Origin of the sequence: Enterococcus sp. 5B3_DIV0040, from assembly GCF_002140755.1 — a bacterium.
In the GTDB taxonomy this organism is placed as follows: domain Bacteria; phylum Bacillota; class Bacilli; order Lactobacillales; family Enterococcaceae; genus Enterococcus_D; species Enterococcus_D casseliflavus.
In genome coordinates this window covers 2,342,850-2,400,520 of sequence record NZ_NGLC01000001.1, presented here as the reverse complement: position 1 = coordinate 2,400,520, position 57,671 = coordinate 2,342,850, and the positions used below count along the sequence as shown (strand labels likewise).

The 57,671-nt window shown below is 44.6% G+C and carries 48 protein-coding genes, 1 tRNA gene, 1 pseudogene and 2 other annotated features (2 of these 52 cut by a window edge); of the genes and pseudogenes, 34 read left to right on the top strand and 16 right to left on the bottom strand.

Annotation, left to right across the window (positions count from 1 at the left end; all coding sequences use genetic code 11):
- From A5883_RS11315 to abc-f, 4 genes are all read left to right on the top strand, one after another.
- Nucleotides 1-245, top strand: partial view of a pyridoxal-phosphate-dependent aminotransferase family protein gene (locus A5883_RS11315; RefSeq protein WP_086338592.1) — the final stretch only. The gene continues 970 nt to the left of window position 1, outside the view; the window shows 245 of its 1,215 coding nt (coding positions 971-1,215); its start codon lies beyond the left edge, outside the window; it ends in the stop codon at nt 243-245.
- Nucleotides 246-396: 151 nt separating this feature from the next.
- Nucleotides 397-1,647, top strand: a complete 1,251-nt coding sequence (locus A5883_RS11310) for an MFS transporter (protein ID WP_005225368.1) — start codon at nt 397-399, stop codon at nt 1,645-1,647.
- An 18-nt stretch (nt 1,648-1,665) separates the two neighbouring features.
- Nucleotides 1,666-2,934, top strand: coding sequence for a dicarboxylate/amino acid:cation symporter (locus A5883_RS11305; RefSeq protein ID WP_016610612.1), 1,269 nt, complete (start codon nt 1,666-1,668; stop codon nt 2,932-2,934).
- 359 nt (nt 2,935-3,293) lie between these two features.
- Nucleotides 3,294-4,763 (top strand): ribosomal protection-like ABC-F family protein, encoded by a 1,470-nt coding sequence (gene abc-f / locus A5883_RS11300; protein WP_086338737.1) that lies wholly within the window; start codon nt 3,294-3,296, stop codon nt 4,761-4,763.
- 156 nt (nt 4,764-4,919) lie between these two features.
- On the opposite strand, the gene A5883_RS11295 is transcribed toward abc-f, so the two are convergent.
- The 3 genes from A5883_RS11295 to A5883_RS11285 all read right to left on the bottom strand — a co-directional run bounded on the left by A5883_RS11295 (nt 4,920) and on the right by A5883_RS11285 (nt 8,640).
- Nucleotides 4,920-6,065 carry a cation:proton antiporter gene (locus tag A5883_RS11295; RefSeq protein ID WP_060791741.1) on the bottom strand — a complete coding sequence of 382 codons (1,146 nt, stop codon included), beginning with the start codon at nt 6,063-6,065 and terminating at the stop codon, nt 4,920-4,922.
- A gap of 203 nt (nt 6,066-6,268) precedes the next feature.
- Entirely contained in the window at nt 6,269-7,066 is a 798-nt protein-coding gene (locus A5883_RS11290) for an alpha/beta hydrolase (RefSeq protein ID WP_016610618.1), read from the bottom strand.
- Nucleotides 7,063-8,640 carry a PucR family transcriptional regulator gene (locus A5883_RS11285; protein WP_086338591.1) on the bottom strand — a complete coding sequence of 526 codons (1,578 nt, stop codon included), beginning with the start codon at nt 8,638-8,640 and terminating at the stop codon, nt 7,063-7,065. Before A5883_RS11285 ends, A5883_RS11290 begins: the two co-directional genes overlap by 4 nt.
- 116 nt (nt 8,641-8,756) lie before the next feature.
- On the opposite strand from A5883_RS11285, the gene fdrA reads away from it, so the two are divergent.
- From fdrA to A5883_RS11225, 11 genes are all read left to right on the top strand, one after another.
- The gene (gene fdrA, locus A5883_RS11280) at nt 8,757-11,765 is read left to right on the top strand and encodes a DUF1116 domain-containing protein (RefSeq protein ID WP_015509195.1); all 3,009 of its coding nucleotides are present in this window, start codon (nt 8,757-8,759) and stop codon (nt 11,763-11,765) included.
- Nucleotides 11,755-12,576, top strand: coding sequence for a DUF2877 domain-containing protein (locus A5883_RS11275; protein WP_086338590.1), 822 nt, complete (start codon nt 11,755-11,757; stop codon nt 12,574-12,576). The genes fdrA and A5883_RS11275 overlap by 11 nt, the downstream gene beginning before the upstream one ends.
- Before the next feature lie 15 nt (nt 12,577-12,591).
- Nucleotides 12,592-13,842: an MFS transporter gene (locus A5883_RS11270; RefSeq protein ID WP_086338589.1), complete on the top strand. Its 1,251-nt coding sequence runs from the start codon at nt 12,592-12,594 to the stop codon at nt 13,840-13,842.
- Complete coding sequence (arcC, locus tag A5883_RS11265; RefSeq protein WP_008379201.1) at nt 13,839-14,771, top strand: carbamate kinase; 933 nt, start codon at nt 13,839-13,841, stop codon at nt 14,769-14,771. Before A5883_RS11270 ends, arcC begins: the two co-directional genes overlap by 4 nt.
- A gap of 13 nt (nt 14,772-14,784) precedes the next feature.
- The gene (locus A5883_RS11260) at nt 14,785-16,002 is read left to right on the top strand and encodes a dicarboxylate/amino acid:cation symporter (protein ID WP_086338588.1); all 1,218 of its coding nucleotides are present in this window, start codon (nt 14,785-14,787) and stop codon (nt 16,000-16,002) included.
- A gap of 48 nt (nt 16,003-16,050) precedes the next feature.
- Nucleotides 16,051-17,112, top strand: a complete 1,062-nt coding sequence (allD, locus tag A5883_RS11255) for an ureidoglycolate dehydrogenase (RefSeq protein ID WP_086338587.1) — start codon at nt 16,051-16,053, stop codon at nt 17,110-17,112.
- 228 nt (nt 17,113-17,340) lie between these two features.
- Nucleotides 17,341-17,823: a single-stranded DNA-binding protein gene (gene ssb, locus A5883_RS11250; RefSeq protein ID WP_016610622.1), complete on the top strand. Its 483-nt coding sequence runs from the start codon at nt 17,341-17,343 to the stop codon at nt 17,821-17,823.
- A 293-nt stretch (nt 17,824-18,116) separates the two neighbouring features.
- The gene (locus A5883_RS11240; protein WP_086338586.1) at nt 18,117-18,827 is read left to right on the top strand and encodes a gamma-glutamyl-gamma-aminobutyrate hydrolase family protein; all 711 of its coding nucleotides are present in this window, start codon (nt 18,117-18,119) and stop codon (nt 18,825-18,827) included.
- A gap of 28 nt (nt 18,828-18,855) precedes the next feature.
- Nucleotides 18,856-20,505 carry a peptide ABC transporter substrate-binding protein gene (locus tag A5883_RS11235; RefSeq protein WP_086338585.1) on the top strand — a complete coding sequence of 550 codons (1,650 nt, stop codon included), beginning with the start codon at nt 18,856-18,858 and terminating at the stop codon, nt 20,503-20,505.
- Between the two features lie 463 nt (nt 20,506-20,968).
- A complete protein-coding gene (locus tag A5883_RS11230) occupies nt 20,969-22,723 on the top strand; it encodes an ABC transporter ATP-binding protein (protein ID WP_086338584.1) in 1,755 nt (584 codons plus the stop codon).
- On the top strand, nt 22,707-24,455 hold the full coding sequence (locus A5883_RS11225; protein ID WP_086338583.1) for an ABC transporter ATP-binding protein: 1,749 nt from the start codon (nt 22,707-22,709) through the stop codon (nt 24,453-24,455). The genes A5883_RS11230 and A5883_RS11225 overlap by 17 nt, the downstream gene beginning before the upstream one ends.
- 137 nt (nt 24,456-24,592) lie before the next feature.
- On the opposite strand, the gene A5883_RS11220 is transcribed toward A5883_RS11225, so the two are convergent.
- Entirely contained in the window at nt 24,593-25,504 is a 912-nt protein-coding gene (locus A5883_RS11220) for a LysR family transcriptional regulator (protein ID WP_086338582.1), read from the bottom strand.
- A gap of 135 nt (nt 25,505-25,639) precedes the next feature.
- Entirely contained in the window at nt 25,640-26,479 is an 840-nt protein-coding gene (locus A5883_RS11215; RefSeq protein ID WP_086338581.1) for a MetQ/NlpA family ABC transporter substrate-binding protein, read from the bottom strand.
- Between the two features lie 49 nt (nt 26,480-26,528).
- Nucleotides 26,529-26,760: a binding site (T-box leader), on the bottom strand.
- Nucleotides 26,761-26,961: 201 nt separating this feature from the next.
- On the opposite strand from A5883_RS11215, the pseudogene A5883_RS19700 reads away from it, so the two are divergent.
- Nucleotides 26,962-27,567: pseudogene (locus A5883_RS19700) on the top strand (short chain dehydrogenase).
- Nucleotides 27,568-27,648: 81 nt separating this feature from the next.
- On the opposite strand, the gene A5883_RS11200 reads toward A5883_RS19700, so the two are convergent.
- The 4 genes from A5883_RS11200 to A5883_RS11180 all read right to left on the bottom strand — a co-directional run bounded on the left by A5883_RS11200 (nt 27,649) and on the right by A5883_RS11180 (nt 31,749).
- A complete protein-coding gene (locus A5883_RS11200) occupies nt 27,649-28,233 on the bottom strand; it encodes an SOS response-associated peptidase (protein ID WP_005225388.1) in 585 nt (194 codons plus the stop codon).
- 218 nt (nt 28,234-28,451) lie between these two features.
- Nucleotides 28,452-28,598: a hypothetical protein gene (locus A5883_RS19200; protein WP_005234527.1), complete on the bottom strand. Its 147-nt coding sequence runs from the start codon at nt 28,596-28,598 to the stop codon at nt 28,452-28,454.
- A 466-nt stretch (nt 28,599-29,064) separates the two neighbouring features.
- Nucleotides 29,065-30,669: an amidohydrolase gene (locus A5883_RS11185; RefSeq protein ID WP_086338578.1), complete on the bottom strand. Its 1,605-nt coding sequence runs from the start codon at nt 30,667-30,669 to the stop codon at nt 29,065-29,067.
- On the bottom strand, nt 30,670-31,749 hold the full coding sequence (locus A5883_RS11180; RefSeq protein WP_086338577.1) for an ABC transporter substrate-binding protein: 1,080 nt from the start codon (nt 31,747-31,749) through the stop codon (nt 30,670-30,672).
- A 267-nt stretch (nt 31,750-32,016) separates the two neighbouring features.
- On the opposite strand from A5883_RS11180, the gene A5883_RS11175 reads away from it, so the two are divergent.
- The 4 genes from A5883_RS11175 (at nt 32,017) to A5883_RS11160 (ending at nt 35,285) form a co-directional block, all read left to right on the top strand.
- Complete coding sequence (locus tag A5883_RS11175) at nt 32,017-32,985, top strand: NADP-dependent oxidoreductase (protein WP_086338576.1); 969 nt, start codon at nt 32,017-32,019, stop codon at nt 32,983-32,985.
- A 14-nt stretch (nt 32,986-32,999) separates the two neighbouring features.
- A complete protein-coding gene (locus tag A5883_RS11170; RefSeq protein ID WP_010747697.1) occupies nt 33,000-33,362 on the top strand; it encodes a TIGR02328 family protein in 363 nt (120 codons plus the stop codon).
- A gap of 152 nt (nt 33,363-33,514) precedes the next feature.
- On the top strand, nt 33,515-34,576 hold the full coding sequence (locus A5883_RS11165) for an LLM class flavin-dependent oxidoreductase (RefSeq protein WP_086338575.1): 1,062 nt from the start codon (nt 33,515-33,517) through the stop codon (nt 34,574-34,576).
- Nucleotides 34,569-35,285 (top strand): NADPH-dependent F420 reductase, encoded by a 717-nt coding sequence (locus tag A5883_RS11160; protein ID WP_086338574.1) that lies wholly within the window; start codon nt 34,569-34,571, stop codon nt 35,283-35,285. Before A5883_RS11165 ends, A5883_RS11160 begins: the two co-directional genes overlap by 8 nt.
- Before the next feature lie 236 nt (nt 35,286-35,521).
- Here the strand turns inward: A5883_RS11160 and A5883_RS11155 are convergent, their stop codons facing one another.
- Nucleotides 35,522-35,974, bottom strand: coding sequence for a DIP1984 family protein (locus A5883_RS11155; RefSeq protein ID WP_005225396.1), 453 nt, complete (start codon nt 35,972-35,974; stop codon nt 35,522-35,524).
- 561 nt (nt 35,975-36,535) lie between these two features.
- Between A5883_RS11155 and A5883_RS11150 the strand changes: the two genes are divergently transcribed.
- Nucleotides 36,536-38,188, top strand: coding sequence for a peptide ABC transporter substrate-binding protein (locus A5883_RS11150; RefSeq protein ID WP_086338573.1), 1,653 nt, complete (start codon nt 36,536-36,538; stop codon nt 38,186-38,188).
- A gap of 93 nt (nt 38,189-38,281) precedes the next feature.
- On the opposite strand, the gene A5883_RS11145 is transcribed toward A5883_RS11150, so the two are convergent.
- Nucleotides 38,282-38,363, bottom strand: a tRNA-Leu gene (locus A5883_RS11145).
- Nucleotides 38,364-38,993: 630 nt separating this feature from the next.
- Nucleotides 38,994-39,233: a binding site (T-box leader), on the top strand.
- Between the two features lie 91 nt (nt 39,234-39,324).
- Here A5883_RS11145 and A5883_RS11140 point away from each other — a divergent pair.
- The 6 genes from A5883_RS11140 (at nt 39,325) to A5883_RS11115 (ending at nt 45,421) form a co-directional block, all read left to right on the top strand.
- Nucleotides 39,325-40,173, top strand: a complete 849-nt coding sequence (locus A5883_RS11140) for an SAM hydrolase/SAM-dependent halogenase family protein (protein WP_086338572.1) — start codon at nt 39,325-39,327, stop codon at nt 40,171-40,173.
- Nucleotides 40,170-40,724, top strand: a complete 555-nt coding sequence (locus tag A5883_RS11135) for an ECF-type riboflavin transporter substrate-binding protein (protein ID WP_086338571.1) — start codon at nt 40,170-40,172, stop codon at nt 40,722-40,724. Before A5883_RS11140 ends, A5883_RS11135 begins: the two co-directional genes overlap by 4 nt.
- A 26-nt stretch (nt 40,725-40,750) precedes the next feature.
- The gene (locus tag A5883_RS11130) at nt 40,751-42,460 is read left to right on the top strand and encodes an ABC transporter ATP-binding protein (protein WP_086338570.1); all 1,710 of its coding nucleotides are present in this window, start codon (nt 40,751-40,753) and stop codon (nt 42,458-42,460) included.
- Nucleotides 42,450-43,280: an energy-coupling factor transporter transmembrane component T family protein gene (locus A5883_RS11125; protein ID WP_005225404.1), complete on the top strand. Its 831-nt coding sequence runs from the start codon at nt 42,450-42,452 to the stop codon at nt 43,278-43,280. The genes A5883_RS11130 and A5883_RS11125 overlap by 11 nt, the downstream gene beginning before the upstream one ends.
- A gap of 444 nt (nt 43,281-43,724) precedes the next feature.
- Nucleotides 43,725-44,609, top strand: a complete 885-nt coding sequence (locus A5883_RS11120) for an ABC transporter ATP-binding protein (protein WP_086338569.1) — start codon at nt 43,725-43,727, stop codon at nt 44,607-44,609.
- Nucleotides 44,606-45,421: an ABC transporter permease subunit gene (locus tag A5883_RS11115; protein ID WP_016610651.1), complete on the top strand. Its 816-nt coding sequence runs from the start codon at nt 44,606-44,608 to the stop codon at nt 45,419-45,421. The genes A5883_RS11120 and A5883_RS11115 overlap by 4 nt, the downstream gene beginning before the upstream one ends.
- Before the next feature lie 285 nt (nt 45,422-45,706).
- On the opposite strand, the gene ypfJ is transcribed toward A5883_RS11115, so the two are convergent.
- On the bottom strand, nt 45,707-46,597 hold the full coding sequence (gene ypfJ, locus A5883_RS11110) for a KPN_02809 family neutral zinc metallopeptidase (RefSeq protein WP_010747705.1): 891 nt from the start codon (nt 46,595-46,597) through the stop codon (nt 45,707-45,709).
- Nucleotides 46,598-46,798: 201 nt separating this feature from the next.
- On the opposite strand from ypfJ, the gene A5883_RS11105 reads away from it, so the two are divergent.
- From A5883_RS11105 to A5883_RS11080, 6 genes are all read left to right on the top strand, one after another.
- Nucleotides 46,799-48,439, top strand: a complete 1,641-nt coding sequence (locus tag A5883_RS11105; protein ID WP_086338568.1) for a BglG family transcription antiterminator — start codon at nt 46,799-46,801, stop codon at nt 48,437-48,439.
- Entirely contained in the window at nt 48,436-48,864 is a 429-nt protein-coding gene (locus A5883_RS11100; RefSeq protein WP_074534939.1) for a PTS sugar transporter subunit IIA, read from the top strand. The genes A5883_RS11105 and A5883_RS11100 overlap by 4 nt, the downstream gene beginning before the upstream one ends.
- Nucleotides 48,865-48,876: 12 nt before the next feature.
- Nucleotides 48,877-49,158, top strand: coding sequence for a PTS sugar transporter subunit IIB (locus A5883_RS11095; RefSeq protein WP_005225413.1), 282 nt, complete (start codon nt 48,877-48,879; stop codon nt 49,156-49,158).
- 2 nt (nt 49,159-49,160) lie between these two features.
- A complete protein-coding gene (locus A5883_RS11090) occupies nt 49,161-50,411 on the top strand; it encodes a PTS ascorbate transporter subunit IIC (RefSeq protein ID WP_016610654.1) in 1,251 nt (416 codons plus the stop codon).
- A complete protein-coding gene (locus A5883_RS11085) occupies nt 50,412-51,149 on the top strand; it encodes an SIS domain-containing protein (protein ID WP_086338567.1) in 738 nt (245 codons plus the stop codon).
- A 703-nt stretch (nt 51,150-51,852) separates the two neighbouring features.
- Complete coding sequence (locus A5883_RS11080; protein WP_086338566.1) at nt 51,853-53,391, top strand: hypothetical protein; 1,539 nt, start codon at nt 51,853-51,855, stop codon at nt 53,389-53,391.
- 349 nt (nt 53,392-53,740) lie between these two features.
- On the opposite strand, the gene A5883_RS11075 is transcribed toward A5883_RS11080, so the two are convergent.
- Nucleotides 53,741-54,580, bottom strand: coding sequence for an aldo/keto reductase (locus A5883_RS11075; RefSeq protein ID WP_016610001.1), 840 nt, complete (start codon nt 54,578-54,580; stop codon nt 53,741-53,743).
- 135 nt (nt 54,581-54,715) lie between these two features.
- A complete protein-coding gene (locus A5883_RS11070) occupies nt 54,716-55,543 on the bottom strand; it encodes a manganese catalase family protein (protein WP_005225417.1) in 828 nt (275 codons plus the stop codon).
- Nucleotides 55,544-55,727: 184 nt separating this feature from the next.
- On the opposite strand from A5883_RS11070, the gene A5883_RS11065 reads away from it, so the two are divergent.
- Nucleotides 55,728-56,669 carry a magnesium transporter CorA family protein gene (locus A5883_RS11065; RefSeq protein WP_086338565.1) on the top strand — a complete coding sequence of 314 codons (942 nt, stop codon included), beginning with the start codon at nt 55,728-55,730 and terminating at the stop codon, nt 56,667-56,669.
- A gap of 71 nt (nt 56,670-56,740) precedes the next feature.
- On the opposite strand, the gene A5883_RS11060 is transcribed toward A5883_RS11065, so the two are convergent.
- A complete protein-coding gene (locus A5883_RS11060; RefSeq protein ID WP_010747711.1) occupies nt 56,741-57,592 on the bottom strand; it encodes a carbohydrate ABC transporter permease in 852 nt (283 codons plus the stop codon).
- A protein-coding gene (locus tag A5883_RS11055; protein WP_016610005.1) for a carbohydrate ABC transporter permease crosses the window boundary here: on the bottom strand, nt 57,582-57,671 show its 3' portion. It continues 783 nt past the right edge of the window; the window shows 90 of its 873 coding nt (coding positions 784-873); its start codon lies off the right edge, out of view; it ends in the stop codon at nt 57,582-57,584. Before A5883_RS11055 ends, A5883_RS11060 begins: the two co-directional genes overlap by 11 nt.

Sequence of the window (57,671 nt, the reverse complement as noted above, 5' to 3'; positions counted from 1 at the left end):
AAGGGGTTGATGGCGAAGCTGTCCGAGAAGAGATGCTTCACTCCTTTGGTGTAGAGATTGCTAGTTCATTTGGTGATCTAAAAGGAAAAATCTGGCGGATTGGAAATATGGGCTACAGCAGCCGCAAAGAAAATATTTTACATGTCCTAGCCGCGTTAGAAGGGGCACTATTGTACCAGCAAGCACCAATTTCTGCTGGCAAAGCGCTCATCGCTGCGTTAAATTACTACCAAAAAACGACTTAAATTTTTAGCACAAATGCACAACGACTGAAAGCGCTTTGTGAAAAATGACAAATGCAATCGTCGGCAAAAAAACGTACACTAAGACTATCTTAAAGCGCTTTCGTTGGCGTGCTTCACAAACCTTACTTGTGTAACTGATGGAGGGAAAAAAATGGAAATCAATAAAGAACGTGGTGGGCTTGCCTACTGGAAACAAATTATTATCTTAATGTGTTCAGGCTGGGTCACTATCTGGATTTATCGCGCTGCGTTATCTCCAGTCTATCCGCAAATCAATGAGTCACTTGGCGGCAATATTTCTGATACAGCATTAGGATCGATTGCCAGCTTTTACTTTTTCGGCTATGTAATCATGCAGATCCCGGCCGGCTTTTTGGTGGATAAGATTGGGAAGAAAACAGTTCTGCTTCCAGGATTCGTGGTATTTGCACTGGCAGCTTTACTGATTTCACAAGCCTCTTCAATCTCCATGATCTATACCGGTAGCTTTTTAGCAGGGATCGGCTGTGGGTCATTTTACGGTTCAGCGTATTCTTTGACCTCACAGAACATTCCGAAAGAAAAGAAGAGCTTCTCAACAGCGATCGTCAATAGTGGTTCTGCCGTTGGTTCAGGGTTTGGGATGATCTTATCAAGCTTTATCGTTATTCAGATGAACATGCCTTGGCAAACAATGATGTATTTATCCGCTTTCTTGATCGTTTGTATGACGATCGCTTTTGCATTGGTGATCCGCAGCAACAAAGAAGACGTGGCTTTCTTGGAGAGCCAAGCAGCAGCTGAAGAAGAAACAACGGATCAGCCGAAAGAAAAAGTTTCCCTTTCGACCTTGTTCTCACTGCGGATGCTCTTTACTTATGTGTTATATTTTGCGACGTGTTATGCCTACTATATGACGGTTACTTGGCTACCAAACTTCTTAGGAACAGAGCGAGGCTTCCAAGGAGTCGCGATCGGCTTCTCTTCTTCATTGGTAGCATTTGCTTCCATTCCTGGGGCATTGTTCTTTAGCCGCTTGGCAGACAAATACATGCACAAAAAAGTAACTTTTATCGTTATTTTAGAAGTATTGGCGGCGTTGATGTTATTAGTAACGGTGCAAGCGACAAATTCGACCTTCTTAATGATCGCGTTGATCTTGTACGGGTTCCTTGGGAAATTAGCGGTTGAACCAATCATCATTTCTTGGCTAGGGGAAAATGCACCCAAAGTTGGGGTCGGTACGACATTAGGGGTCTTCAACTTTTTCGGCATGATGTCTTCCGTTATCGCACCAACATTGACCGGATCGATCTCGGATGCAACAGGTTCAAAAGTAATGGGCTTTTATATCGCAATTATTTTGTTGATCGGTGGTACATTCTTATTCTTGACTGTAAACTCTAAGAAAACAGCCAAGTAGAAAAGTGAGGCACAACAGATGAAAAAACGATCCTTAAAAATCAGTTTGACCAACCAAATCATGATTGCAACGGTATTGGGGATTTTTTGGGGCGTTTCCTTTCCCGGGTTAGGTGATCAAATGCAGCTAGTCGGGGACTTCTTCTTGCGACTGATTCAAATGTCTGTGGTCGTGCTGGTCATGGGCTCGGTGATTGAAGCGGTGGGGGGACTTGATCCAAAAGAATTAGGTGGGATCGGCGGGAAAGTCTTCCTCTGGTTTACTGGATCGACCCTCGTCGCCGCTATTTTCGGTCTCTTGTTCGCCTTGATCCTCAAGCCTGGCGCAGGCCTTGATCAGTCCCTGCTGCAAAGTACAGAAACCGCATTAAGTACCAGCAGCATGGAAGAAGTCATCTTAAACTTTGTTCCACTGAACATTATTCAAGCCATGGTGGAGCAGAATATGATCCAAGTGATTATTTTTTCGCTCTTCTTTGGCCTTGCCTTGAGCTTGATCAAGCATGAAAAAAAGAATCAGCTGTTTCTAGATATGATCAGCAGTTTTAATAATATTTTGATAAAAATGGTCAACATGATCATGAAGTTGGCGCCGATCGGGATTTTCGGCCTTGTTGCTTCCTTAGTAGAAGATACCGGTATTCGTGTGTTGGGAATGTTAGCCAGTTTTTTATTGACGTTAGCAGCAGCATCTTTGCTCTTTTTGTTTCTTTGGTTTCTCTTGACGTCGCTCTATTGCAAAGTTTCCTTGTTTCGTTTGATAAAGAACATGTGGCGCCTCTCGGTGGTTTCCTTTACGACCACCTCCTCTGCTGTTTCATTGCCGTTTCAAATCGAAGATGGCAAAGAGCGATTTGGGATCAGTGATCGAATCAATAAGCTCGTGATGCCTCTGGGCATGACCTTAAATAGCAATGGACTCTCCTTATTTTTAGCCCTGGCAATCGTAACCGTTGCTCAGGCGTACCAGATCCAATTGAGCTGGGGGGATCTTTTGCAAGTGGTCTTGTTGTCCTCGTTGGCATGCTTGGGAACGATCGTCGTTCCAGGCGGCGGATTAGTCACACTGGCTACGGTTTTACCTATGTTAGGACTGCCTAATGAAAGCATCGCCTTACTGGCTGGGATCGATTGGTTTTCTGGGATGTTTCGGACCCTCTTGAATGTTGACCCTGACGTCACAGTGGCGTTGATCGTTGCTCATGATGAAGGAGAACTGGATCATGCAGTCTTCAATGGTGAAAAAGCCTCGGTCAAATTAGCAGAAAAAATCACCGATGGCGTATAAGACCAATCATTCTTGTGATGAAACTTTACTCTTTTTTGAAAACGTGCTACGATTGATTCGTTGATAGACGAAAGAAGCTTCCTGAAATACCGTGAACGGTAACCAGTAGCGGCTGATTTTCCGCTGGTCATTCAACAGACAACTACGACAAAAAGAGGAGGAAAAAACATGACAGCATCGATGAAATTGTGGATTGACCTTTTGAATAGCTAATTTAAATCTATTTCAAAAGTCTAGGCAATCGTGATTTCAAGGGATGAGTGTCCTCTTTTTTCCAATTTCTTATTAAAATCAGGGTATAGCGGTAGGCTATGCCCTTTTTTTGTGCTTGCGTTTTCCTAGACGGGAAGGACAGACTGATTGAACAATTAAGTGTAAAAATAAACAATCTAATCAAAAATTATGGGTCCAAAGAAGTACTGAACATTGAAGAACTGAGCACCTATCAAACGGATCGTATCGGGATCGTGGGAGCAAACGGGCAAGGCAAGTCTACCTTGCTGAAATTGATTGCGGGAGTCGTCGATCCTGATTCAGGAACGATCCAAAAAGAAAATTCGTTTCACTATTTCCCGCAAATCGCTGAGGTGACTGAAAAGACGGATGCCCTTGACTGGGCGCTGTTCGGTCGTTTTTCGATCCCAACAAATGAATTGGCGACACTAAGCGGCGGGGAGGAGACCAAATACCGATTGGCACAAACGTTATCTTCCTATCAGTTAGGACTTTTGCTCGATGAGCCAACGACCCACTTGGACCAGCAAGGAATTCAAGTCTTGATTGAGGAATTGCAGTATTATTATGGCACCCTGATCGTGGTCAGTCATGATCGGTATCTATTGAATCAGCTGGCAACGAAAATCTGGGAAGTCGATCAAGGAAAAGTCACCGAGTATGCTGGCAATTATGACAGTTACCGACAGCAAAAAGAGCAAGCGGCACAGCGTATTGACTGGGAGGCTGCGCAGTATCAGCAACAAAAACAGCAGTTGACCCAAGCAATCCAAAAGAAAAAAGAACAAGCGATCAAGAGCAGTCGCATTTCTGAAAAAAAGCGACAGCAGAACATCCGACCAGACCGTTTGTCGTCATCAAAACAAAAAGACACGGTGCAAAAGTCATTGCAAAAAACAGTCAAAGCCATGGAAAGCCGCTTGGATCACTTGGAAGAAGTGAAGGGTGTCGCCCGGCAGCAGGTGATTCGTTTTCCAGTAGTCCCTGCAGTGGAGCTGCATAATAAACGACCGATTCGTGGGGAGCAAGTAACCATTCAAAGAGGGGCGAAACGTTTGCTAGACAGCAGCAGTTTCCAGTTTGCTGCCGGGAAGAAAATCGCTATCGTGGGTCCGAACGGTTCGGGAAAGTCGACTTTACTAAAAGAAATCATCGCAGGTGGAGAGGGAATCTATGTATCACCGAAAATCGTCTTTGCGGTCTACGAGCAAATGGGCTATCGAAAAAACAGCACCACACCGCTTTTGACGGAATTGATGGCTCAAACAGACTATCAGGAACCACTGGTCCGCAGTATTTTACACAATCTGGGATTTAGCCAGATTGACGTGATGAAGCCAGTCAATGTGCTAAGCGGCGGAGAAGCGACACGGGTCGAACTCGCACGCATCTTTACTCAACCTGCCAATGTTTTGATACTTGATGAACCGACGAACTTTATTGATCTGCCGACAATCACCGTCTTGGAACAATTGATTCGCAGCTATCGAGGCATGGTTTTGTTCACATCTCACGATCAAGCGTTTATCGATGCCGTCGCGGATGATGTGTATCAAATCGATCATGGAAAATTAACATTGGTTTCCAGTAACTAGCTGCATTGTCGCTTTTATAACTGTATAAAGAAAAACAGCGCGGAAAAGGAAGCGACCGCCCAACGTTCGATCAACAATCGGCCGTTGAGCGGTCACTACAAAACCCGTTCTGTTTTTTTCGCAATCATCGGTATCGCCTAGCTGTTGCTACATCGCTTAATAAATCTTTTTCGTAAAGTATTTTAAGATCAGGGGAGAGATCAAGGTACTCAACAAGACAACGATCACCAAAGGGGAATACAATGCGGACGAAATCAATTGGTTTTGTTGACCAATCTGCAAAATGATCAATGCCATTTCACCTCGGGAAATCATTCCAGCTCCCACCATCCAAGCACTGTTGTTCGAGAATTTCGCGATTTTCGCCCCGACATAGCCGCCGACCAGTTTGGTCAAGATCGCGACCACGGTAAAGGCAAGAATAAAGAATAATTGCTCATTTAAGCGGGAAAAATCAACTTCTAAGCCAACGCTGACAAAGAACACCGGAATGAAGACGGCGTAACCTAATGCTTCGACACTGTGTTCCACTTCCTCACGAACCTTCGTTTGACTGACAGCGATCCCTGCGAAGAAGGCACCAATGACAGAGCTTAACCCAACGAGGTCAGCAAGATACGCCATTCCTAAGCAGATGATCAGTGACATGATGATCACCGCGGAATTTGCAAATAGCTTTTCTGCAAGTGCCAATAAGAACGGAGCGATCCATTTCACTAATAGAAAAATCAACACAAAATAAATCAATTCTACCAATAAGGTGACCGGCAGTGGTGTTGCTTGGCTGCTTTCGCCGCCTAAAAAGGAAAGGCTAAGACTCAAAACCAACACGACCAAAATATCATCCACGACGGAAGCACCAAGAATCGTCGACCCTTCTTTCGTATTCACCACATTCAACTCTTTCAATACTTCGACAGAAATACTGACTGAGGTGGCAGCTAATACGATCCCGAAAAAGAACGCTTCTGTGGGACTGCTTTGAAAACCGACCCCCGTGGCATACCCGAAGAGCATTGGGAACACGATCCCCAAAAGGGCAACGAGCATCCCAGGACGAAAATAGCGTTTCAATAAAGAAATATCACTTTCCAGTCCCGCTAAAAACATCAGCAAAATAACACCAATCTCTGAAAAATCATGAACCAGAATATCTGGATGGACCCAATTGAGTCCTGCGCCTCCTAATAAAACCCCTGCTAACAACTGCCCGATAACAGCAGGAACGCCCATCCGTCTCGCCAGATGCGAGAAGAGGGTCGTCGTGATTAGGATCAAACACAAAATCCCGACAAAATGCATAAAACCTCATCCTTCTTTCCTATAACATACTCCCCTTTAGTATAGCATTCTCTCTTGAATTGAGCCTGTATCAAGCCTTTTTTATTAAAAGAGTTTCATTAAACCACACGTTTTTTGAGATAAGGAGGAAGCGAAGGCAATCAGAGTTTTTCTGTGCACTCGTCGAAATAAAAAAACATTATTTTCACTTTACTTGTATCAAATTATTGTTTGAGCCAACGGGCGAGCTGCTGAAACACCATTTGGACTTGCGGCTCCTCGACGTTTTTCAAAAAGTCGTGGGGCAAATCATAGACAGGGACAAATTTGCTTTTAGGCACTTTCTTCAAGCCTTTGCTGTAACGAAAAGGAACTTCCTCATCGGTACTGCTGGCACTGCTGAAAATTGGAGGAAATTGAGCAAGCAGCTCAGGATCAATGGCATAGTCAGAAAGAGCTTCAGCTGTTAGACCATAGATCGTGGTGAGTTCTTGCTGTTGAACCCAATAAACATAAGGCAAATAGCGCTGAAACTGCGGATCATCCCAAACGATCTCGGTTTGATCCAAAGAAGGGACTTGCTCTTTGCTTAAGAGCGGCTGCTGCAAGACTCGTTTGTTTTCAATAAAAGAAAGATCGGTATACCCATAAAAATTGACCAGTTTTTCAGGCAATCTCTGTTGTTCCTTCAGTAATTGCTGGGTCAGCGCCAGCATCAAATAACCGCCAGCTGAGCGTCCGCAGAAACAAAACGGGTTATCTTTAAGCACAGTTGCTTGCAATTCTTGAAAATTTTGCCAGTTCAGCGCCAAAATCTCCGCTAACGAGGAATTGGGCGCCAGTAAATAATCGACTGTGAGGACGCTGTATTGCTGCTCTTGAAATAGTGCGATCAGTGATGCGGGAATGTCTTGACGGGTTCCATAAACAAAACCGCCGCCGTGAAAGTAAATCAGGTATTTCTCCGAAGCAGGATAAAGGGACACCGAAGCACCGGTGGTCAATTGCCATTCTTTTTTCATTTTGCTTGACTCCTTTTCTGAAGCTCTAATAAATAGGTGCCGATCTCGTAATTGACTAATTGGATCGGACTTGTCAGATCGATCTCTAGTAGCTGTTCGATTTTGCTTAGCCGATAACGAATCGTTTTGGCATGAAGAAACAAGGTTTCAGCCGTATTTTTGTAATTGCGATTCGTGATAAAAAAGGTATACAGCGTTTTGAACAGCTCTTCATTTTCTTCCGAGAGTTGATACAGCTTCGGGGGAATGCTTTGCTGCAGCTTTTCCAGTTGGTTCTCCTTGATAAAGGAACTAAAGATACCTAAGTCGCTATAGGCAATGATCGGCGCCAAATAAAACTGCCGATTGAAGCGGATCGCATCCAAACACTCTGGCAGGATCTCTTTGATCTGTTCCTTGCGCAAGACTTCGCTGACCACCAAGCAGCCATGTTCATCGGCTAACAGGGCATCATCAAAATGTGTCTGCAGCATCTGTTTCGTCACCTGATGGGCGATCGATTGGAAATTATAGAGGATCACCAAATAATTGTGGTGTTCAAAAAAGACGTGGGGTGTTTTCAACGCCCGTAGCTTGTGCAAAACGACGGACTTACGCTCCTTATCTTTAAAGCTGTTGGAAGCAAAGGCAATGCCTTGGTAGAAATCGTAGCGATCCAGTTGCGCTTCTTCTAACAAAAGATCCAGCTCAGACAAATTACTAGGAGTGTTTTGTAAGATCGCATCGGCCAGATTGTTCATGCGATTGTAGCGTTCTTTCTTCAACAAATACTCCATTTGGAGGCGTTCATAAATGACGTCGATCACATTTTCAATGATCATGACTTTTGCCTCACGGATCTGCGAATCTTTCTGATAAACGATCAAGGTACACAGATCATTGTAAGGATTGATGATCTCTACTTTTATGGCGGTCACATATTGATTGTTCTCATGAGAAAATAATTCCAAATATTCGTAGTGGTTCTTGGTAAACTCGATGGTTTTCATGGGTTCTTGTTTGGTCACCACGAAATTCTTAAATGATTGACCGACGGACACATGCACATCTAAATGGGGGATGCGCAACGAACAAGGCTTTTCGATCAATTGATAGAACTCCTGCATGATCTGATCGAAAGAAGAGTGGTTGCGCTCAACTTTCATGAAGCGCTGGCGAACCTCGTAATAGGTACGCAGCAGCTGGGTTTGGTGATTTAGCAATGGTTCGTAAACCGCTAGCATGATGGCTTCATAGCTGACTTCTTGCTGCACTTTGATCAAAGGGATCTGATAAGCAAAGCTAAGCTCAATCACCCAATCTGGGATCATAGGGATCAAGCGATCCACTTTGATCACTAAACCGCTGACACCGATTTGCTGCATTTTTTCAAAAAAAACACGCAGTTCCTCAGGGGATTGGTCTTTGAAGGCATAAAAAGAAGTCAAAATTAATTGATGGGCTTTGCTCCACTTCTCAATGTCCATCGCTTCCAGCACCATGACGGAACCAACGGAATTTGTTAAACCAATGGAGCCAGTCAGGAGTTTACTTTTTTCAAAAAGCGGCAGTTCAACCAATTCTTTTAATTTCATAAAACGCTCCTTTTTTCTCTTTTGGATAAAAAGTATAGCATTTTTTTAGAACTTTATCCAATGAAAACGCAAACAAGGCTCATTAGAATGAGAGTATAAGAAAAGGAGGAGAACAAATGCTGCACACAGTAATCTTAAAGAATAACTACCAAGATTCCATTAACTTAATGCTGCTGACGAATACGATCAATGATCTAGGCGATGTCGAAATGAGTCAAATCATGATGGGGACGGATGCAAACAAAGACATATTAAATAACACTGGCTTGCTTTCTGAAGAGGCTGAAGGTGCTTCACCCAACGATATGATGATCGTAGTCGATAGCCAAAACGAACAGATCATGGATCAAGTAATGCCAGCGATCGATTCATTTTTAGCTGATCTTTCAGCAAAAGATCAAGGCAAAGAAACGCCAGCGGCGGCTTCATGGCAAGAAGCCTTGAGCGCAATGCCGGATGCCAATGTTGCATTATTTAGTATTCCTGGGGAATATGGCGCAGCCGAGATGGAAAAAGCCTTGAAAAATGATTTGCATGTTTTCTCGTTTACGGACAATGTCGCTATCGAAGATGAAGTGCGTTTGAAAAAGCTGGCTCATGAAAAAGGCTTATTGATGATGGGGCCAGACTGTGGGACCGGTATTATTTCCAGCATTCCGATTGCCTTCACGAATGTCGTGGCACCAGGAAACATCGGCGTCGTTGGTGCCTCTGGTACGGGGATTCAAGAAGTTACGACGATCATTGACCGATTAGGCGGTGGTGTCGTTCATGCCATCGGGACCGGCGGACGTGACTTAAGCGACAAAGTTGGGGCGATCACTGTCAAAGATGCCATCGTTGCTTTAGAAAATCATGAACCGACAGATGTGATTTGCGTGATCTCGAAACCACCTGCAAAAGAAGTGCGAGATGAAGTCGTTCAATTGCTGCAAAGTATCAGCAAACCAGTGGTAGCGATTTTCTTAGGAGAAAAACCAGAAGCCCATGAAGGAAAAGTCTATTTGGCACATACTCTGGAAGAAACAGCGCGCATCGCTGTTGATCTTGCCAATGAAGAACCCGTCAAAGCGAACTATTTTGAACGCGTGGCAACCCCAGATGTGCCCAAACTCGCTGAAGACAAAGTGGTCAAAGGTCTTTATTCTGGCGGTACATTAGCTGCCGAAGCAGGAATGCTGATCTCCGAAGCCTTGAATCTAGAAGGCCTTGTAAAACAAGAAGGCTATATCTTGCATTCCCACGGCTATGATGTGATCGACCTTGGTGATGATATCTATACCCAAGGCAAACCGCACCCAATGATCGATCCTGAAGTGCGCATCAAAAAAATCGAAGACTATGCGCAAGATGAGCAAACCGGGGTCATTTTATTTGATGTGGTGTTAGGTTACGGCGCACATGCAGATATGGTAGGTGCACTGTTACCAGCCATCGAAGCTGCACAGCAAACAGCCCAAGCAGCCGATCGCGCGTTGTACTTTGTTGCTACCGTCTGCGGAACTGAAAAAGATCCGCAAAACTATCAAGAAGCAGTCAACCGTTTGAAAGCAGCTGGCGTCTATGTGGCACCAAGCAATGCTCAAGCAGTGCAATTAGCCCTCGCCTTAAAAGGGGCGACTCTTTCTGAAGCAGACAAAGCGGTCAATGACTATACTGGTAGCAAAGTTGAGGTGCCGACAGTTAGCGAGAAAGTGATGGAGCTGTTGACCACCAAACCACGGATCATCAATGTTGGCTTGCAAAGCTTCAATGAATCGATCCTGCAATATGGCGGGAAAACAGAACAATTTAACTGGCGTCCTCGTGCCAACGGCAACAAGAAAATGATCCGTATTTTAGACGCGTTAGAAGAATTTGACGAAAAAATCACAGCTGAAAACCAAGCAGTGACGGATAAAATCAAAAATGCCCAACCATTCTTGATCGATGTCGTTCCAGCTAAATCAGTGATTGCTGAATTAAACGAAAGCCAGAAAACCTTGCTGCATGCAGGACCGCCGATCCAATGGTCGGAAATGACGGGACCGATGCAAGGGTCTTGTATCGGCGCTGCCTTGTTTGAACGCTGGGCGAAGGATGAAGACGAAGCCCGCCGCTTACTCGAAAGTGGGGAAGTCCGCTTTATGCCATGTCACCATGTCCAGGCAGTTGGACCAATGGGCGGGATCACTTCTGGGAATATGCCTGTCTTTGTGGTTGAAAACCGCCTTGTCGGCAACAAAGCCTACTGTATTTTGAACGAAGGGATCGGTAAAGTCTTACGATTTGGTGCCTATTCACAAGAAGTCATCGATCGTTTGGATTGGATCAAAGACGTCTTAGGACCAACCATTGCCAAGGCATTGCAATTAACAGAAGAAGGCATCAACTTGAATGTATTGATTGCCCGGTCGATCACAATGGGGGATGAATTCCATCAACGAAATATTGCAGCATCATTGAACTTTTTGAAAGAAATCGCGCCGTTGATCATCCAAACAGAGATCGATGAAAAGCAAAAATATGAAGTGATCAAGTTCTTAGCAGATACCGATCAGTTCTTCTTGAATATCATGATGGCAACCGGGAAAGCCATCGTTGACGGTGCCCGTGTCGATGCTAAAGGAACGATCGTGACCACCATGACGAGAAACGGTGTTAACTTTGGGGTTCGTGTCGCCCAAACAGAAGACCAATGGCATACTGCACCAGTCAATACGCCGAAAGGTTTGTACTTTACTGGGTTTACCGAAGCAGATGGCAATCCTGATATTGGGGACAGTGCCATTACTGAAACCGTCGGTGTCGGAGCAATGGCGATGGTAGCCGCACCAGGGGTAACACGCTTTGTCGGCGCTGGGGGCTTTGAGGATGCGCTGGAAACTTCCAACGAAATGGCAAAAATCTGTTTCGGTCATAATCCGACCTTCTCGATCCCAACATGGGACTTCCAAGGGACTTGTTTGGGGATCGACATCCGCAAAGTCGTTGAAACAGGCATCACCCCAATCATCAATACTGGGATCGCCCATAAAGAAGCAGGTGTCGGTCAAGTCGGCGCAGGCACGGTGCGTGCACCGTTAGGCTGTTTTGAAAATGCTTTGACGGCTTATGCGAAGGATCTGGGGATCGATGTTGACTGAGAAAATCAAAATCAGTGATTATCTAGACCCACTGCAACGATTCGGTCGTACCGGTCGGGTGCATAGCGTGTTTGATCGTTCATTCAATGTGATGATCGGGCAGCAGCTGGTCAATATCAACAACTATCGCAACTATTTGACTGGCTTCGGGGTCTTTTTACCTGATGCATTGTTTGTACAAGTCCTACCTTTGATCGAGGTCGGCAATCGGGTGCAAGTCCGAGAGCATGGTCTGACCTTTTACAGCACAAAAGGAACATTTTCTCTTTCATTAGAGGAGAAAGAATTGGTTTCGCTGCAGGTGAAGGAGTTAACTTTCACCTCAGCGGAATTGCAGCTTTTGAAAGAAATACTGCTTCAACAAAAACTAGAAACCAAGATTGGGTTGCCAGAAGATGAGAAAACCCAAGCAGTGTTTGCGGCATTGCGGCAGCCTGTCTCAGATTGGGAACCAATCATTGACCACCTGATTGGCCGCGGCAAAGGATTGACACCTAGCGGCGATGATCTTCTCGTTGCCTATCAAGCGATGCTCTATGCCTTGCAGCAGCCAGAAGCCGAAACGTTAGCGCAAGCATTGGCAAAACCGCTGTCTACGACGGATGTCAGCCTTGCATATATTCAAAGTGCCAGTCAAGGGTATGTCAATTCGGTAATGCTGCAATTATTCCAAGACGTAAAAAGTAAAAACCCGCAGGTGCTGGAAAACGATGTGCAGCAGCTGATGTCCATCGGTCATTCGTCAGGCAAAGATCTTAGCTTTGGGTTGTTGTTAGCGTTGGAGTCATTGTCACTTGAGGAGAAAGAATAGAAAAGGGGAGAAATCATGGAAATCAGTAACCAGAAAGATGCGGTCAAAGTAAGCAATTCTTACTGGAAAAAAGTCGTTGCTATTTTCTTTGTCGGCTGGATTTTAATGTACGCCACACGGACGATCTTCAATCCAATCATGGGTGTGATCGGTGAAGAATTCAATTTAAGTAACACACAACTAGGACTTGCCAATAGTATTTTCTTTTTGACTTATGCCGTTGCGCAAATTCCTTTTGGGATTATCGGCGACAAAATCGGTCGTAAATTAGTGATCGCTCTAGGCTTTGTTTTATTGGCGGTGACTACGTACTTCAGTGGGCTAGCCACAAGCTTTGTTTTGTTTTTAGTGATTCGTGCCATTGCAGGGATTGGTCAAGGTGCCTATTACGGTCCGCAATACGCATTGTCTACCGAAGCGATTCCCGACAACAAACGAACCGTCGGAAATGCCATTATCAACAGTGGGATGGCGTTTGGAACGTCTGGCGGGTACTTGCTTTCTAGTAAATTGGTCTTGGATAACGGGGGCCATTGGAGCCAACCCTTCTTCCTAATGGCGATTCCGACCTTGATCGTCGGTGTCTTGTTCTATTTTGTTTTGAAAGAAAAAGTGATTCGTCCAGAAGATGAAGGACAAGAAATAAAAGAAGAAGAGCCGAAAGAAAAGATTTCCTTGAAGCAGATTTTTTCAAACCGCAATCTCGTGGCAGCCTTTGTTCTATGCTTTACCAGCATTTATGCAAACTTTGTGATCATTACTTGGCTGCCGCAATTCTTGATTGCCGAGCGTGGCTTTGAAGGGGCGAGTGTCGGCTTTATTGCTTCCTTAGTCCCATGGGCATCAATTCCAGGTGCGTTGATTTTTGCTCGATTGAATGATAAAACAGGCGCAACGAAAAAATTAGTCTATTTATTGGTCCCATTGGCGACCCTTTCCGTATTTGCCATTGCCTTTGTAACGGATCGTACCTTATTGATCACTGTCTTGATTTTGTATGGATTGACTGGCAAGCTGGCGCTTGATCCAATCGTCGTGACCTTTGTGACGAAAAACGCACCGAAAGGCGCCTTAGGAACGACTTTGAGTGCTTATAATTTTATCGGGATGTCGGGGTCGATCTTAGCACCTTATGTTACTGGCTTTTTAGCCGATTCTTTAGGATCGATGCAGGTCGGGTTTTACCTGTCTTGTCTATTACTGCTGATCGGATTAGGTGTTTTTGCCGTATTAGCAAAGGAAAATCAGAAGGAGAGCATAAAATGAGTTTGAATGTGATCGCGTTAGGCGGCAATGCTATTTTAGATAAAGACCCTAGTGATGAAGGACAAAAAGCAGTTGTTGCGCAAGCAGCACGTTATATTGCCGATTTTGTCGAAAAAGGGGAAAAAGTCATTGTTTGTCACGGCAATGGACCACAAGTCGGCAACTTACTGTTGCAGCAAAAAGCAGGGGAAAGTGAAAAAAATCCCCAATTGAAATTAGACAGCTGCGTGGCTATGACCCAAGGAAGTATCGGTTATTGGCTGCAAAATGCCTTGATCAATGAGTTTGCCACACGTCAAGCACATCCTTCGGTGATCTCATTAGTCACCCAAGTTCGTGTCGATCCAGCAGATCCATCCTTTGAGAAACCTTCCAAACCAGTCGGACCTTTTTATAGTGAAGAGGAAGCCAATGCTGCGATGGCAGCCAATGGCGGGGTATATCAAGAAGATGCTGGGCGTGGTTACCGTAAAGTGGTTCCATCTCCGAAACCGCAAGAAATCGTTGAAAAAGAAGCCATCAAAACATTGGTCGATGCTGGTGTGATCACGATTTGCGCCGGTGGTGGTGGCGTACCTGTCGTTCGAAACGACAATGGGTTTACTGGCGTGGAAGCCGTCAACGACAAAGACTTTACCGCTAGTGTCTTAGCAAAAGACGTGCAGGCCGATCGCCTGATCATTTTGACTGGTGTCGACAATATCTACATCAATTACAACCAGCCGAATCAGCAAGCCCTAGGGGAAATCAGTGTGGCACAAGCCAAGGGCTACATCGAGGAAGGCCATTTTGCAGCGGGTAGTATGTTGCCAAAAATAGAAGCTGCGATTGATTTTGTCGAAGAAGATGCAGCCAGAACCGCGATTATTACCTCAATCGAAAAGTTAGCTGAACTGGATCAGCATACAGGAACCATACTTCGAAAATAAAGAGGGGATCAAAGTGAAAGCAAAAAAACTACCGATGGTGACGCAGATCGTTATTGCCGTTCTTCTAGGGATTCTTTGCGGTTTGTTCTTTGGGCAAGCCGCTTCGTTCCTAAAAATTTTGGGCGATCTTTTCTTGCGTCTGATGCAAATGGCGATCCCATTATTGATCGTTGGCCAAATCATTCAAGCAGTTGGGGGGATTGCCCCGAAAGAACTCACTCGTTTGGGTGGAAAAACGATCGCTGTCTTTGGGATTTCCTCCTTATTCGCTGCTGCATGGGGCGTGCTGATGGCGCTCTTCTTTGTTCCAGGCAAAGGGATCGACTTTTCACAAGCTGCCGGCGAACCTCTGCAAGCACAAGAAATTTCTATATCAGAGACAGTGATCAACTTTATTCCCACGAATATTTTCGATGCGTTGAGTAAAGGGTCAATTATTCAAATCATCGTTTTTGGGTTATTTTTTGGTGTTGCCCTCAATCGCTTTATGCAAAAGAAACCTGAGTCAGCTCTTTATGGGCTGATCGTGGATCTGAATGAGGTCGTCATTGCCATCATTCGTTACGTGATGATCGTGGCACCAATCGGTATTTTTGCTTTGATCGCTTCAACGATCAGCTCCCTGGGCTTGCAGATCATTTTGCCATTAGGCAGCTATTTGCTCGTCTACGGTCTAGCCACCGTCACGTTCCTTGGACTGTGGCTAGTCTTGTTGACCGTGTATTGTCGGATCAATCCGTTACGATTGATCAAAAATATGAAAAATATGTCGGTCATGGCATTGGCGACAACCTCCTCTGCCATCACGCTGCCGATCGCTATGGAAGAATCCCAGAATAAATTAGGACTCAGTAGCCGCATCACCAATTTGGTATTGCCGTTAGGGATGTCTTTGAACAGCAATGGGTCAGCGATGCATATGGCGATTACAGTCATGACGATCGCCCAAATGTATCAAATCAACTTTGACGGGATCCAAATGGTGACGGTAGCTGTAACTGCGACTTTCGTTTCTTTAGCCAATGCAGTTGTTCCCGGAGCGGGGTTAGTTTCCTTGGCAATCATTGTTCCCCAGCTCGGTTTACCAATCGAAAGCATTGCGCTATTTGCTGGTGTCGAATGGTTTGTTGGCATGTTGCGGACGATCTTGAACGTGAACTCAGACGTCTATTCAGCGCTTTTGATCGCTAAATCAGCTGATGAACTTGATCATCGCGTGTTTAATCAATAAGAGAAGCCGTTGCCAAGCGTGCTTCTCTTTTTCTAAGGAGGAGAAAAGATGGAAGAAATGAGCAGACGTTCTCTGCTGGAATTAGAAGCATTGATGAAAAAGAAACTCTTGGCTGCTGGTTTGCCAGAAGCCGCTGCCAGTGAAACAGCGGCACATTTGACCTTTGCGGATGCTTGCGGGATCCATTCTCATGGTGCCGTGCGGATGGACTACTATGCCGAGCGCTTAGTAAAAGGCGGCATCACGCTAGAACCAAACATGTCTTTTGAAAAAACAGGCGCCGCTACTGGAATTTTTCACGGAGATAACGGCATGGGGCATTATGTGTGCAACGAAGCGATTGCGATCGCCATTCATCTGGCGAAAGAAGCAGGGATCGCTGCAGTAGGAATCGAGCAGACCAGCCATAGCGGGACGATGGCGTATTACGTCAAACAGGCTGCTGAAGCCGACTTAGTGGCGATCGCCATGTGTCAATCAGATCCGATGGCGGTGCCTTTTGGTGGGACCGAAAACTATTTTGGTACCAATCCAATTGCGTTTGCAGCACCACGAGCCAACCATCCACCGGTGGTTTTTGATATGGCGACAACGGTTCAAGCGTGGGGCAAAATTTTGGACGCTCGCTCGAAGAAACAGCAGATTCCCGATACTTGGGCCGTAGACGAGCAAGGCTTGCCTACCACCGACCCGTATGCAGTCCAAGGATTATTGCCAATCGCTGGTGCCAAAGGGTATGGCTTGATGATGATGGTGGATATTTTAGCCGGCTCGATGCTGGGCTTAGCTTTTGGTAAACAGGTCACCTCCATGTATGCGGATTTGACGGAAAAACGCCGCTTAGGACAATTTCTTCTTGTGATCGATCCGTCTCGTTTTACGGACACCGAAACCTTCAAGCAAAGCGTCGATCAGATGGTGACTGAGCTGCATGCAATCCCGCCAGTAAAAGGGCAATCACAAGTCTACTATCCTGGAGAGATCAGCCAAATACACTTTGAAAAAGCTCAGCAAGAAGGGGTCATGATCCCCAAAGCGATCATCGATTATCTCGAAAGCGAAACCCTCCATTTTGATCGCTATGGTAGTCAAGATTCCTTTGCTAAATAAAGATCTGCAGAAGACGGTTGGTTCATAGGGGTATTGAACCAACTGTTTTTTTTGCTGTGTGGAGCAAAGAGGATTTTTCCGTAAAAAATCGCAGCTTTTTGACAGGAGCAGACGAATTCTTTGAGTTGGTTCATTTTTTTCAAAGCATTTCTTAAGCCATTTAACCTTTGATTGCTTGTTTTTTGGAATATGGTAGAATAGGTCGCATAAGTTTAGATCACTCAAGAAATGAGAGAAAAGCGAGGATGCAGCGTGGCAATGAATAAAGTGGTTCTTACTGGGAAAATCGCAGCGATGCCTAGTAAAGAAGCGTTTGATGCGGCGGACGATCAGGGCGTACGTTTTGATCTTGTCATTGTATCTCAATGGCAAAACAGTGAAGAAGTGCATCATGAATGGTTTGCTTGTGTCGTTCATGGGAAACAGGCAGAGACCTTTTTACGGTATACTCAAAAAGGAGCAAGTATCAAAATCAACGGACACTTGCAAGGCTGTCCGTATGAAACAGCAGAAGGGCAAAGATTTTGTGCGGCAGAAGTCGTGGTGGATACCTTTCAAATTTTAGAGTTAGCAGAAGAACCAGCGGCGCCTTTTCCTAAAAAGCGACCATCGACACTTGATGAACCGACGCAAACAAAGTCGATCCGTAATGAAAAAGATCCCCTAAAAACACAGATGCTGGAGTTTTTAAAAGACAATCGATTATTTTAATGACGAAACATGCGGAAAGCAACGGCTTCTCGCATGTTTTTTTACGTAGAGAAAGCGTTGGTAAAATTCAATTATATCTGACTAGCGGTGTTCTTTATTGCGAATCATAGAGGCGGTTAAATAGAATGGTGATTGTAATAAATGATCGCGAAAGTGAAAATAGTGTTTCACAAAAAGTGTCGATTGGTTTAGAATAGTTGAAACATATCTTGAGGGAAAAAGCGGCGCTTGCCTTGTTCAACTGCTAGATGCCGCTTTTTTCTGAAAAAATCGTTAATCAGGGAGGGATGTCGATGGGCAAACCAATTATAGGGATCGCTGCGAATGAAGTGCAAGATGCTGGCGATGTGCTGCATCATTTGCCGATCGCCTACACACCATTAGGGTATGTGCGAGCGATCCAGCAAGCGGGCGGACTGCCATTGCTCTTGCCAATCAGTGAGCCAGCTGCAGCCAAGGACTATGTTTCACAGATCGATAAACTGGTGTTAGCTGGTGGACAAGATGTTTCACCCAAGTTTTATGGGCAGGAGGCTCATCAGGCAACTGGAAGCGGCTTTTTGGCACGGGATGAGTTTGAACTGGCGCTGATCGATGAAGCGCTGCTGCAAAAGAAACCAATTTTTGCGGTTTGTCGGGGGATGCAGCTGGTCAACGTGGCCTTTGGGGGCACGCTGCAGCAAGACATCAGTACCTTCAGTGAGATCATTCATATGCAGGCGCCGATTCCGAAAGAAGTGCCGACCCATGCCATCGCGACGGCTGAAAAAAGCATGTTGGCTCGTGTATACGGTCAAAAAACAAAGGTCAATTCCTTTCATCATCAAGCGGTGGATCGATTGGCTCGTCCATTGCAAAAGACAGCTTGGAGTCCTGATGGCATCATTGAAGGCATTGAACACGTGGATCAGCGCTTGTTGGCGGTTCAATGGCATCCAGACTTTGCCTATGATGCGCTTTTACAAGAACAAGCGGTTTTCAAGTATGTCGTTGACGTGTTGTAAGAAAGAGGGTCACGCAAGGAGGAGAAAAATGAAAAAGAAAATGATGGGTATCACTGCTTTCACAGTATTGGTTTTAAGTGCCTGCAGTACCACGAGTCCCACGACGGATTCTGGACAGCAAGAGGAGCAAGGAGCTGGAGCTGTTGCGCAAGAGATTCAAGTGTCAACCGCTGGCGCCTTATCGACCCTTGATAGCGGGCAATACACGGATGTCAACAGTTCCGATATGATCGGACAAGTGGCAGAAGGGTTATACCGTCTGGATCAAGAGGGGGATCCTGAGCTTGCGATGGCCGCTGAAGAGCCTACGGTATCAGAAGATGGACTGGTTTATACCTTCACCATTCGTGATGCAAAATGGAGCAATGGCGATCCTGTTACAGCGGATGATTTTGTCTACGCCTTTCAATATGTTGCCAATCCAGAGAACGGTTCTAGCAGCAGCAATCAAATGGATGTGTTGAAAAATGGCAGTCAAGTACGTCAAGGAGACGCTGAGGTCAGTGAGTTAGGTGCCAAAGCATTGGACCAGCAGACGTTAGAGCTGACATTGGCAAGTCCGATCTCGTATTTGGATCAGATTCTGGTCGGGACACCTTTTATGCCAAAAAATCAAGCGTTTGCTGAAGAAAAAGGCGCCGATTATGGGTTATCAGCGGAAAATTTTGTTGGCAACGGCCCATTCTTGATCGAAGGGTGGAACGGGACCAACGAATCATGGACGTTAACGAAAAATCCTGATTATTGGGATGCTGAGAATGTCCAATTGACCAAGATCGACGTGCAAGTAGTGAAGGAAACGGCAACTGGTGTCAGCCTTTTTGAAACAGGAGAACTGGACTACACCACCTTAACGGATACTTACGCGCAGCAATACCAAAACTCAGCTCAAGCCAACTATGTGCCAAAGGCGCTGGTGGGGTATTTAAGTGCCAACCAAAAACGAGAAGTCACAGGCAATGTCAAGGTACGTCAGGCGATTTTACAAGCCATCGACAAAGAGGCATTTGCCGAAAATATCTTAGGCGATGGATCCACTGCATTGAACGGCTTTGTGCCAAGCAACTTTGCCAAAGATCCTGAAACAGACCAAGATTTTCGTGAAGAAAATGGCGATTTACTGCCGTATGATCTAACAGCCGCACAAGCGCTTTGGGCACAAGCCAAAGAAGAGTTGGGACAAGACGAGATCACTTTGGAACTGTTGTCAGCAGATACAGCAGCAGCCAAGAAAACCATCGAATTTATCCAAGGACAGTTAGAAACTAATTTGCCTGGATTAACCATCGATGCCAAGTCGATTCCTTTACAAAACCGCTTGGACTTGCAATCCCAAGGTGAATTTGATCTCGTCTTCGGGACTTGGACACCAGATTATGCGGACCCGATCAACTTCTTAGAATTTTATGATTCGACAGGTGGCTTGAATACCTCTGGGTATGCTAGTGAAAGGTACGACCAAGGGTTACAAGAAGCACGGACGACTTTAGCAAACGACCCAGCTGCCCGTTGGGACTTATTGAAAGAACTTGAAAAGCAATTGATCGTTGAAGATACAGCCGTCTTGCCGTTATATCAAGGGGCGGTAGCGTATTTGAAAACAGATCGTTTGCAAGGGGTGCAAGTGTTTCCTTTTGGACGAACAGTATCCTATCGCCTAGCATCTGTCACAGAATAAACAGGAAGTAAGAAAACAGAGGAACTTTTTTTCAACCAAGTGTGCTGACCAAACAGCATTTGTTGAAGAGAGGGGAATCTGTTTTTTTATTTTGCCAGATTCCTTGCAGCGCTTAGGATAAATCGAGAATTCGTTTTCAAAAAATAGTTGTTAAAAAGCGAGAAATTGAGAAACGCCTTTTTAGAAAAGTCAATCTTTTTGAAAAAAAATTAATAAAAGTTGTTGCATTCTCAGAAACTTATCTGTAAAGTGTTAGGTGTAGTCAGCAAAAATAAAAAGAGAAGGAGGGATTACGATGCAAAAAGTATTTGATAAAAAAACAACCAAATTGAATAAAGTGAATCCCTCATTCGGTAACCATTAGTGTACAGATAATGTCTATAATAACGACGTTTATGCTCTGTCCTTTTTCCGAAGGGACAGAGCTTTTTTGTGTACTTTTTTAGAATGTGAGGGATAAAACATGAAGTATGTATTAAAACAATTAACATCGTATTTTAAAGAACATAAGGTGCGCTATACCTTTGTATTCGTCTTTATGGTGATCGCTAGTGCGATGTATGTCGCACCGATCTATATTCTGCGCTTGTTCATCGATGCGTTGATTCAAGATAATTTTGATTACTCCGTACTGATCCAATATGTGAGCCTCTTCGCGGGAGCTATCTTGTTAGGATATTTGGCGGAATTTGTTTGGACGTTTAATTTATTTATTGGTTCCTACGATCTGCAAAAACAATTACGGGAACAATTGATGAGCCACTTTCTCAAAATGGGGGCGCCGTTTTACCATCGTTTCCGAACAGGTGATTTAATGACTCGTTCCAGTGACGATGTCCAAGTGATGGGGATGACCATTGGGTATGGACTGATGGTTTTCTTAAATACTAGTTTGTATCTAAGTTTTATCGTAGCGATGATGGCTGGGACGGTTTCTTGGCTACTGACCTTGATTGCCCTGATTCCCATGCCACTTTTAGCCTATTACATTTTCAAATGGGGCTCGCAAGTCGATAAGGCGTTTACGGAAGCGCAGAATTCTGTTTCTGAGATGAACAGTGAAGTGCTGGAGATCATTGATGGCATTCGGGTCGTCCGAGCTTATGGACTAGAAGGAGCCACCACGGAACAGTTTCAAAAGAAAACACTGGAAACACGAGCGAAAAACAATATCGTTTCTGAGATCGATTCCCGTTTTGGGCCGCTGATTACCATCATCTTAGCAATCAGTTTTGTGATGAGCTTTGGTGTCGGGGCGTTTCTTGTTGCCAACCAAACGATCACCATCGGTGCGATGGTTTCTTTCCAAGTGTACTTGACAATGGTCGTTTGGCCGATGATCTCAGCAGGAGATCTTGTGAATGTGATGCAGCAAGGTGCCGCATCCTGGCGTCGGATCAATGAAGTGCTGCAGACGGGGGATGAATTAGAAACGCCAGGTGAAGCCGACCTGCAAGCTATCAATACGATCCGTTTTGAAGCATATCATTTCCAATACCCGCAAGCAGCTCGTTATGTGTTAGAAGGACTGGATTTGACGATCACTCGTGGAGAAGTCTTAGGGATCGTTGGGAAGACCGGCAGCGGAAAAACGACGCTGCTAAGACAATTCGGTCACCGCTATCCATACTCTGATCAAGTCCCCTTGATCAACGAGCAGCCGTTGACGGCCTATCAAACAACAGCAGTGCGGAACCACTTTGCAGAAGTACCGCAAGAACATACCTTGTTTTCACGAACGATTCGCGAGAACTTGTTATTCGGACAGCCAGACGCTTCCGAAGAAGTATTGTGGGAAGCACTGGAAGCTGCTTGCTTTAGCGAAGACATCAAGCGGATGCCAGAAGGGCTCGAAACGGTCGTCGGTGAGAAAGGTGTTTCCCTTTCTGGTGGACAAAAACAACGCTTGTCCTTAGCACGGGCGTTTTTACGAAACAGTGAAGTCCTCTTACTGGATGATGCCCTTTCGGCAGTTGATGCCAAAACGGAACAAGCCATCATCACGAATTTGAAAACGATGAAGCAGGCACCGACCTCCATCATCGTGACCCATCGATTGTCCGCCATCACCGAAGCGGATCAAATCATCGTCTTAGAAGACGGACGGATCACACAGCGTGGTACCCATCAGGAGTTGATCGAAACGCCAGGCTGGTACCAAGAGCAGTATTATCATCAACAGTTAAAGGAGGACGATACGAGTGTTCTCAACGATTAAACGTTTGCTCACGTATTTGAGCTATTATAAAAAACAATTTACCGTGGGTGCGATCTTGCTGTTGCTGGCTGCAGCGCTCGAACTGACTTCCCCACTGATTGCCAAGCAGCTGATCGACCGAGTGATGACACCAGCGGTTAACAGTAGCAATTTAGACACGATGCTTTTGATCCAATTGCTCGCTGGGTATTTGCTGGTCAATTTGATTGGTTCCCTCTTTCGTTATATCAGCTTGCTGCAATTGCGAAAAATGTCCAACAGTATCGTCAAAAAAATGCGGGATCAGCTTTTTGACCATATGCACAAATTACCCGTTTCTTACTTTGACCAAATCCCAGCAGGTAAAGTCGTTGCACGAATCACGAATGACACCGAAGTCTTGCGGTCGAATTTCTACGTGATCGTGATCAGTAATTTGTTAAGCAACATCATCCAAATCATTGGTGCGTTTATTGCATTGTTTCTTTTGAACCGCACCTTAGGAGCAGCGATGCTGATTTTGATCCCGATTTTAGGAATCTGGCAGCATTTTTATACCAAATATGCCTCTCGTTACAATTTAGCAATGCGGGAGTACATCTCACAAATCAGTGGGCAGTTGAATGAATTTGTCCAAGGAATGGCGATCATCCAAGCCTTCCAACGAGAAAATCAGTTGCAGAAAGAATTTAATGAAACAGTAGAGAAATGGTTCAAAACTGGACGTAAATACCTCTTGCTCGATTCAAGTATCGCTTGGGGATTAGGCAACTTGTTGCGAAATTCAACGATCTTGATTTTGATCACGACCTTGGCCGCCTTTTTCCTTGATGGCCGCTTGGCGATCTCAGCAGGCTTGCTGTATGCCTTTATTGATTACATCAACCGCCTGTATGATCCCATCGAAGGGCTTGTCCAAACCATCACCAATGTGCAGCAATCATTAGCTGCTGGACAGCGGGTCTTTGAGTTTGCTGATCAGCCGGTTGAAAAACAACAAAGTGAGCAGCTGACTGTCACGAATGGCGATGTTTCTTTCCAACAAGTGACCTTTGGCTACGACCCTAAGCAAGCGATCTTGCACGATATCAACTTTGACGTTGCCGCAGGAGAGACCATTGCTTTAGTTGGTCATACTGGTTCTGGAAAATCGAGTATTTTGAACCTGTTGTTCCGTTTTTATGATCCGCAGCAGGGAAAAATCGTTGTGGATGGACAAGTGATCGCTGATTATGATCGTCATAGTTTAAGAGATTCAATGGCGATCGTCATGCAAGATCCCTATCTATTTACTGGAACGATCGCCAGCAACATCGGAATGAATGATCCAACGATCACCGAAGCGATGATTATCGATGCCTTGAAACAAGTCGGCGCTGACTACCTTTTGAGCCGCTACGAAAAAGGCATCCATCATCCAGTCGTTGAAAAAGGCAATGAGTTTTCTAGTGGAGAACGCCAGCTGATCAGTTTCGCCCGTGCGCTGGTGTTTGATCCAAAAATCTTGATTCTGGATGAAGCGACGAGCCATGTGGACACTGAAACAGAGTCCATCATTCAAAAGGCGATGACCGTCTTGCAAAAAGGACGGACGACCTTCATGATCGCTCACCGTTTGTCAACGATCAAACAAGCCGATCAAATCTTGGTCCTAGACCAAGGGAAGATCGTGGAACGGGGAACCCATGCGAGTCTTGTCCAAGGGCAAGGAATCTATCAGCAAATGTATCAAATGCAGGCAGAGCAGCTGTAATCAGAGGTGATTGCCGACAACAGTAACCGTAAAAGAAAATCCTTGAGCCTCCTGCATGGGAAGTGGCTCAAGGATTTTTTATATAATGCGAAGGTGCAGCCAATCATCTATGGGGAGTAGGAAGAGGAGGCCTTCGCTTATATATCAGTAGGAAAAGCGGCAAGGTGTTGTCGTAATTTTGTTAAGAAACGCTCGCCGATCACTGATAATGGGCGAGCGTTCTTTTTAATGAGGATGATCTCACCCTCGGACGCGTCGATCAAAGGAAGAAAAGCCAAGCCTTGGCGTTCTGGTTGGGCAACGATCCCCGAGCCGGTTCCATAAAGATCCGTCTGCTGTAATAGCTGGACCATTGTGCCTCGATCGCTGACATGCACCACTTGGGGGCTTTGAGCAAAGTCGATCAAATCCTCGGAAAAGAACGAATAGCGCTCATCTTCTTGCAAAAAGCGTACTTGCGGATAAGGGGCGAGATCCTTTAAGGAAAGCCGCGTTTTTTCTGTCAAGGGATGAGTCCCTCGTAAAAAGACATGGGGGCGAAACCGTCCCAACGCCTCGAAGGACAATTGGGCGCCTTGTAACAGTCGTTCCAATCCTGCTTGGTTTTGCTCATTCAAATAAAGAACCCCAAATTCACTTCGATATTGCTGCACGTCCGTGATTACCTTTAAGGTCGTGGTTTCTAATAGGCGAAACTGGCGACAGTCGGGAAATTCCTGCAGCAGCTCACTGAAAATTCCAGCCGTGAAATCATAGTGCTGGCTTGCGATGGCGAAGGTTTGACTCGCTGCTTGCTTGCTGGAAAAACGCGTTTGCAGCTGCGCCACTTGACTCAAGATCGGCTGGGCATGGTCTAGAAATTCCGAGCCTTCGGCAGTCAAGCGGGCACCTTGATTCGTACGCTCGAAAAGCTGGACCTCCAATTCTGCTTCCAACTCTTTCACGGCTTGGGAAAGACTTGGCTGTGAGAGATACAGCCGTTTGGCTGCTTCACGAAAACTTCCATGGTCAGCGATCGCTTGCACGATCCGCATTTGTTGAATATTCAATTTTTGACCTCCTTTACAAAGATTCAGACGGAAAAAGGGTCCACCAATCAATAGTAGTCAGTTCTTTTCCTTCTATAATAGAAGCTTCTTAAAAAATAAGACGACAGTTGCTACTTATTGCTACTTGTGAAGCGGTTATTGCAATTCTTCAGGAATAAACCAATAGCCCGTTTGATTCTCTTCTGCCAGCAGTTCTTTAAAGGCTTTGGAACGATAAGCTGCCACCACTGCCTGTGCCCAATCACTGTCTTGGTTGGCTTCTTTGACCGTTGCCACCAGTTCATACTCTTGCAAAATGTCTTCACTTAATAAGCTTTCCTCTGCAGCAATTCCAGCACTATAAACGATGCTGCCGGGAATCACCGCATAGTCTAAGTCTGCTAAGCTGCGGGGGATTTGCGCAGAATCCATCTCGACGATATCCAGGTTATAAGGATTGTCAGTAATGGTTCTTAACGTCGCGTCAATGGGCGCCACTTCGGGGTCAAGTTCGACCCATCCAGCTTTTTGCAGCAGCAACAGGGCACGGGCGCTATTTGACGGATCATTGGGAATCCCGATGGTATCGTTTGCTTCAATCGCTGCTAAATTGTCCTTTCTGCCAGGATACAAGCCAGCTGGAACAGTAGGGATCGGTGTGATACCCACCAAATCGGCACCCGTGTTTTCATTAAAGTTCTCTAAATAGGCGGTATGCTGATCGACGTTTAAGTCGATTTCGCCATCGTTCAGTGCAATGTCTGCTTCCAATACCCCAGTAAAGCCAATATCAGTCACGGTATAGCCTGCTTCTTCTAAAATCGGTTTGATTCCCTGAAGAAACAGTTCGCTGTAAGGTCCTGGTGTCGTACCAACTCTGATTTCTGTCTGCTGCTCTTCGGCATTTCCGGTCACTTCTTCTTGGTTGCCGCAGCCAGAAAATAAGACCAAGGACAACAGACCAATGCCCATACCTAATCGAATCCTTCGTTTCATACCTCTTCCTCCTTTTTTATAAAAAAAACCTTCCCAAAGACAATTCTTTGGGAAGGACGATCATTTCGCGGTACCACCTTCATTTGTTTTTTGCTGAAACAAAAAACCTCAGTCAGTTCATCAAATAAACTGCATTGCGCTATCGGGCTTTCTCCGTCGGGGATTGTTCGTCCACGAATGCTCAAAGGTCATCTTCGGATCGTCTTCCTTACTCGTTTCCACCAGTTCCGAGCTCTCTTGAAAGAAAGGGGGGATCGTACTCTTCTTCTCACTGCATGTGTATGAAATTAGTAGTATCTTAGAACAAGATGAGAAAGTTGTCAATTGCTTTCGTGATAGGTGATTCCAATCACTACGCAGGTAGTAGGGGAACAAATGGGGAAGGGTAAGAATAGATCAATAAGGCAGGAAAAGCAGATGAATGGTCGAAATCGCTTGGTTGGGTTAGAATCGAAGCACAAAACAAAAAAAGAGGCGAGGAAATGAAATTACTTTTGATTGGACATACCGGCACACTTGGGCAGCTTTTAGTTGAAGGCTTTCAGCAGCTACCAGAGGTGGAGCTGATCACAGCTAGCCGTAGCAGCGGCGATCATCAAGTCGAAATTGCGGATGCAGACAGTGTCAGCCAGCTATTTGCAGCTACTGGGAAAGTGGATGCCATTGTTTCCTCTGCGGGAAGTACAGTGTTTAAATCCTTTGAGGAATTGACGCCAGCAGATATTCAACAATCAGTGGCTTAGAAGCTGCAAGGACAAGTCAACCTTGCGTTGATTGGCCAGCATTTTCTCAATGAAGGCGGCAGTATCACACTGACTTCTGGAATTATCAAAGACGAATTTATCCCAATGGGCACGCCTTCAGCACTGGTCAACGGCGGTTTGGAAGCCTTCGTGGCATCGGCAGCTTTTGAGATCGGTCATGGGATACGAATCAATTCAGTCAGTCCCAATGCGCTTGTGGGCTCTTGGGAAACCTTCGCCGATTCTTTCAAAGGCTTTATTCCCGTTGGTGACGCACCCGTTTTTGCAGCGTATCAAAAAGCAGTCTTTGGGATCATGACTGGCAAAACCTTCACCGTTTATTAAGAAAAAGCAGAAGTAGAAAAAACCGCCAAATCAAAGCTGACTTGGCGGTTTTTGTTCTGCTGAAAAAGAAGCAGCAAGCAGTTAAGAAGAGAGCAATTGAGTTTTCAGCTTGGGCATTTCTGCTTTGAGTTGTTGGCGAGCAAAAGCCAAGTCATTGATCCAAGAAGCAATCGCTTCTTTTTCTAAGAACAGAGGCATTCGATCATGGACTGGTTCAACAGAATCGTTCGCGGCAGTCGTTAGAATGATTGATTCGGTTTCGATTTGATCCTCTTTTTGAAGGATGCGATAAAAACCAGCGGCATAAATCACGTGATCTTGCGAAAAGAGAAACTTTTCCTTTTCATGATTCCATTCATAGAAACCAGACATCGGAAAGACACAGCGATGCTCTTGGAAAGGTTTGCGAAAAGTCGGTTTTTCTTCAACGGTCTCAGAACGGGCATTGATCATCAAATGCCCTTTTTTAAAGCCGGTAAAGCCCCATCTTGTCACACCAGCTACAACTTGTTGTTGTTGATTTGCACCGATGGTTACGACATGATTGGAAGGGAAAACATCATTGACAGCGACAGTCTGTTGGCGCTTGCGGGCTTTCGCCGCGGCTTCTTGATAATATTCTGACAATTCGCCAGTTGTTGGGTCAAATAAGTATCGGCCGCACATGGACGGGTCACTCCTTTTTTTGGATTGGCTGGTGCCTTTGTTTCAGTATAAAGACTCAAGGCGTCAAAACCAACTAACTTGCTTCACTTCTCGATTCAACAAGAAAAGGATCTTGAACATATGTAAAAAGTCAGGAGTATCGCTTGATTTTCTGGAAATCAGATAACAAAAAAAGGCAGTCACCTACTGAGGTTGACAGCCTTTTTTATTCTAGTTGGTTAGCCAATTTTTTTAACTCTCCCGCCGATTTTATTTGCGAAACGTTCAGCATCTTCTCTGCAAGTATAGGTCAATGCAATTGTTTTGTCCCGTGTTCTTTTTCCTTCGGCGGTTAGATAACCATGAAAGATTTTAATCGCATACAATAGATAAACACCTCCTTATCCTTGGTAATAATAACAAATTTACCGCTTACATTCAAGGGATATAGTAAAAGTTTATTTTTTGTTAGTTATTTTATTAAGAATTTATTCAAAGGTTTAAGAAACGATTGAAGGAGAAAGTAAGGGGTGATGGAATAGACCAATGATTGCTGTTAAAAGGAAAAAGCTCCAAGGAAAAAGAGGCATGTTTCTGAATTTCCATCAAATAAAGAAACTGGCAACCGCTTAAATTATTCTTTTGCTGCGCCAATCGAATAGACCAATCCACGGGAATCAAAATGGCCGAAAGAAAACCTATGATAAAGCATAGCTGCCAAGCAGGGAATCCATCGTAAGGGATAGGGGCAAGTAAGAAAAGGGAGAGTGGTCCAAACTAAGCACCTGTTTCTGTATTTTTTGATCAAAGAAAAACACCAGACCTTGTACTTTCACAAGATCTGGTGTTTCATCAGTTACCCCGATAAACAAATCGCCCATCAAATACCGTCGCTTCAACAGTCGTTTGAAGCAATTCTTCGGCAGTCAAAGGCAAGATGTTTTGGGACAAAATACAAAGATCGGCTAAACAGCCAACTTCTAATCGCCCGATATCTTGCCGACTCAATGCTTTAGCGGCGCCTGTGGTGTGGGCATAGAGGGCATCGGCGATGGTGATTTTTTCTTGTGGCATCAATCCGCCTGCTGGCTGGCCGTTTTTCTCTTGCCGAGCAACCGCATAATACAGCGAGTCTAAAGGGGTTACGTCGATCACGACTGGCGTATCAGTCCCAAAAGCCAAGGTTGCGCCTTGCTCTAGAAAGGACTGAAAAGGAAACATTTGACTGGCACGCTGAGGTCCTACTTCTTCATCGAGGGTCTCATAACCGACTAATAAATGGCTAGGCTGTACGGAGAGTACCAGTTGTTCTTGGCGAACTAGTGGCAGATCAGCGGCATCCATCACTTCCAAGTGTTCCAAGGTGTTGGCTTTGCCTTTAGAAAGCGGGTGAGCAGCAGCACTTTCTTGATAAAAGAGGAGTGCTTGTCGAATCGCTTCATCACCGATGGTATGGATGCGCATCGGCCAGTCTTGCTGGTTGGCTTGTAAAATAAAGCGGCGCATCCGTTGAACATCGATCAAGGGCATCCCGACATCACCAGCAAAATACGGTGTTTCATATTCCTCTTTTAAAAAAGCCGTGTGCGTACTCGTCACGCCATCAAAAAATTGTTTGACGCCGCCCATTTGTACTTTTTCGGAGCGATAAGTACGGTAAGTTTCTTTCAGTTGCGTGATGTCTTCTCGCATGGCTGGATAAAAGACAGCGCGCAAGGTCGCTTCTGCTTCTGTTTGACGATAAAGAGTGGGGTAAACCAAATCGTCCCAGCTTTCTCCTGTCAAGGCAACATCACCGATCGTCGTAATGCCGTATTGATTGAGCTGCTTCATATAGGTCAGAAAGGCAGCAGGGCTTTGTGCTTGGAATGACTGTAAGACCTTTGCTAAATAATGAATGGCGATCGCTTCTAAAAAGCAGCCGCTTAATTGTCCGCTGTTTTCGTCAAGCAGTGCCTCCCCGCTGATCCCTGCTGGTAAGTTCTCAGGTGTGATCCCTAAAGCAGCGATCCCTTGGCTATTCAACCAAATACTGTGGGCATCACCTGAAATCAGCATGACAGGCGTGTCGGCACAATAGTTGTCGATCGAATCTTTCGTCGGGTAGACTTGCTGACCGAAATCACTGCTGAACCAGCCGATGCCGATTTTCCATCCATGGGTGATGGGCAAGGCGGGCACTTGCTGGGCAACGGCTTCTTCTGTCACTCCCGTAAGATGGGTCAGTGCCCCTTGATGGAGTAATGCGGAAAGATAAAAATGAACATGAGCATCAATAAAGCCTGGGATGATCATTTGTTCTTTGAGATCAATGACCTGGGTGTCTTCAGCAAGTGTTGGCAGCGCTGAAAGAGGACCCACAGCCGTGATTTTCTGGTCTTCTATCAGGAGAAAGCCCGCAAAAGTCGTTTTCGTTTTGGTATCAAAGATGTGTTCAGATTTTAGTAATAGTGACAATTATAATCCCAACTTCCATTCAAGGAAAAGATCGTTGTAAAGCTCAACCGCTTCTTTTCCTAAGTATTCATAATGTTCCATTTGTTCCATTGCACTTGGCTCAGGGTAGAAAGCCTTGTCAGCAGTCAGTTCTGCTGGCAGCATGGCTTTGGCCGTTTCACTCGGCGTGGCGTAGCCCACGTATTCGGCATTTTGTGCGGCATTTTCTGGTCGCAGCATAAAATTGATGAAGGCGTAGGCTCCCTCAAGATTGCCAACGGTTTTCGGGATCGCAAAATTGTCTGTCCAAATCGCACCGCCATCATTGGGAACGATATAGGTGACGGCAGGATTTTCCGCCATCACATAAGCGGCATCGCCCGAATACCCGATTCCTAAAGGGGCATCGTTGTTGATCATCAAGGTTTTGATCTCGTCGGTCAAAACTGCTTTGACGTTGGGACGGATACTTTCCAGCTTCTTCAAGGCTTTGGTGACCTTGGTCGGGTCTTTTTCATTTTGGGAAAGACCGAGCGTCTGTAACGCGATTCCTAAGGTTTCGCGAGCACCATCCACCATCAATACATCATTTTTAAATGCAGGGTCCCATAAGTCACTCCAGCCATGGATCGAAGAAATATCAACTTCTTCAGTATTTGCCATGATTCCGATCGTGCCCCAAAAATAAGGGATCGAGTAGGTATTGTCAGGATCAAAGGCTTGATCCATCAAAAAAGGCGACAGATCTTCCGTTCCCGTCAATTTCTGATGGTCTAAAGGCACTAACAGTCCTTCTTCGATCATTTTCGGAATGATCGATTCGCTAGGGAAAACCAAATCATAGCGCGAGCCGCCTTGTTTGATTTTGGTTTCCATCGCTTCGTTGGAGTCAAATGTATTATAAATCACTGAGTAACCAGTCTCAGTTTCGAATGTTTTGATCAATTCGGGGTCAATATATTCGCCCCAATTGTAAATAATCACTGTATTTTTGTCGGACGACGTTGCTGCCCCCGATTCTTTCGTTAACACCGAAGCACCTAAAAACAGCAACGCGGTGATGCCGATCACACCGCCAAAAAATACCCACAACCTTTTCAATTCATCAATTCCTTCTTTCTCTACAATTTCGTATTTCTTGAGTAGCGTAATTGATTTTTAAAGAAAAGGCAATAAAAAAATGAAGAAAAAATAAACCCGTTTCTTTCAAGGCTTTGAAGGAGGAACGGCCAGGTGGCTGGGGCAGTTTCCAAACATATCATTTGTCAAATTCCCTCCTTTTGCCTAAGCTAGGGAAGTGAGAAATCAAGGGATGGAAAAACAGGAACCTCTCTTTGATGAAGAATGAATGTAAGGAGTGAAGCATCAATGGAAACACGTGCTGTCGTTATTGAAGCCTATGGTGGAAAAGACCAATTAAAAGAAGCAACGGTCCAATTACCAGAATTAAAAGCAAATCAATTATTAGTCAAAGTTGCCGCAACGTCCATCAACCCGATCGATTGGAAATTAAGAGAAGGCTATTTAAAACAAATGTTTCCGTGGGACTTCGCAATTATTTTAGGTTGGGATGTCGCAGGGGATATCGTAGAAATAGGTGCTGACGTGACAGAATTCAAAGTTGGTGATGCGATCTATGCCCGCCCTGAAACGACTCGTTTTGGGACGTATGCTGATTACGCCATCGTGGATGCTGAGTTAGCAGCGATCAAACCAGAAAACCAAAACTACGCAGAAGCAGCTGCAGTGCCATTAGCTGGTTTGACTGCTTACCAAGCGTTGTTTGAACACGGTCGTTTAAAAGAAGGGGAAAAAGTCTTGATCCATGCCGGAGCAGGCGGAGTTGGTACCTATGCGATCCAACTAGCAAAAGCAGCTGGCGCTTACGTCATCACGACGGCTAGTCCTCGTAACCATGAGTTATTGCAAAAACTTGGTGCCGATGAGATCATCGATTACCATACGACAGATTTTGAAGAAGTCTTGCAAGACATCGATTTGGTCTTTGATACGATGGGGGGCGACACCCAGAAGAAAAGTTTCACTGTCTTAAAACCTAAGGGCCGTCTGATCTCGATTTTGAGTATTGAAGACGAAGACTTGGCAAAAGAAAAAGACATCTTCGCCAAAGCAATTTGGTTACGAACCAATGGCAAACAATTGGCAGAATTGACAGAGCTGATCGAAGCAGAAAAAGTCAACAGTATCATCGGTGCAACCTTCCCATTGACAGCACAAGGAATTTACGATGCCCACGCATTGAGTGAGACACACCATGCAGTCGGCAAGATCGTTATTGAAAACCAAGACAATTTCATCAGCCAAGACGCAGAATAAAGGAGGCTGAACCGATGCGCTTATGGCATGAAGCGCTGATACCTGCTTTGCCTCGGCAGCAGCTGTTAGGCCAGCATCGTGAAGCAGCAGCCTTGCGGGGGCTAGGCTGGGGTAAAAAGCACGCAACCGTCGATTACGTTTTTACCCATCCGCCCTATAAATTGTTTCAATACCATCAGTTAGTGCTGGATGAAATGACCTATCGAGGCTATCGGCCAGCACCTGAATGGTACGATCCAGCGTATCGTGGCAAAAATCTGCCGCTGGAACCCTCCGTTCAAGCTGTTCCTTTGACTACGCCGATCTATCCAGAACATGATGAAGCATACTTGGAAGAATGCTTAGTGAATCTCCATAGTAAAGGGATCTATCTTTAAAGACCAAACACTTTCCTGAATTTTTGTTCGGGAAAGTGTTTTTTTGCTTTAAAATCGGCAACTTACAAAAAGTAAGCATATTGTTCGCAACTTTTTTTGTTCCTTGTTATAGTGAGAACAGAGAATCAGTAATGAGAAATGAGGAAAAGAAAATGACCATCAATCACAGAAATCTTGAATTTGGGTTAGATACGTTTGGCGATCTAGCCTTTGATGATACAACGAAAGAACGGATCAGTTATAGCGAATCGTTGCGCAATATCGTGGCAGAAGGAAAATTAGCCGATGAAGTCGGCATCGATGTCATTGCCTTAGGGGAGCACCATCGGGAAGAGTATTCGATTTCAAGTCCTGATACGGTACTAGCGGCTTTAGCGATGGTTACCAAAACCATCAAATTAGGTACCGGTGTAACTGTCTTGAGTTCGGATGATCCCGTGCGGGTCTACGAACGGTTTGCGACCGTTGACGCGTTGTCGAACGGTCGTGCACAAATCATGCTGGGACGAGGATCTTTTACTGAATCATTCCCTCTATTCGGCTATGACTTGCAAGATTATGAAGAACTATTTGAAGAAAAAACAGAGATGTTCAGTGAATTGAGAAAAGGCAAACCATTAACCTGGGAAGGCAAGTTCACGCAATCCTTAAAAAATGCCGACGTTTTTCCAAAAATCGAGGGGCATCAATTAGATACCTATGTGGGTGTCGGTGGAACCCCTGAATCGATCATTCGTGCCGTCCGTTATGGGTTTCCCGTTATGTTAGCGATCATCGGTGGCGAACCTGCTCGTTTTGCGCCCTATGTTGATCTGTATAAAAAGGCAGCGCAGCAATTGGGGCAACCGATTCTGCCAATCGGCATGCACTCCCATGGTGTGATCGCCGACACCGACGAAGAAGCCTATGAAATCGGCTGGAACTACATCAAAAAGAGCATGGACAAAATCGGTCTTGATCGCGGCTGGCCAGCCATGAGCAAAGAGCGCTTTGACTTTGAAGTCGAACATGGATCTTACTATGTAGGCAGTCCAGAAACCGTGGCGCAAAAAATCGCCCGTATGATGCCGCAAGTCGGTGTAGAACGCTTTGATCTGGTTTACGGTACTGGCGGACAGCTGCAAAAAGACCGTTTCAAAACGATTGAATTGTATGGAACCAAAGTGATTCCACGGGTGAAAGAATTGTTGGCAGCAGGTGATGGCAATGCCTAAAACCATCGGTATTTTAGGCGCAGGCAAGTTAGGCTTAGCGCTCGCAAATCTTGGTGCCCAGGCGGGCTATCGGGTCTTGATCGCTAGTACGAAGCCAGCAGAAAAAATCGCCTTGTCCATTTCTGTGTTGGCTCCGGGAGCGATCGCAAAAAATGCCGCTGAAGTGATGACAGAAGCCCAAACGATCCTTTTGGCAATCCCATTGAGTAAGTACCAACAGCTGCCAGCAGAAGCTTTGGCTGGCAAGCTAGTGATCGATGCCATGAATTATTGGTGGGAAGTCGATGGCAAAGAAACAGAATACTCATCCATCGAGCAGACTTCTTCGGAACGTGTGCAACGCTATTTTTCCCAAAGTAAAGTAGTCAAAGGATTCAATCATATGGGGTACCACGATATCCAAGAGGAATCTTTGCTGACGAGAACGGCTGCTCAAGGAACTGCCAAAAAAGCCATCGCCATTGCTGGTGATGACCAAACCGCCCTTGATCAGACAGCAGAAATCGTTGCTGCCTTCAGCTTTGATCCCTTTCCTATCGGTGCTTTAGCTAATGGCATCATGTTAGAACCCGGCAGTCCTTTCTTTGGTGCCAATCAAACCAAAGAGGGATTGACGGCATTGATGAAGGCGTTTTGGAGCAGTGAGAAAGGGCAAGCATTTCTGGCGCGACCTTCCGCTGTGCGTAAAAAGGAACAGGCTCCGCAGTAAAAGAGCCGCCTCAAAGTACGGCTGGATACGATAAAAACAACCCTCTTCTCAAAAAAAGAAGAGGGTTTTTCCCATCCAGTCAAATCAGCACGTGGTCGCTAAAAAATACAATGTGATTGTTACGATTGTGATTCGTAAGCAGTGGTTGTTACGTTTACGTCTCTGCCAGACGATCTATAGTGTACATATCAGCCTGTACCTGCTTTGTGCTCGCCTTTGACACCCACCCATGTTTGTTAAAGATCGACTAGCCAGTTGGTTTGTTGGATCTTTCCATCTAATTCTCGCAGCTGTTTGGCGGTCGCATTCAATTGCTCCGTTAGCGTTTTTGTATCGATCGTGCGCACCAGTCGAATTTCGTTGCGACCCATTCGGGGAGCTGCTTTGGTTTCATCCAGTGCTTGCGTAAGCAGTGCATGCTTGCGGCGCAGCTGTTCTCGCTGTTCTAGTGCTTCCATCAACAATAACGCACTATCTGCTAAAGAGGCAGTCGCATTTTTCCGATTGATGGCTACGACTAATTCTGAATACTGTTGATTGATCTCATCGTATTCCTTGAACAATTCTGTGATACTGCGATCCAAGGTATCGCCTTCTTGGACTAACACACTGCTAGAGATTTCGTTGCGCAATTGAAACAGACGATTGTTCAAATCTCGTCTTAAAAGTAACGCTTCTGCTAATTTCATTTTGGCACACTCCTTTTTACAAATCAGAAGGCTTATCTAGTTCTTATCCTAGAGAAGAACGTGACGAAAGGCAAGCAAGACGCAAAACAAGCTCTGATAGAAAAATCATAAAAAACTGAATATTCGCAATTCTTGTTGACTTCCAAAAACACCAATAGTATACTTTAAAACAATCATGAAATAGACAAAAAAACGTCATTTACCTGTTTTTTAGATAAAAAGAAAGACGATGAAGAGAAGAGTAGCTTTGGAATCTGTTAGAAGAGAACCCGGATGGTGAGAAAGGGCAGCAGAAAAAAAGTGAAGATGAGCTCTGAGTGATCTGATTTGTTCACGCAAATCAGACGGAAAGCAGCCGTTACCGTGCCAAGTATCTTAGCGTACTGTTGAGGTGCCATTTGTGAGAATGGTGCGAAAAAGGGTGGTAACACGAAAATCTCGTCCCTTTGTTTGTCAAAGTTGATAAGCAAAGGGATGAGGTTTTTTCTTTTTATCGTTGAATGCGTTTTTTGCTGTCATGAAAAACACTTGCGTTGGTTTCGCAATCACATAGGAGGAAGAATGAAAATGATCTGGAAGAAGCGTTTATTGGTTGCAGCAGGAGTGATTGGGTTGACCCTTTCTGGCTGCACGACAACAGGAAATACTGAGGGATCAGAGGCTGAAACTAACGGAGCGCCGAATCAAGCGATCGCGGTGAGTCTACCAGCTGAGCTGACGACTCTCGATACGACCCAAACGACGGATAAAGCAACGTTTACCATCGTACAACATTTATTCGAAGGGCTCTACCGTTTCGATGAAAACAGCGAACCAGTTCCAGGCTTGGCAGAAGGAGTCGAAATCAGTGAAGATGGCAAAACCTATACCTTTACTTTGCGAGACGATGCGAAATGGAGCAATGGCGAAGCGATCACTTCGGCTGACTTTGCTTATGCGTGGAAAAAGTTAGTTGATCCAGCAACGATGGGACCAAATGCCTATTTGTTGGATAATGTAGTCAATAGTAAAGACATTCGTGAAGGCAATGCAGACGTAGAAACGATTGGTCTGGAAACCCCAGATGACGCGACCTTTATCGTACAGTTGGAGCAGCCGCAGCCTTCGTTTTTATCCTTGATTTCCATCGGCTGGTTGGCACCGCAAAATCAAGCCTTTGTTGAAGAAAAAGGCGAGACCTATGCCCGGACAAGTGAAGATTTGTTGTATTCTGGTCCCTTTACTTTAACCGATTGGCAACAGACTGGAGATGAGTGGACGCTAGTGAAAAACGACCAATACTACGATGCTGATGTCGTTCAATTGGAGGAGATCAAGGGCTCCACCATCAAAGAAGAAAATACGGGGATCCAATTGTTTGAAAGCGGCGACCTTGATTTGCAAAAAATCAGCGGGATCTACGTCCAACAATACGGGGACAATGAAGAACTAGTTACGCAAAACGATGTGGCGAACTTTTTCTTAGACTTCAATAAAACCGCCAACGATGCCTTAGCAAATGTTCATGTGCGTAAAGCGATCGCGTTGGCGATCGACAAAGAAAGTCTCGTGGATAATGTGTTGAACGATGGAGCGAAAGTTTTAAATGGATTGATCCCTACCGGCTTAGCTGCGAATCCAAATACTGGCGAAGATTTTCGAGCATATAGCGGTGATTATAATCTGTATGAGTTAGAGGCTGCCAAGGAAGAGTGGGAAAAAGCCCAAGCGGAAATTGGCGAAAGTACGACGCTGCGTTTATTAGTGACAGATGATGACAATGGTCAAAAAATCGGGGAGTACTTGCAAAGCCAACTGCAAGAAAACTTGCCAGGTTTGTCGATCTCCATCAACAAACAGCCACGTGCCAGCTTGAATCAATCAAGAGCAAATAGTGATTATGAGCTTTCCGTTTCTGGCTGGATCGCTGGAAGCAGTGACATGGATATGTTCTTTATCTTATACAAAAACGGCGCTTCCTTTAACTACGGCGGCTATGTCAACGAAGAATATACGGCATTGACGGAAGATGCTCGCACCGTTCATGCCAATGACCCCGATCAATATTTTGAAGATTACAAAGCGGCAGAAGAAATTTTGTTGGAACAAGATGCTGCGCAAGTCCCTCTATACCAAAGTGCTTCAAATTATCTGATCAAATCAAATGTAAAAGACATCCAATTCCCAGCCTATGGCGCGCATTTCTTTTTCCGCACCGCCTATGTCAGTGAATAAGGAGAAAAATAGCTGAATGAAGAGCGCATGTTTATTCGATGAACATGCGCTTTTTGCAACAAAAAAAGCAGTTCAGAAAGCTGAACTGCTAAATGCGGAAGATGGGAGTTGAACCCACACGAGATAAACTCACACGCGCCTGAAGCGTGCGCGTCTGCCATTCCGCCACTTCCGCATAAGATAAAGATAATCCTTTCTAGGAAGAAATGCAAGTCCAATCTCACAAAAAGGAGCCCGCCAGTGGGGACTGGCGGGATAGGAGTAAAAATGAAAAAGTGTTAGGGTTGTTTGTTGGTATACATTTATAATAGCGTGTAAATGTGAAAAAAAGTTGACGAATCAAACAGAATTCTGAGAAGAAATCGCCAAGAAAAAGTGAAACTAGATAAAACAGTCAGAAGACAAAAAGGAGCCCGCCAGCGGGGACTGGCGGGAAGGAGTAAAAATGAAAAAGTGTTAGGGTTGTTTGTTGGTATGCATTTATAATAGCGTGAAAATGTGAAAAAAAGTTGACGAATCAAACAGAATTCTGGGAAGAAATCGCCAAGAAAAAGTGAAACCATGTAAAACAGTCAGAAGACAAAAAGGAGCCCGCCAGCGGGGACTGGCGGGAAGGAGTAAAAATGAAAAAGTGTTAGGGTTGTTTGTTGGTATACAAGTATCATACCGAGAAAATATGAAGAATTTTCGAGCGAAATTCAGGAATTGCGTGAATCTTTTGACAAATTATGCCTTCTGTTTGAATTTTTTCTTAAAAGAGAATTGACAAAAGGCACAAGCTTTGATAATTTAAATGAAACAAAATGCAAACGCGATGAAAAAGAAAGTAGAATCAAGGAAGTTGTCTAGCAGAGAGTTCCGGTAGGTGAGAAGGAACGACAACGAATGATTTGAAAATGACTTTGGAGCGGATTTTCTGACTAATTAGGAAAATACGGTTGCCCCGTTAACAAGCGACAGTCTCCGAGTGTTTTCGGGTACTGAATGAGGTGAGGCCTGTGAAGGCTTTACAGATTAAGGTGGTACCGCAGGTGATGCCCTTAGCTTTGGCTAAGGGCTTTTTTTGTGTCTGTAGGGTCAGCTGTTTCATGCGATGGTTTTGTTGAAAAGGAGAAAGGTTGTTGGGAGGAGAGAAAATGCACAAATTAGTGGTTCAAACCGATTTTGGTTTGCAAGATGGAGCGGTCAATGCGATGTACGGGGTAGCCTATCAAGTGGCACCAGAGCTGGTCATTGCGGATTTGACTCATGAGATCGAGCCATACAACATTCATGACGCCAGCTATCGCCTGCTGCAAAGCGTCACCTATTGGCCAGCAGGAACAGTCTTTGTTTCAGTGGTCGATCCTGGCGTAGGGTCTGATCGACGAAGTGTGGTTGCCAAGCTGGCGACCGGGCAGTTGGTTTTGACACCAGATAACGGCACCCTGACCTATTTAGCGACTTATATCGGAATCGCTGAACTTCGGGTGATCAATGAGGCAACTGAGCGCTTGGCAGGATCAGCCGAAAGCCATACGTTTCATGGTCGGGATGTTTATATGTATAATGCCGCTCGGCTCGCCAGCGGTGCCATCAGCTTTGAAGAGCTAGGAACACCTGAACCTAAAGAAGCGATCCAAGTTTTTGCCATTGAAAAGCCAAGCCAAACAGCTAAAACGATCACAGGGACGATCGATATTCTCGATATCCGCTTTGGTTCGTTGTGGACGAATATTCCCCACACGTTCTTTAAGCAATGGCAGGTCCAATACAATGAGTCGCTGCTCGTCAGTATCTACTACCAAGATACCCTGCGTTATCAAGAAGAAGTGCGTTTCGGACGCTCCTTTGCGCAAGTGGCAGAACAAGAACCCGTCTTATATGTCAATTCCTTGCTGAATATCGGTTTAGGACTCAACTTGGCTTCATTTGCTGAAACCTATAAAATCGGCACTGGCACGAATTGGAAAATTACCCTCAAAAAAAGGAGAAATGAAAAATGAATCAATCAAAATTTACAGTAAAACACATTGTTGCAATCGGTATCGGTGCTGCGGTCTTTTTCGTCTTAAAACGTTTCGTCACGATCCCGACGGGTTTCCCAAATACAGATATCGCCACAGCCTATCCTTTCTTGGCGCTATTAGGCGTTGTCTACGGTCCGATCGTGGCTGGTTTAGCAGGTTTTATCGGGCATGCCCTAGGAGATTTAACGACTTATGGTCCATGGTGGTCTTGGATCGCCGCCTCTGGGATCTTAGGGGTGTTCTTTGGACTTTTGACTCGTTGGATTCCAATCCAGCAAGGAACCTTTGGCGTTAAAGAAATTCGGACCTTCTTGATCGGTGAAACGATCGCAAATTTGGTCGTCTGGGTGATCATTGCCCCGATCGGGGATATTTTGATCTATGGCGAACCAGCGAACAAAGTCTTTACGCAAGGAGTCATTGCGGGATTGACCAATGCAGTCGTAACTGGGATAATCGGAGTGATCCTGCTAAAAGCCTATGCCCAAACCAAAACCAAAAAAGGCAGCTTGAGCAAGGAATCCTAACCAAAGAAATGTGTGAAGGCTAAAAAATGAAACAAAAAATTATTCAATTTACGAATTTTTCTTTCCAATATGATGCACAAGCGGAACCGACCTTGAAAAACATCGATCTAACGATCTATGAAGGAGAAAAAGTCCTGATCGTCGGTGCCAGCGGTTCTGGCAAAAGTACATTAGGAAAATGTTTGAACGGTTTGATCCCGCAAAACGACAAAGGCAGTAGTACTGGAGAATTGACGATCGGTACCAATGCCTTCGGGCAAGCTTCCATCTACGAGCTGTCTTTGACCGTCGGCACGGTGCTGCAAGACACCGATAGCCAATTTGTAGGCTTGACCGTAGCAGAAGATATCGTATTTTCATTGGAAAACGATCAGCGCAGTCAAGCAGTGATGCAAGAGGCGCTGCGTTTTTGGGCAGAAAAGACTGACTTAGTGGATCATTTGGCGAAAAAACCGCAGGAATTATCGGGTGGCCAAAAGCAACGTGTTTCAATGGCAGGTGTTTTGATCGATGAAACACCGATTCTACTGTTTGATGAGCCGCTAGCCAACTTGGATCCGCAAACAGGTGTGGAAGCCATCAAAATGATCGACCAGCTTTATCAAGAGAAGCGTTTTACCACCATCATCATTGAACATCGCTTAGAAGAAGTGTTAGCCGCAGCTGTCGATCGCATCATCGTGATGGAAGAAGGCCGCATCCTTGCCGACAGTACACCGAATGAACTATTAAAAACGGACATGCTACAGCAAGTCGGCATTCGTGAACCACTGTATTTAGCTGCTTTAAAAAAAGCGGGGGTTCCCGTGACCGACGCTGCTGATTTGGTCGCGGTAGAAGCATTTGCATCACCTGAGATTGCCGAAAAACTGACTCAGTTTCAAGAAAAATTTCCGAAACCGGCGCTCCCTAGCCACCAGCCGCCGTTATTGGAAGCGAAGAATCTATCGTTTTCCTACCAAGTGGGCAAACCCATTTTGCAGGCACTGGATTTTACCATCCATCAAGGAGAAATGATTAGTTTGGTCGGGCATAATGGCGCAGGGAAATCGACCTTGTCCCATTTGATTACCGGTTTTTTGACTCCGACTTCTGGCAAATTGCTTTGGCAAGGAACGGACATGGGCAATGATTCCATCAAAGAACGAGCGCAAAAAATCGGGTATGTTTTGCAAAACAGCAATCAAATGCTGTCAAAAAACTTCCTGTTTGACGAAGTTGCCTTAGGCTTGCGCAACCGAAACGTTCCAGAGGCTGAAATTACAGAAAAAGTTCATCAGACCTTAAAAATCTGTGGTCTTTATCCGTTTCGCTCATGGCCATTGTCGGCACTAAGTCATGGGCAAAAACGCCGAGCCGCCATTGCAGCGATCCTCGTCTTAGATCCTGAACTCATTTTATTGGATGAGCCGACAGCGGGACAAGACTATCGCCATTACACCGAAATGATGCAATTTTTACAGGAGTTGAACCAGCGGGGATTAACGATCGTTATGATCACCCACGATATGCATTTGATGTTGGAGTATACACAGCGGACGATCGTTTTGACAAAAGGAACGATTTTGCTGGACGCACCGCCAGAAGTTGTTTTAGCAGACAAACAAGTGGTGAGTGCCGCGAACCTCAAAGAAACCAGCTTGTATACACTGGCGACCCTTAACCAGCTGACAGATCCCGCCGCTTTTACTGCCGCCTTCATTGCCAGCGAGAAGGAGGGACACGATGGAGAGTAATCTAATCGGCTATCTTGACCGCAAAACATGGATTCACCAATTAAGCGGTGCCGCAAAACTGATTTGTTTTTTGCTGCTATCCGTCATCGGGATGATCTCTTATGATACGCGCTTTCTCATTGGACTGGCATTGTTTTCGGTCTTTCTATTTGCCAGTGCTGGAATTCGCTACCGAGATATCGCTTTTGTATTAAAATTTATCATCTTTTTTTCGCTTTTGAATTTGGTGGCGGTCTATCTTTTCGCACCAGAATATGGGGTGGAGATCTACGGTACGCGCCACGTGATTTTCGAAGGGATCGGTCGGTATACATTGACCCAAGAGCAAGTGTTTTATGAGCTGAATCTGTTGATCAAATATTTTGTCACGATTCCCCCAGGGTTGATTTTCCTGTTTACCACCAATCCAAGCGAGTTGGCGTCCAGCATTAACCGCATCGGGATTTCCTACAAGATCGCCTATGCAGTCGCACTGGCTTTGCGTTACATTCCTGATATTCAAGATGATTTTCGGACCATTGCCAAAGCGCAGCAAGCACGGGGCGTGGAGCTTTCTAAAAAAGCACCTTTGCGCAAGCGAGTGGCAGGCAATGTCGCGATCGCGATTCCTTTGATTTTTTCCAGCTTGGAACGGATCGACCATATTTCTGCTGCCATGGAGCTAAGAAGGTTTGGCAAGCATAAGCAGCGTACCTGGCTGAAAGCTAAGCCGATCCAAGGCAAAGATCTCTTGGCGATTGCTGTCGTTTGCTTGATCGTGGCGCTCGGATTGTCCTTGATGGTCCTTAATGGCGGACGTTTCTACAATCCGTTTCGTTGATAAATCAACCCATGAAAACTTAAAAAAACGGACGCATTGTCAATAATGAAAGTGGGACGGATAAATCAGAGTTGATTCATCCGTCCCAGAAATGATCGAGCCAAAAAACGCAGGATAGTCAGTCAATTGACTTTAGCGAGTGCTACATTTGCTAAAGTCAGTTGCTGCTAGGTCTGCGTTTTTTTGCCGCAAAAAAAAAGGAGCCCGCCAGCGGGGACTGGCGGGATAGGAGTAAAAATGAAAAAGTGTTAGGGTTGTTTGTTGGTATGTATTGATAATAGCGGGAAAATGTGAAAAAAATAGGAAGAGAAAGCAATAGAAGTGTGTCAATCTGTTGATGATTTTCGTAAAACATTCCAGCGGAAGCCTTTTAGATCTTTGATTGACGGAAATGCGAAATAAGGCTACACTGATGGCATCAAAGCAGTACAAGGAGGGGACAGGATGGATGCCATTACGATCAACGGACTAAGCAAACAATACAACAAGAAGTACGCCATCGAGAACGTATCATTGCAAGTGGCAGAAGGAGAGATTTTTGGCTTTATCGGACCAAATGGTGCGGGAAAATCAACGACCATCAAAGTATTGTTGAATTTTATCAAACCAGATGCAGGGCAGGCAGCGATATTTGGACGAGATTGCCAAAAAGCAGCCAAAGAGATCAAAACGTTTACTGGGTATGTTTCCAGTGATGTACGGTTTTATTCAAAAATGACGACAGCAGAACTACTGGCATTTACGGCAGATTTTCATCAAGTCAAGCAGCCAAAAAAAGAGATTCAGGAATTGATGGAGCTTTTTCAAATTGATCCCAACAAATCGATCGCAGAACTTTCTTTAGGGAACAAGAAAAAAGTCGGGCTTGCGAGCGCCTTGATTGCACAACCGAGAATGCTGATTTTAGATGAGCCGACCAATGGCTTAGATCCCTTGATCCAAAAACGGCTGTTTGAAGAGCTTCTCAGAAGAAACAAACAGGGGATGACGATTTTTCTATCCAGTCATGATCTGCATGAAATTCAGACCTATGCCCATCGTACCGCCTTTATTCGTGAAGGACAGATCATCACCGTAAAAGAACTGAGTGAGGAAGAAAATTTCGGCAAAGTTGTAACGCTCACGAATGAGGACAGTATCTCATTAGTCGGCTTGGAAAACGTACAAGTTCTTGCTCAGGAATCACACAGCTTGCGTTTTTTCTATCAAGGGGACATGAATCAGCTGGCACATTTTCTAACCAATCCTGCCATTAAAGAGTTCACGATCGAGCACCCAACCCTTGAACAGCAATTTATGCTCCTGTATGAAGGAGGTTCTCAAAAATGACTTTAATGAAAATCGATCTTAAAAATACCTTCAAAGGCTGGCTAGTCTGGGCGATCCTTTTTGCAGCAATCATTTTTGCATTTACGGCTATCTATCCTCAAATGATCACGCCAGAAATGAAAACGTCGTTAGACCAGATGTTGGGCTCTTTCAGCCCAGAATTACTAGGCATCTTTAACATTCAACTGACAGGACCCTCAAGTTTGGTTTCTCCAACAGGTTTTTTCGGGTACTACTTTCAATACTTATTTATCGCTGCGTGTATTTATGGGATGCTTTTAGGCTTGAACAGTCTGATCACTGAAGAATCAGAAGGAACGATCGAGTATTTATACGCTCAGCCTATTAGCCGCAGAGAAATCGTTGGGTGGAAGTTCCTCGCTCGATTGTTGTTGCTGACTGGCTTTTGGCTGATTGCTTACGGCAGTAGTCTGGCCTCATTTGCTTTGTTCAAACTACCTGAAGATGACCTGTCCGCTTTTATAGAAGAAATCAGCAAAATCTTCGTTGCCGAGTACGGTGTCTTAGTCTTCTTCCTCTGTCTAGGTTTCTTTTTATCCACGATCTTGCGTTCCAGCAAACAAACCGCCAGCGTCGGCTTAGGCTGCGTGTTCGGTCTGTATTTGCTCGGCATCGTGGGGGAACTCTACGATAAATTGGAATGGCTAGCAGGACTTTCACCCGTCCGCATGGCATTACCCGTCCAACTCATGGATAACGGCGCCACATCAGTCCTATGGGTACTGCTGATCGGTATCATCTGTTTCTTTGGCACCTTTTCCCGTTATGAGCGCAAAGACTTGCAAGTCTGAGTATATCAATCAAAAGACAAAAAAAGAGCCTGTCAGCGGGGACTGACAGGCAAAGGAGTAAAAATGAAAAAGTGTTAGGGTTGTTTGTTGGTATGCTTATATAATAGTCTCGAAATGTGAAAAAAGTATGACGAAGCAGGCACGTTTTTGCGAAAAAATCATTGCGAAAGTTAAGAAAGCGTAAAGCGTCCCTTCACCAAAAGGCTTGAAGGGGCAACAAGAACCTAAAATCACTCCGAAGCAGCAGGCGGTTCATGCTGTTTCGGAGTGATTTTTTAGTTGAAGCTACTTGCTCAAGTCAAGGCTATCGACATTAAAGGTGTCGCCATGTGCTAAGTCACCATAACGATAGCCACGGTTAAACCAGTCCACGCGTTGCTGCGATGTGCCGTGCGTAAAACTATCTGGAACAACATAGCCTTGGTATTCTTTTTGCAGTGTATCATCCCCGATGGCATTGGCAGCTGTGATTGCTTCTTGAATGTCGCCAGCTTCTAAGATCGGTTGTCCTTGATAGGTTTCGCCTTGCAAGTATTTCGCAAAAGTACCAGCTAAGTAGTCAGCTTGCAGTTCCAAGCGAACGCTGTACTGATTGTATTCCTTCTCTGAAACTTGCTGGCGGATTTTGTCCAATTGTTGGGTAATCCCCAGCTCATTTTGCACATGATGACCGACTTCATGGGCGATGACATAGGCCATTGCGAAGTCGCCGCTTGCGCCATATTTATCGGAAAGCTCATTGGCAAAGCTCAGATCAAGGTACACATTCTCATCTGCTGGGCAATAAAACGGACCAACCTGTGACGTGGCATAGCCGCATGCCGACTGCACGCTTCCCGTAAATAATACGAGTGTCGGGTCTTGATAGGTTTCTTGCCGCTCTTGAAAAACGTCTTGCCAATAATCTTCTAAATAGCCGAACACGACTGCGGAAAATTCTTTTTCCTCCGTGTACTCACTAGTGCCCACATTTTCTGTCTGGTAATTGGCTGCTTGACCGCTGCCACCCAAGACATCCGGCAGCGAATTTAAATCACCACCGCTAAACAGGAAAAATAAAACAGCGATGATCACCGTACCGATCCCGCCACCAGCAGCCAACATCCCGCCTGAGCCAGATGATCGCCCCGTTCGATCATCGACATTTCTGCTTTGTCTACCCCCACGCCATTTCATGTTATCTCCTCCTATATAAATCCTAGCTTAATTATAAGAGAAAGGCGGCAGATTGTGAAAAAAAGCGCCTTGAAATTGTTATAAAATGCCTTCAGGAGCCTTGAAAATCAAAGTGTACACTCCTTTTAATCATTCTTTAATCTAACAATTAGCCTTCTAATTTGTTACAGTAGCAATAAAATAGAGGTAGAGGGTGAGCGTATGAAAATGAATTATTCGGGGACATCGGAACGAAGGATTTTGATTTTTAAACGGTTGATTGCTGGCGAGCACCTCAGCTATCAGCAGTTAGCAGAGGATTATTTCGTTTCCCGCAGCAGTATTGCAAAAGATATTTCTTATTTAAAAGAACTGTTTCAAAAAGAAAGCTTACGTCTGAGATTTGATAATTCAGGTACATTTTTTGAAGGAAGTGAATCCCAGATCCATCGGGTGCTGAAACGCTTTTGCTTAATGATGCTGGATCAACCAGCGGCGTTTTCCTTGTTGGTGGAACCTGAGAAATACCAGGAAGTAAATCAGGCGTTTCGTCGAGCGTTAGTGGAAAAACAAGTGGAAATGCCCGACAGCTATATCCAAAGTATCGTCCTTTCCATCGTGCTGCTGATCGAACGGGCGAGTCATGCGGAAAACTTAGTGATTGAAGAAAATCGCCAAGTGGGGAAACTGTTTTTGGAGTTCGACAAATATCCGTTAGTCTATGAGCTACTGAAAGAAATCGAAGAACAGCACATTTATCAATTTTCACCAAAAGAAGTGCAATATCTAACCTACCTGATTGTCGGTAGCGGCTTGAAATTTTTTATGAAAAGTGAAAAAGTTCCTTTCGTCTTTCGGGGAAAAGTGCGCAACTTGATTCAAAAAATCAGCGAAGGCTTAGGCACCGACTTGACCCAAGACAATCGATTGGAAGAAGATGTGACGATCCATCTGTATCAACTGCTGTTGCGGATCGAAGCGCAAACCACAGTCATCAACCCTTTGTTAGAGGAAATCAAACAAAACTATCCTGCCTTGTATGGCGTGGTCTGGTTCTCGCTCCATGATTTTTTGAAAGCGTATCAAGTGGGGATCTCTGATGATGAGATCGGATTTGTCACAATCCATTTTCAAGCAGCGATCGAGCGAATGCGCCGCATGAACAAAATCATTTTTGTCTGTCCCAATGGCGTCGGCACTAGCTCGTTTGTCTCTGCGAAAATTCGTCGCATTCTGCCAGAGATCGACAGTATCGAAACCGTTTCAGTAGAAAAATTAAAGCAGATGGACATCTCGGCGATCGATTTTATTATTTCAACCATCGATCTCGTCGGGATTCAAAAACCTGTGGTACGGATCTCGCCTATGGTGACCAATCGCGACATGAAGCGGATCATGAATCACTACATCGATTTAGTCATCGATAATGAGGCGGTAGTCGATCAAAATGGTTTACTTCTTCAAGCCCAATCGATGATCCAGCCAACCGTCTTTTTCGAGCGATTTGCCAGCAAAACAGAAGCCATCAATTTTCTGATCGAACAAACCCCTTTTAGTGATGAAAAACGAAAAGCGCAGTTTCAGCAATCCGTCATTGAAAGAGAGCAGCTACAATCAACCTATTTAGATAATGGCTTTGCCATCCCTCATGGCAATCCGAATTATGTCGAAAAAACAGCCATCTCGATTTTGCTTTTGGATCAGCCAGTAGAATGGGACAACCAAAAAGCCGACATCATTATTTTATTGATGATCCGAGAGGATGAGACGCAAAAGGTGGAACCAATGATGAAATTGATCATGCAAGGAATCGAAAACAAAGAATGGTTCCTATCAAAAATGTTGGAGGTTAAATCAGAATGAAAGTGAAGGATTCTTTGCCTGAAAAGCATATACAAACGGATGAGACAGTGACAGATTGGCGCTCAGCCGTAAAATTAGCCAGCCAGCCCTTGCTGGATGAAGCGCTGATCACGTCAGAATACATCGAAGCGATGATTCAAAGTGTGGAAGAAAATGGTCCTTACATGGTGTTGGCGGATTACTTTGCCCTGATGCATGCCCGTCCTGGAGAAGGGGTTTTGGAACAAAGTATGAGCCTTTTAGTAACGAAACAGCCCATCGATCTTGAGGGCAAACCGGTGCGGATATTTCTTGTCTTAGCCGCCGCAGATAGTCAAAGCCATCTAGAAAGCTTGAAAGAGATCATGGCGATCTTTATGGATGAAGAAAAATACAACGTGATATTAAATGGCGATCGGGAACAAATTTGTCAATTATTCCAATAGGAGGAAAAGGATATGAAAATTTTAGCAGTATGTGGATTTGGTGTAGGAAGCTCAATGGTATTGAAGATGACGATCGACAAGGTGATCAAAGAGTTAGGGTTGACGGCAACTGCCGAGAATACTGATTTATCAACGGCAAAAGCGACACCAGCAGATGTTTATTTTACGAGTAATGAATTATTGAATGAGTTAAAAGCATCCGTGAAAGCACCCGTTTATCCAATCAAAAAGTATATGGATAAAGAAGAAGTCAAACAGCAAATGGAAAAATTTTTAGCTGAAAGAGAGGGATAATCATGAATTTTGTCACGGATTATATTTTAAAAAATCCGCCAGTCCTACTGGGGATCATTGCCATGATTGGGTTATTGGTACAAAGAAAACCTTTTGCAGAAGTCGTCAAAGGAACCTTAACAGCTTCCTTCGGGATGGTGGCATTGACGGCTGGGGTAAATATGTTGGTGGGAACGATCGCACCGATCAATGCAGCGGTTCAAACCCAATTAGGCGTTGCTGTGTCAGATGGACTCTCTGACATCACCTTTACGGCAGAATACGGCGGAACAGTTGGTTTAGCGATGTTTTTCGGACTTGTCATTCATTTATTGATTGCTCGCTTTACACCTGTGAAGACGATTTTCCTCACCGGTCACATGTTGTGGTGGTTCCCGTTCGTCATCGTCGCTGGGGGCGTTGAAGGCGGACTTACCGGAATCCCACTGTTGATCTTAGGGGCGGTTCTATCTGCTTGCTACTGGTCCTTCATGCCATGGATCATGCGTAAATATGTGTGGGATGCCACAGGCGATGATTCATTTTTGATCGGTCATCCAACGGGGATCTTGTCATTGGTTTCAGGCTTTGTTGCAAAACGGGTCGGAAACAAAGAAAAATCGACGGAAGATTTGAAAGTGCCTGAAAATCTATCGTTTTTCCGTGAAATATCGATTACTGGCGCGTTAGTGATGTTTTTGATGAATGTCGTCATCGGTTTGATTGCGCCCGTATTAGTTCCTGAAGGGGGCAACTTGGTGATGTTTGCGGTTGATGCTGGCTTGAACTTCGGTGCAGGATTATTGATCATGTTGTATGGGGTACGTCTATTGATCAACCAAATCATTCCCGCCTTTCAAGGGATCGCAGAAAAAGTCGTTCCTGGAGCAAAACCAGCTTTTGATGTGCCCATCTTGTTCAACTATCGTCCAAATGCTGTAATCATCGGCTTTATCGTGGCGATGATCACCTCAACGATTTTAGTGGTCATTGCCAATACGACCAACGTCTTTGGCATTTTGATCGTTCCTTTAGTCATCACCAGCTTCTTTGAATGTGGCGGTGCTGCGGTGATTGGCGAAGGACAAGGGGGCTTGCGAGGTGCCATTATTGGTACGATCACAGCTTCTGTCGTTATGGTAGCACTCGTTGGGATCTCTGCAGCGTTGTTCTCAACGACGATTCAAAACTGGATCTTGATTTTCGGTGGGAACGATTTATCTCTATGGGGCATCCTTGGTGAATTGATCGGCAAGCTGTTTGGAGGGTTTTAAATGTTTCAATACTTTGAAAAAGCAAAAGAACTATTGTCTATTGTAGAAGAAAAAGAAGCACCAGCGATTGAGCAAGCCATTGAATTACTGACGCAAGCCAACTTGACCAAAAAAGCCATCTACATTTTTGGCGCAAGTCACGCTGGGATCTTAGCTGAAGAGATGTATTATCGAGCAGGTGGCATGATGACCATCAATGCGATCTTTGGAAGAGAACTGATGCTTGATCGCAGTCCAATCACCTTCACTAGTAAAATGGAGCGCTTAGAAGGCTACGGTAGTGCCTTGGCGGCGACCCAACCCTTTACAGTAGGTGATGTGCTGATCTTGCATTCGGTGTCTGGGCGAAACCCAGTTATCATCGATATGGCGCTTCATGCAAAAGAAAAGGGGGTCAAGATCATCGCATTAACGAATCTTACCTATTCAAAAACAGTCACCAGCCGTCATACATCAGGCTTGCGTTTATTTGAAACGGCGGATATCGTCATCGACAATCATGGGGAGATTGGCGATGCAGCGTGTACGATTCCTGACGTCGAACAAAAAGTCGGGCCTACATCGACTGTGGTCGGCGCAACGATCTTAAATGCGATCATCGTTGAAGTTTGCCAAAAACTAAAAGAAGCCGGTGTCGACTATCCGCCGATTTTTTACTCAGCGAACCTAGACGGCGGGGATGAATTGAACCAGTCCCTGTTTGAAAAGTACCAAGAAGCGATCCATTATCAGCTGTAGGTCAAGAGTTAGTCGTTCCTTAGCGAAATAAGACGGTCAAAGAAACCATTCAAGACATTTTCTCCTTGCGAGAGAATGTCTTTTTTTGCTTACTTGTTAGAAAAGGGCCGGAGCATAGGGATGAAAATGCGATTCAAGCAAAGATGGCTTAAACTAGAATTATGTATTTTTACTTAATAATGGTCTTTAAAAATAAAAATATATAAAATAATAGCTAAAATATGAATAAAATACTGCAAAAACGATTGTTGTTTAACTTCTCGCTCGGTATAATTAGCTTGGGAGCTACAGCAAGACAACAAATAATGAATAAAAAATCTACAAACCGTTGATTAGAAAGGAGCAGCTTATGGAATAGGTAGAGAGGAAGATCGAAAAAAGACAACATTGTAAGAGTAACAGGTGGGGAATTCTTCCACATCTCTAACTTCCAGCAATTAGCAGAAATCTTTGAAAAAATTCGTTACGAGCTATTTGACGAAGATATCCAAAAGCTGCAAATCGAACTTTCAGATACTATTGCTCAAAATCTTCAGACGACCAATGTGGAGTCTGAACGTTTAGCAGCATAGAGTTCTTTTTAAGGAATATGAATTTGTTGTTCATCAAATGGTTATCAATTATTTTTTTACTAGTGAAAAATAATCATTTGATGAACATTTTTCATAAACTTCCAAAACCTTAGATGTAAGGAGTGAATTGAATGCAATCAGATCAACGCATAACCGCAATGAGAAAGAAAGAGGCTGATAGAGCGAATCCCTTATGTATCAATCTTTGTATTTTATTAATTTGTTTCACCATCTGTCACTTTTTAGTTTTACCTGTAAAAGCAGCCGAAGTTTCAGATACTGATTCAATTCAGATAGAAGGCACCTTAGCGGCCATCCTCAACAGCGAAAGAATTAATCCAGAATCCACAGAGCCGCTCACTGAACCGTTGCTGGAAATCGTCACGGAACTTCCGAATTCAGAATTGATGGTTCCTTTTTTAGAATTAATTTATGCGGTCACACCAAGCGAAGGACAAACGTTAGAAGAAGTCTATGTCAATGTAAACGGCGAATACGATCAGCACTTGTATCAAAAAAAAGCGGGAGAACCTGAAGTTACAGAGCGAACATTCGGTGAAGCTCGTCTCTTTCTTTCTACCGATGAACAGGAAAACCGATTTGAATTGGTCGCCGTCGATAGTAGTAACAAAAGGACTTATTATCCCATAGAGCAGTCATTTTGGCTATCCGAAAATCCCGAACCACCGTCGCCGACTATCGCTGATGTAACGACGGAAGAGTATTTCGGTGAAGAAGTGACCTTCATTAACAATCGGCTCCATTTTCAACTGGATAGGGAGCGCTTTAATCAAGAATTCGGGTCAAACCATGAAACGGTTTTAGACAAATTGCTTTATGAACTTTCATATTTTGGTGGTGAACTTCTATCCGGTCCAGATAAAAATGATTTTGCAACAATTCGTTTGAAGGGAACTACTTATGAAGAGCTTGAAAGGATTATACAGAAGTCAATCTCAGAATCCTATGGATTTATCGCTGATGGAAAGATCCAAGAGATAGCTTTAGCCACATCAGACTTATTGCCTAGTGAGGAAGAATCTGTCAACCGCTCCTTTGAGTTAAAACCTGAAATGGTGCGAGTTGGTTTTGTTCCTGGATTGTTTTTGAGAAGGTACCAAAACAATGTGTTGAGCTTTCAATTGCATGAAGAAACATCTTTTTTGAATGCTGAAACGTTTCCAGAGACTTACCTTAGTAAAAAACTGATTGAAAATAAGATTGATGAAACAATTACAGCAATAGATGGGATTCGCTTGGAAAGAAATCCTTCTAGTTATTCTCTTTTCCGCGTAAAGGTTGCTGATGGGACACCTAGAGAATTGATAAAAAAAGCTCAAAAACTATTGGCAGAGCACCCCAACATTTTTGCAGAAGCACGTTTAGCTATATTGGCAGACATAAAAACACCACGTTATGACACAATTCCTGAATACGAAAGAAAACCTCTTGATAGGCGATTAAATCACTTAGAACAACAAATATACCAATTTTGGGGAAGGATTAATGAAAATGGCACAGTTTCTTCAATGGCAGATATGGGCTTAAGAGGGCTGCCGACTATCGTGAAACTACTAGGAGGCGCCGGTCTATTTTGTGGCATTCTGAGTTTCGCCATCTTCATTTACCGAAAAAGACCTCCTCGCAAGAAACACGAGTTTTGGGGATAACGTTCACTGATGGGCATGTGGAAATTCCTTTCAAGCTGAAGGAGAACGGGGGAAACGCTGTTGTCTTTAAGTGTCGAAAAAGTGAAGGACAACCTTCTTTCGAGAAACCGACATTCGATTAAAAGCTGTGATGAACGCCTAGCTGACGCTTGTCACCTTTAAGAAAATCGAACTGCTAGCAAGGGAATTTCTGCCAAAAAGAATATTTTATCGTACGACTTTGATTCGGGCAAAGCTAACCACTGGAGCCTTGGTTACATAAAAACCTCTCAAAAGCAGCTGGTCGCTGATTTTTGAGAGGTTTTGTCTACCAAGAGATAGCTATGGTGTTTTTTCCAGTTGAAATTGTTTATTCAAATTCTTCATACTCATTTGGGTCTTGACCATCGATACGGCCGTCTGCTTTGTTTAACTGATTGATTTGATTGATTTCATCTTCAGTCAGTTCAAAGTCGAAGATCGCAAGATTTTCTCGTTGATGGGCGAGGTTTCTTGATTTTGGAAGGGGCAAAATGCCACGATCCACATGCCAGCGCAAGATGATTTGACCAGCTGATTTTTGGTATTTCTCAGCTAATTCAGTGATCAGTGGTTCTTTCAGGGCATCGCTGCCACGACCTAATGGGCTCCAGGCTTCCGTTACGATGCCGCGCTTTTTGTTTTCTGCGACCATTCGTTCTTGGACCCAGTAAGGATGGATCTCAATTTGATTTAGTGCAGGGGTCACACCAGTTGCTTCAATGATGGCATCCAAATGTTCTGGTTCAAAATTGGAAACGCCGATGGAACGGATCAAGCCTAATTTTTGGGCGGTCACTAAGGCTTGCCAAGCTTCGACATATTTGCCGCGTTTTGGTAATGGCCAGTGGATCAAAAAGGCATCGAAGTAGTCGAGCCCCATGCGAGCAAGGGATTCTTGAATGCTGGTTAAGGCATCATCATAGCCATGGTATTTTCCTGGTAATTTTGAGGTGATATAAAATTCTGAACGTGGGATACCAGAGCGACGGATCGCTTTGCCGACAATGCCTTCATTGTCATAATTGGTTGAAGAATCGATCAAGCGATACCCGTCGGCGATCGCTGCTTGCAGCTGGCTCAATCCTTCGCCTCCACGGATCTGATAAGTACCGATGCCCACTGCGGGGCGTAAATTGCCGTCGTTTAATGTCAGTAAAGGTGCTTTCATAAAATGATTCCTCCTTTTCTTCTCTACATTCTACTCTAACGCTTTTTTGACAGGAACGTAACCAACTTGCTCAAACAGACAAAGAAAAAAGAGCAACGGTTTCTGTTTCAGAAACAATTGCTCTTTTTGATCAAATTATTTTTCAGGCGGTGTGCCATACATTTTTGGTGTGACTTGATCGAGTTTTGGCGCTTTTCCTTCGACTTTTGGTTCGTCTAGCCATTGGTATTCGCCTTCACCATCAAGGGCTTTGCCTTTCGCCCAAGAGCCTTCTTTACTTTGGTCGCCTTCTGAGAAGTTATAGAAATCATAAGCGATATCTAAGCGTTCGTTTTTGCGGTCAAAGGTAGTCGGCACTAAAATTGAGCCTTCGTTTTCTTCCAATTCTTTCACGGCAGCTGCCCAAAGATTTTGGTGGTAGCTATCACGCGCTAATAAGACCGAAAGTAAGTCTTTGACCCCACGGTCATCGATCATTTCATAGATGCGTGCTACTTGCAGACGACCTTGTGATTCCGCATTTAAGTTGGCACGGAAATCAGCAAGTAAGTTGCCACTAGCAATGATATACGCACCTGACCATGGATTGCCGACGCTATCAGCAGGGCGTGGTCCTAAGCCGGCAACGATGGCATGTTGCGGATTCATTCCAGAAATGATCGCACCGATCGTTGGGTCTTTTTTCATAGCCGCTTCTTGATCTTCCACAGGTGCACCTTCCAGTAGACGTGCAACCATCGTTGCTAACATTTCAACGTGTCCAAGCTCTTCAGTAGCGATATCCATTAACATGTCTTTGTATTTTTCTTCCCCACGGCAGCTCCATCCTTGGAATAAGTATTGCATGGCAACACTCATTTCTCCATATTGTCCACCGATTAATTCTTGAAGGTATTTCGCAACTAACGGATTTGGTTTTTCTGGTTTAGCTTCAAACTGTAATTCTTTCTGATGACGAAACATACTATTCCTCCTAAAATTTTTTATTGGGCCCATAAAAAGTTTCTCATGAATCGAAACGTTCGTCTAATAAAACGCACTTTGCCAAAATAAAAAAGCACTGAAAAGAAAAGCCATTTACTTTGACAAAAAGCGTGAAGCGTTAGATAGTTAAATTAAGAGAGAATTAGAAAAGGAGCGAGTCACCATGTTTCAGTATTATAAAATGGAAGACCGAAAAATCAGGGAATCTTCGGAGGAGGATTACAATTGGCTAGTGGTTTCTGGCACAGATCCAGAGGAACAACGACACTTGTTAGATAAGTATCAACTGCCCGAAGATATTTTTATTGGCGCCAATGAACCGGAAGAAGTCTCACGTTTGGAATACTTGCGCAACACCAAGTTAAATCATCCGATTCTCTATACTTTGATCGATTTGTCGGAAGTGACTGAGGATCGAATCGAAGACCGTCTTGAGCCTGTGACTTTTATCTACACCAAAGATCTGTTGATTACGTATGTCTCCCATCAATCCAATCTGATCAAACGATTGATCGAAAAGCATGAACAAGATATTCAACGGTATGAAGATATCGTTGCCTATTCGACGTTGATGATCTACACCCATTACATCAAAGGTCTGCAGGAAATGAAGAAGCAAATCGATGATTTGGATCAAGCTGCCCGTAAAACGACAGAAAACAACGAATTGTTTAACTTAGCCGATACCGAACGAGACATGGTCTATCTTGATCACACCTTGCGAGACCAAAACCATACTGTCGATCGTTTGATGGATCGCAAAGAATTTTTGGATCGTTTGGATAATGAAGCACTCGTTTATGACATCAAGCTGCGGCAGAAATTTGCCATGAAAATGGTCACCATCTATCGCGACTTGTTAGAAACCATCGGTGGCTTGTTCTCCGATATGATGGACAACAATCTAAACCATCTGATGAAATACTTAGATTCTGCGGCATTAGTGGTAGCTGTGCCGTCCTTGATCGCCGGGCTATGGGGGATTAACACCGGAGGACTGCCAGGAAAAGACAATGCAATCGGTACGATCGTCGTCTTTGGATTAGCTATTTTAGTCGGCATTTTAACTGCCGTCTACTTGTCGCGAAAAGACTTTTCAAAATAAAAAGCGCCGCTGCTCTGTGGCACCGTTCATCCATAAAAGGAGAAAGGTGTGACGAAGCAGTCGGCACTTTTTTATTTTAGCCCACTGTCTAAATTGCTGTCGAGAATCCAGCGCTGAAAGGCGAGGAAGACCAGCAGCAAAGGCAAAATGGAAATTACTGAGGCTGCGATCAAAATCGTCCAATTGATATTTTCCGCGCCCACCAAGCTGCGGATCGCCACTTGCAAGGTGTACTTTTTCGGATCATTCAAGACGATCAAGGGCCAGATATAATCATTCCACCGCCACTGGAACGAAAAGATCCCCAGTGTCATAATGATTGGTCGGGCAATCGGCAGCATGATTTTCAAAAAGATCATCCCATCCGAGGCGCCATCGATGCGGGCTGATTCAATCAAATCGTCAGGAACGGAGACGAAAAAGGTTCGGAACATAAAGATACCTGTTGCTGTATTGATGGAAGGGATGATGATCCCCAATAAATTATCATATAAGCCTAGCGAACGAATGACGGAAAACGTTGGGTTCATGATAACTTCCGTCGGCAGCATGGTGGTGGCGATGATACAGATGAAGAAAAAACGCAACCATTTGGCATCGTATTTTGCAAAGGCATAGCCACAGGCGGCGCTGACTAGGATCGTCAATAAAGTGGTGACCACCGCTGAAATCAACGTATTATTGAAGTAACGAAAGAAATCCAATGTTGTCCAAGCATCAATAAAGTTTTGAATGGTTGGATTTTCAGGAATGATTTTCAAGGGATATGCAAATAGTTCAGTCCCTGGTTTAAAGGCACTTAATAAGAACCAAAGTAGTGGGAAAAGGTACAGCAGGGAAGTGATGATCAGTGCCAGCGTTAAAAAAAACATCGCTGACTTTCTTGTGACAGGTCGTTTGGTTTTGATGGTCTTAGATGTCATTCTTGCCGCCTCCAATCTTCATTTGTGCTAAGCCTAACAGTAAAAGAATCACGAAAAGTACCATGGAGGCAGCACTGGC

Bases quoted from the DNA above. Each gene is read 5' to 3' on its own strand.
- A5883_RS11310 (WP_005225368.1), top strand. From the start codon at position 397: ATGGAAATCAATAAAGAACGTGGTGGGCTTGCCTACTGGAAACAAATT.
- A5883_RS11295 (WP_060791741.1), bottom strand. From the start codon at position 6,065: ATGCATTTTGTCGGGATTTTGTGTTTGATCCTAATCACGACGACCCTC.
- A5883_RS11290 (WP_016610618.1), bottom strand. From the start codon at position 7,066: ATGAAAAAAGAATGGCAATTGACCACCGGTGCTTCGGTGTCCCTTTAT.
- A5883_RS11115 (WP_016610651.1), top strand. From the start codon at position 44,606: ATGACTTTAATGAAAATCGATCTTAAAAATACCTTCAAAGGCTGGCTA.
- ssb (WP_016610622.1), top strand. From the start codon at position 17,341: ATGAGAGAAAAGCGAGGATGCAGCGTGGCAATGAATAAAGTGGTTCTT.
- A5883_RS11075 (WP_016610001.1), bottom strand. From the start codon at position 54,580: ATGAAAGCACCTTTACTGACATTAAACGACGGCAATTTACGCCCCGCA.
- A5883_RS11170 (WP_010747697.1), top strand. From the start codon at position 33,000: ATGCGCTTATGGCATGAAGCGCTGATACCTGCTTTGCCTCGGCAGCAG.
- A5883_RS11125 (WP_005225404.1), top strand. From the start codon at position 42,450: ATGGAGAGTAATCTAATCGGCTATCTTGACCGCAAAACATGGATTCAC.
- A5883_RS11230 (WP_086338584.1), top strand. From the start codon at position 20,969: ATGAAGTATGTATTAAAACAATTAACATCGTATTTTAAAGAACATAAG.
- A5883_RS11060 (WP_010747711.1), bottom strand. From the start codon at position 57,592: ATGACATCTAAGACCATCAAAACCAAACGACCTGTCACAAGAAAGTCA.
- A5883_RS11080 (WP_086338566.1), top strand. From the start codon at position 51,853: ATGCAATCAGATCAACGCATAACCGCAATGAGAAAGAAAGAGGCTGAT.
- A5883_RS11095 (WP_005225413.1), top strand. From the start codon at position 48,877: ATGAAAATTTTAGCAGTATGTGGATTTGGTGTAGGAAGCTCAATGGTA.
- A5883_RS11160 (WP_086338574.1), top strand. From the start codon at position 34,569: ATGCCTAAAACCATCGGTATTTTAGGCGCAGGCAAGTTAGGCTTAGCG.
- A5883_RS11285 (WP_086338591.1), bottom strand. From the start codon at position 8,640: ATGAAATTAAAAGAATTGGTTGAACTGCCGCTTTTTGAAAAAAGTAAA.
- A5883_RS11085 (WP_086338567.1), top strand. From the start codon at position 50,412: ATGTTTCAATACTTTGAAAAAGCAAAAGAACTATTGTCTATTGTAGAA.
- A5883_RS11200 (WP_005225388.1), bottom strand. From the start codon at position 28,233: ATGTGCGGCCGATACTTATTTGACCCAACAACTGGCGAATTGTCAGAA.
- A5883_RS11065 (WP_086338565.1), top strand. From the start codon at position 55,728: ATGTTTCAGTATTATAAAATGGAAGACCGAAAAATCAGGGAATCTTCG.
- A5883_RS11120 (WP_086338569.1), top strand. From the start codon at position 43,725: ATGGATGCCATTACGATCAACGGACTAAGCAAACAATACAACAAGAAG.
- A5883_RS11305 (WP_016610612.1), top strand. From the start codon at position 1,666: ATGAAAAAACGATCCTTAAAAATCAGTTTGACCAACCAAATCATGATT.
- A5883_RS11150 (WP_086338573.1), top strand. From the start codon at position 36,536: ATGAAAATGATCTGGAAGAAGCGTTTATTGGTTGCAGCAGGAGTGATT.
- A5883_RS11175 (WP_086338576.1), top strand. From the start codon at position 32,017: ATGGAAACACGTGCTGTCGTTATTGAAGCCTATGGTGGAAAAGACCAA.
- A5883_RS11270 (WP_086338589.1), top strand. From the start codon at position 12,592: ATGGAAATCAGTAACCAGAAAGATGCGGTCAAAGTAAGCAATTCTTAC.
- A5883_RS11135 (WP_086338571.1), top strand. From the start codon at position 40,170: ATGAATCAATCAAAATTTACAGTAAAACACATTGTTGCAATCGGTATC.
- A5883_RS11130 (WP_086338570.1), top strand. From the start codon at position 40,751: ATGAAACAAAAAATTATTCAATTTACGAATTTTTCTTTCCAATATGAT.
- ypfJ (WP_010747705.1), bottom strand. From the start codon at position 46,597: ATGAAATGGCGTGGGGGTAGACAAAGCAGAAATGTCGATGATCGAACG.
- A5883_RS11070 (WP_005225417.1), bottom strand. From the start codon at position 55,543: ATGTTTCGTCATCAGAAAGAATTACAGTTTGAAGCTAAACCAGAAAAA.
- A5883_RS11235 (WP_086338585.1), top strand. From the start codon at position 18,856: ATGAAAAAGAAAATGATGGGTATCACTGCTTTCACAGTATTGGTTTTA.
- A5883_RS11240 (WP_086338586.1), top strand. From the start codon at position 18,117: ATGGGCAAACCAATTATAGGGATCGCTGCGAATGAAGTGCAAGATGCT.
- A5883_RS11140 (WP_086338572.1), top strand. From the start codon at position 39,325: ATGCACAAATTAGTGGTTCAAACCGATTTTGGTTTGCAAGATGGAGCG.
- A5883_RS11100 (WP_074534939.1), top strand. From the start codon at position 48,436: ATGAAAGTGAAGGATTCTTTGCCTGAAAAGCATATACAAACGGATGAG.
- A5883_RS11155 (WP_005225396.1), bottom strand. From the start codon at position 35,974: ATGAAATTAGCAGAAGCGTTACTTTTAAGACGAGATTTGAACAATCGT.
- allD (WP_086338587.1), top strand. From the start codon at position 16,051: ATGGAAGAAATGAGCAGACGTTCTCTGCTGGAATTAGAAGCATTGATG.
- A5883_RS11275 (WP_086338590.1), top strand. From the start codon at position 11,755: ATGTTGACTGAGAAAATCAAAATCAGTGATTATCTAGACCCACTGCAA.
- A5883_RS11105 (WP_086338568.1), top strand. From the start codon at position 46,799: ATGAAAATGAATTATTCGGGGACATCGGAACGAAGGATTTTGATTTTT.
- A5883_RS11090 (WP_016610654.1), top strand. From the start codon at position 49,161: ATGAATTTTGTCACGGATTATATTTTAAAAAATCCGCCAGTCCTACTG.
- fdrA (WP_015509195.1), top strand. From the start codon at position 8,757: ATGCTGCACACAGTAATCTTAAAGAATAACTACCAAGATTCCATTAAC.
- arcC (WP_008379201.1), top strand. From the start codon at position 13,839: ATGAGTTTGAATGTGATCGCGTTAGGCGGCAATGCTATTTTAGATAAA.
- A5883_RS11165 (WP_086338575.1), top strand. From the start codon at position 33,515: ATGACCATCAATCACAGAAATCTTGAATTTGGGTTAGATACGTTTGGC.
- A5883_RS11215 (WP_086338581.1), bottom strand. From the start codon at position 26,479: ATGAAACGAAGGATTCGATTAGGTATGGGCATTGGTCTGTTGTCCTTG.